Source organism: Paracoccus aestuarii (assembly GCF_028553885.1).
In the GTDB taxonomy this organism is placed as follows: Bacteria; Pseudomonadota; Alphaproteobacteria; order Rhodobacterales; family Rhodobacteraceae; genus Paracoccus; species Paracoccus aestuarii.
The window spans coordinates 2573496-2630025 of the sequence record NZ_CP067169.1 but is presented as its reverse complement, the minus strand read 5'-3'; the positions used below and the strand labels follow the sequence as shown (position 1 = coordinate 2630025).

The 56530-nt window shown below is 63.8% G+C and carries 53 protein-coding genes, 1 tRNA gene and 1 pseudogene (2 of these 55 only partly in view); 29 read left to right on the top strand and 26 right to left on the bottom strand.

Annotation, left to right across the window (positions count from 1 at the left end; genetic code table 11):
- The 4 genes from JHW48_RS13320 to JHW48_RS13305 form a co-directional block, all read left to right on the top strand.
- Positions 1 to 848: the 3' end of an AAA family ATPase gene (locus JHW48_RS13320; RefSeq protein ID WP_119885199.1), read on the top strand. 2599 nt of this gene lie to the left of the window's left edge; 848 of the gene's 3447 nt are visible here — the last part of the coding sequence; its start codon lies beyond the left edge, outside the window; it ends in the stop codon at positions 846 to 848.
- A 43-nt stretch (positions 849 to 891) separates the two neighbouring features.
- On the top strand, positions 892 to 1347 hold the full coding sequence (locus JHW48_RS13315; protein ID WP_119885198.1) for a RidA family protein: 456 nt from the start codon (positions 892 to 894) through the stop codon (positions 1345 to 1347).
- Positions 1347 to 2096: a glycerophosphodiester phosphodiesterase family protein gene (locus tag JHW48_RS13310; protein WP_119885197.1), complete on the top strand. Its 750-nt coding sequence runs from the start codon at positions 1347 to 1349 to the stop codon at positions 2094 to 2096. The genes JHW48_RS13315 and JHW48_RS13310 overlap by 1 nt, the downstream gene beginning before the upstream one ends.
- Positions 2097 to 2170: 74 nt before the next feature.
- On the top strand, positions 2171 to 3304 hold the full coding sequence (locus tag JHW48_RS13305) for a GNAT family N-acetyltransferase (RefSeq protein WP_119885196.1): 1134 nt from the start codon (positions 2171 to 2173) through the stop codon (positions 3302 to 3304).
- Here JHW48_RS13305 and JHW48_RS13300 read toward each other — a convergent pair.
- Entirely contained in the window at positions 3301 to 3786 is a 486-nt protein-coding gene (locus tag JHW48_RS13300) for a peroxiredoxin (RefSeq protein WP_119885195.1), read from the bottom strand. The two genes, JHW48_RS13305 and JHW48_RS13300, sit on opposite strands and share 4 nt — an antisense overlap.
- Positions 3787 to 3861: 75 nt before the next feature.
- Between JHW48_RS13300 and JHW48_RS13295 the strand changes: the two genes are divergently transcribed.
- Positions 3862 to 5076, top strand: a complete 1215-nt coding sequence (locus tag JHW48_RS13295) for an NAD(P)/FAD-dependent oxidoreductase (RefSeq protein WP_119885194.1) — start codon at positions 3862 to 3864, stop codon at positions 5074 to 5076.
- Complete coding sequence (gene rsmD, locus JHW48_RS13290; RefSeq protein ID WP_119885193.1) at positions 5073 to 5639, top strand: 16S rRNA (guanine(966)-N(2))-methyltransferase RsmD; 567 nt, start codon at positions 5073 to 5075, stop codon at positions 5637 to 5639. The genes JHW48_RS13295 and rsmD overlap by 4 nt, the downstream gene beginning before the upstream one ends.
- Before the next feature lie 4 nt (positions 5640 to 5643).
- On the opposite strand, the gene JHW48_RS13285 is transcribed toward rsmD, so the two are convergent.
- The gene (locus JHW48_RS13285; RefSeq protein WP_119885192.1) at positions 5644 to 6798 is read right to left on the bottom strand and encodes a pyridoxal-phosphate-dependent aminotransferase family protein; all 1155 of its coding nucleotides are present in this window, start codon (positions 6796 to 6798) and stop codon (positions 5644 to 5646) included.
- Positions 6799 to 7036: 238 nt separating this feature from the next.
- On the opposite strand from JHW48_RS13285, the gene JHW48_RS13280 reads away from it, so the two are divergent.
- Genes JHW48_RS13280 through dinB form a run of 3 tightly spaced genes read left to right on the top strand, consistent with a single transcriptional unit; the run spans position 7037 to position 10529 of the window.
- Complete coding sequence (locus JHW48_RS13280) at positions 7037 to 8737, top strand: ABC transporter ATP-binding protein (RefSeq protein WP_119885241.1); 1701 nt, start codon at positions 7037 to 7039, stop codon at positions 8735 to 8737.
- Positions 8734 to 9453 carry a CAF17-like 4Fe-4S cluster assembly/insertion protein YgfZ gene (ygfZ, locus tag JHW48_RS13275; protein ID WP_119885191.1) on the top strand — a complete coding sequence of 240 codons (720 nt, stop codon included), beginning with the start codon at positions 8734 to 8736 and terminating at the stop codon, positions 9451 to 9453. Before JHW48_RS13280 ends, ygfZ begins: the two co-directional genes overlap by 4 nt.
- Entirely contained in the window at positions 9450 to 10529 is a 1080-nt protein-coding gene (gene dinB / locus JHW48_RS13270) for a DNA polymerase IV (RefSeq protein WP_240637709.1), read from the top strand. The genes ygfZ and dinB overlap by 4 nt, the downstream gene beginning before the upstream one ends.
- Here the strand turns inward: dinB and JHW48_RS13265 are convergent.
- From JHW48_RS13265 to efp, 3 genes are all read right to left on the bottom strand, one after another.
- Positions 10526 to 10891, bottom strand: a complete 366-nt coding sequence (locus JHW48_RS13265; protein WP_119885190.1) for a DoxX family protein — start codon at positions 10889 to 10891, stop codon at positions 10526 to 10528. The two genes, dinB and JHW48_RS13265, sit on opposite strands and share 4 nt — an antisense overlap.
- Positions 10888 to 11856: an MBL fold metallo-hydrolase gene (locus JHW48_RS13260; protein ID WP_170152226.1), complete on the bottom strand. Its 969-nt coding sequence runs from the start codon at positions 11854 to 11856 to the stop codon at positions 10888 to 10890. The genes JHW48_RS13265 and JHW48_RS13260 overlap by 4 nt, the downstream gene beginning before the upstream one ends.
- A gap of 104 nt (positions 11857 to 11960) precedes the next feature.
- Positions 11961 to 12524, bottom strand: a complete 564-nt coding sequence (efp, locus tag JHW48_RS13255; protein WP_119885189.1) for an elongation factor P — start codon at positions 12522 to 12524, stop codon at positions 11961 to 11963.
- A 363-nt stretch (positions 12525 to 12887) separates the two neighbouring features.
- On the opposite strand from efp, the gene JHW48_RS13250 reads away from it, so the two are divergent.
- Positions 12888 to 13214, top strand: a complete 327-nt coding sequence (locus JHW48_RS13250) for a DUF6280 family protein (RefSeq protein WP_042251710.1) — start codon at positions 12888 to 12890, stop codon at positions 13212 to 13214.
- 50 nt (positions 13215 to 13264) lie between these two features.
- On the opposite strand, the gene JHW48_RS13245 is transcribed toward JHW48_RS13250, so the two are convergent.
- Together JHW48_RS13245 and JHW48_RS13240 are read right to left on the bottom strand one after the other, a co-directional pair.
- Positions 13265 to 14218, bottom strand: coding sequence for a 1-phosphofructokinase family hexose kinase (locus JHW48_RS13245; protein WP_119885188.1), 954 nt, complete (start codon positions 14216 to 14218; stop codon positions 13265 to 13267).
- Positions 14215 to 14622 carry a metallopeptidase family protein gene (locus JHW48_RS13240; protein WP_119885187.1) on the bottom strand — a complete coding sequence of 136 codons (408 nt, stop codon included), beginning with the start codon at positions 14620 to 14622 and terminating at the stop codon, positions 14215 to 14217. The genes JHW48_RS13245 and JHW48_RS13240 overlap by 4 nt, the downstream gene beginning before the upstream one ends.
- 80 nt (positions 14623 to 14702) lie before the next feature.
- On the opposite strand from JHW48_RS13240, the gene gltX reads away from it, so the two are divergent.
- Entirely contained in the window at positions 14703 to 16025 is a 1323-nt protein-coding gene (gltX, locus tag JHW48_RS13235; protein WP_119885186.1) for a glutamate--tRNA ligase, read from the top strand.
- Between the two features lie 139 nt (positions 16026 to 16164).
- A tRNA-Met gene (locus JHW48_RS13230) sits at positions 16165 to 16241 on the top strand.
- 408 nt (positions 16242 to 16649) lie between these two features.
- Here the strand turns inward: JHW48_RS13230 and JHW48_RS13225 are convergent.
- From JHW48_RS13225 to JHW48_RS13215, 3 genes are all read right to left on the bottom strand, one after another.
- Positions 16650 to 16835: a hypothetical protein gene (locus JHW48_RS13225; protein WP_119887741.1), complete on the bottom strand. Its 186-nt coding sequence runs from the start codon at positions 16833 to 16835 to the stop codon at positions 16650 to 16652.
- 11 nt (positions 16836 to 16846) lie between these two features.
- The gene (locus JHW48_RS13220; RefSeq protein WP_119887740.1) at positions 16847 to 17218 is read right to left on the bottom strand and encodes a BAR domain-containing protein; all 372 of its coding nucleotides are present in this window, start codon (positions 17216 to 17218) and stop codon (positions 16847 to 16849) included.
- A gap of 135 nt (positions 17219 to 17353) precedes the next feature.
- Positions 17354 to 17596, bottom strand: a complete 243-nt coding sequence (locus JHW48_RS13215) for an MreC domain-containing protein (RefSeq protein ID WP_119887739.1) — start codon at positions 17594 to 17596, stop codon at positions 17354 to 17356.
- Positions 17597 to 17678: 82 nt separating this feature from the next.
- Between JHW48_RS13215 and JHW48_RS13210 the strand changes: the two genes are divergently transcribed.
- Complete coding sequence (locus tag JHW48_RS13210; protein WP_119887738.1) at positions 17679 to 18212, top strand: hypothetical protein; 534 nt, start codon at positions 17679 to 17681, stop codon at positions 18210 to 18212.
- A gap of 437 nt (positions 18213 to 18649) precedes the next feature.
- Here JHW48_RS13210 and JHW48_RS13205 read toward each other — a convergent pair whose 3' ends face one another.
- The 6 genes from JHW48_RS13205 to JHW48_RS13180 all read right to left on the bottom strand — a co-directional run bounded on the left by JHW48_RS13205 (position 18650) and on the right by JHW48_RS13180 (position 25009).
- Positions 18650 to 18994, bottom strand: coding sequence for a hypothetical protein (locus JHW48_RS13205; protein WP_119887737.1), 345 nt, complete (start codon positions 18992 to 18994; stop codon positions 18650 to 18652).
- Between the two features lie 1464 nt (positions 18995 to 20458).
- Entirely contained in the window at positions 20459 to 20761 is a 303-nt protein-coding gene (locus JHW48_RS13200; RefSeq protein WP_119887736.1) for a hypothetical protein, read from the bottom strand.
- 83 nt (positions 20762 to 20844) lie between these two features.
- Positions 20845 to 21357, bottom strand: coding sequence for a hypothetical protein (locus JHW48_RS13195; protein WP_119887735.1), 513 nt, complete (start codon positions 21355 to 21357; stop codon positions 20845 to 20847).
- 38 nt (positions 21358 to 21395) lie between these two features.
- Positions 21396 to 22457, bottom strand: coding sequence for a hypothetical protein (locus JHW48_RS13190; protein WP_272835629.1), 1062 nt, complete (start codon positions 22455 to 22457; stop codon positions 21396 to 21398).
- Between the two features lie 169 nt (positions 22458 to 22626).
- Positions 22627 to 22866, bottom strand: a complete 240-nt coding sequence (locus tag JHW48_RS13185; protein WP_119886388.1) for a hypothetical protein — start codon at positions 22864 to 22866, stop codon at positions 22627 to 22629.
- Complete coding sequence (locus JHW48_RS13180) at positions 22853 to 25009, bottom strand: AAA family ATPase (RefSeq protein WP_272835628.1); 2157 nt, start codon at positions 25007 to 25009, stop codon at positions 22853 to 22855. Before JHW48_RS13180 ends, JHW48_RS13185 begins: the two co-directional genes overlap by 14 nt.
- A 1177-nt stretch (positions 25010 to 26186) precedes the next feature.
- On the opposite strand from JHW48_RS13180, the pseudogene JHW48_RS13175 reads away from it, so the two are divergent.
- Positions 26187 to 26608 (top strand): annotated as a pseudogene (locus tag JHW48_RS13175) (transposase); the annotation flags it as partial.
- Positions 26609 to 26941: 333 nt separating this feature from the next.
- Positions 26942 to 27511, top strand: coding sequence for a hypothetical protein (locus tag JHW48_RS13170; protein WP_147388186.1), 570 nt, complete (start codon positions 26942 to 26944; stop codon positions 27509 to 27511).
- A gap of 57 nt (positions 27512 to 27568) precedes the next feature.
- Here the strand turns inward: JHW48_RS13170 and JHW48_RS13165 are convergent, their stop codons facing one another.
- Genes JHW48_RS13165 through JHW48_RS13155 form a run of 3 tightly spaced genes read right to left on the bottom strand, consistent with a single transcriptional unit; the run spans position 27569 to position 33010 of the window.
- Entirely contained in the window at positions 27569 to 30811 is a 3243-nt protein-coding gene (locus JHW48_RS13165; RefSeq protein ID WP_272835627.1) for an error-prone DNA polymerase, read from the bottom strand.
- Positions 30808 to 32268 carry a Y-family DNA polymerase gene (locus JHW48_RS13160; RefSeq protein WP_272835626.1) on the bottom strand — a complete coding sequence of 487 codons (1461 nt, stop codon included), beginning with the start codon at positions 32266 to 32268 and terminating at the stop codon, positions 30808 to 30810. The genes JHW48_RS13165 and JHW48_RS13160 overlap by 4 nt, the downstream gene beginning before the upstream one ends.
- Positions 32255 to 33010, bottom strand: a complete 756-nt coding sequence (locus JHW48_RS13155) for an ImuA family protein (protein ID WP_119886941.1) — start codon at positions 33008 to 33010, stop codon at positions 32255 to 32257. The genes JHW48_RS13160 and JHW48_RS13155 overlap by 14 nt, the downstream gene beginning before the upstream one ends.
- A gap of 287 nt (positions 33011 to 33297) precedes the next feature.
- On the opposite strand from JHW48_RS13155, the gene JHW48_RS13150 reads away from it, so the two are divergent.
- Positions 33298 to 33918, top strand: a complete 621-nt coding sequence (locus tag JHW48_RS13150; protein WP_119886942.1) for an SOS response-associated peptidase — start codon at positions 33298 to 33300, stop codon at positions 33916 to 33918.
- Positions 33919 to 34507: 589 nt separating this feature from the next.
- Here JHW48_RS13150 and nagB read toward each other — a convergent pair.
- Positions 34508 to 35269, bottom strand: a complete 762-nt coding sequence (gene nagB, locus JHW48_RS13145; RefSeq protein ID WP_119886943.1) for a glucosamine-6-phosphate deaminase — start codon at positions 35267 to 35269, stop codon at positions 34508 to 34510.
- Between the two features lie 32 nt (positions 35270 to 35301).
- Complete coding sequence (locus tag JHW48_RS13140; protein ID WP_272835625.1) at positions 35302 to 36063, bottom strand: ROK family protein; 762 nt, start codon at positions 36061 to 36063, stop codon at positions 35302 to 35304.
- Positions 36064 to 36069: 6 nt separating this feature from the next.
- Between JHW48_RS13140 and JHW48_RS13135 the strand changes: the two genes are divergently transcribed.
- From JHW48_RS13135 to JHW48_RS13120, 4 genes are read left to right on the top strand one after another with little or no spacing between them, the layout of a single operon-like run.
- Positions 36070 to 36198, top strand: a complete 129-nt coding sequence (locus JHW48_RS13135; protein WP_272835624.1) for a hypothetical protein — start codon at positions 36070 to 36072, stop codon at positions 36196 to 36198.
- Between the two features lie 17 nt (positions 36199 to 36215).
- Complete coding sequence (locus tag JHW48_RS13130) at positions 36216 to 36503, top strand: transposase (RefSeq protein ID WP_240637904.1); 288 nt, start codon at positions 36216 to 36218, stop codon at positions 36501 to 36503.
- A 37-nt stretch (positions 36504 to 36540) separates the two neighbouring features.
- Entirely contained in the window at positions 36541 to 36801 is a 261-nt protein-coding gene (locus tag JHW48_RS13125) for a hypothetical protein (protein ID WP_240637905.1), read from the top strand.
- Entirely contained in the window at positions 36801 to 37409 is a 609-nt protein-coding gene (locus JHW48_RS13120) for an IS3 family transposase (protein ID WP_240637906.1), read from the top strand. The genes JHW48_RS13125 and JHW48_RS13120 overlap by 1 nt, the downstream gene beginning before the upstream one ends.
- Positions 37410 to 38144: 735 nt before the next feature.
- Here the strand turns inward: JHW48_RS13120 and JHW48_RS13115 are convergent.
- From JHW48_RS13115 to JHW48_RS13105, 3 genes are all read right to left on the bottom strand, one after another.
- A complete protein-coding gene (locus JHW48_RS13115) occupies positions 38145 to 38966 on the bottom strand; it encodes a hypothetical protein (protein WP_147388121.1) in 822 nt (273 codons plus the stop codon).
- Positions 38959 to 39525, bottom strand: coding sequence for a deoxynucleoside kinase (locus tag JHW48_RS13110; RefSeq protein WP_119886945.1), 567 nt, complete (start codon positions 39523 to 39525; stop codon positions 38959 to 38961). Before JHW48_RS13110 ends, JHW48_RS13115 begins: the two co-directional genes overlap by 8 nt.
- Positions 39526 to 39734: 209 nt before the next feature.
- On the bottom strand, positions 39735 to 42026 hold the full coding sequence (locus tag JHW48_RS13105; RefSeq protein WP_147388122.1) for a P-loop ATPase, Sll1717 family: 2292 nt from the start codon (positions 42024 to 42026) through the stop codon (positions 39735 to 39737).
- A gap of 1354 nt (positions 42027 to 43380) precedes the next feature.
- Between JHW48_RS13105 and JHW48_RS13100 the strand changes: the two genes are divergently transcribed.
- The 9 genes from JHW48_RS13100 (at position 43381) to JHW48_RS13060 (ending at position 55150) form a co-directional block, all read left to right on the top strand.
- Positions 43381 to 44199 (top strand): chromate resistance protein ChrB domain-containing protein, encoded by an 819-nt coding sequence (locus JHW48_RS13100; RefSeq protein ID WP_119886947.1) that lies wholly within the window; start codon positions 43381 to 43383, stop codon positions 44197 to 44199.
- A complete protein-coding gene (chrA, locus tag JHW48_RS13095; protein ID WP_119886948.1) occupies positions 44199 to 45557 on the top strand; it encodes a chromate efflux transporter in 1359 nt (452 codons plus the stop codon). Before JHW48_RS13100 ends, chrA begins: the two co-directional genes overlap by 1 nt.
- A 538-nt stretch (positions 45558 to 46095) precedes the next feature.
- Positions 46096 to 46590 (top strand): CopM family metallochaperone, encoded by a 495-nt coding sequence (gene copM, locus JHW48_RS13090; RefSeq protein ID WP_272835623.1) that lies wholly within the window; start codon positions 46096 to 46098, stop codon positions 46588 to 46590.
- 170 nt (positions 46591 to 46760) lie between these two features.
- Positions 46761 to 47222, top strand: a complete 462-nt coding sequence (cueR, locus tag JHW48_RS13085; RefSeq protein WP_272835622.1) for a Cu(I)-responsive transcriptional regulator — start codon at positions 46761 to 46763, stop codon at positions 47220 to 47222.
- Positions 47219 to 47671 (top strand): DUF411 domain-containing protein, encoded by a 453-nt coding sequence (locus JHW48_RS13080; RefSeq protein WP_240637993.1) that lies wholly within the window; start codon positions 47219 to 47221, stop codon positions 47669 to 47671. Before cueR ends, JHW48_RS13080 begins: the two co-directional genes overlap by 4 nt.
- A gap of 48 nt (positions 47672 to 47719) precedes the next feature.
- Entirely contained in the window at positions 47720 to 48442 is a 723-nt protein-coding gene (locus JHW48_RS13075) for a MauE/DoxX family redox-associated membrane protein (protein WP_119887917.1), read from the top strand.
- Positions 48443 to 48800: 358 nt separating this feature from the next.
- Positions 48801 to 50240: an IS1182 family transposase gene (locus JHW48_RS13070; protein WP_119886535.1), complete on the top strand. Its 1440-nt coding sequence runs from the start codon at positions 48801 to 48803 to the stop codon at positions 50238 to 50240.
- Positions 50241 to 50600: 360 nt separating this feature from the next.
- Positions 50601 to 52763 (top strand): ATP-binding protein, encoded by a 2163-nt coding sequence (locus tag JHW48_RS13065; protein WP_119886536.1) that lies wholly within the window; start codon positions 50601 to 50603, stop codon positions 52761 to 52763.
- A gap of 221 nt (positions 52764 to 52984) precedes the next feature.
- Complete coding sequence (locus tag JHW48_RS13060; RefSeq protein WP_147388108.1) at positions 52985 to 55150, top strand: nSTAND3 domain-containing NTPase; 2166 nt, start codon at positions 52985 to 52987, stop codon at positions 55148 to 55150.
- 206 nt (positions 55151 to 55356) lie between these two features.
- On the opposite strand, the gene JHW48_RS13055 is transcribed toward JHW48_RS13060, so the two are convergent.
- Positions 55357 to 56115: an SDR family NAD(P)-dependent oxidoreductase gene (locus JHW48_RS13055; protein WP_119886538.1), complete on the bottom strand. Its 759-nt coding sequence runs from the start codon at positions 56113 to 56115 to the stop codon at positions 55357 to 55359.
- Positions 56116 to 56138: 23 nt separating this feature from the next.
- On the bottom strand, positions 56139 to 56530 hold the final stretch of the coding sequence (locus JHW48_RS13050; protein ID WP_240637868.1) for a transketolase family protein. 568 nt of this gene lie beyond the right edge of the window; only the last 392 of its 960 coding nucleotides appear in the window; its start codon lies off the right edge, out of view — the gene reads right to left on this strand; the stop codon is at positions 56139 to 56141.

Genomic DNA, 56530 nt, shown 5'->3' with positions numbered 1-56530 from the left:
CCGCCCGCGATGCCGAACGCCTGGCCTCCGAGGCGCGCGAGGCCCGTGCCAGCGCCCAAGCCCGCGCCGATGCCGCCCGCGAGGCCGAGGCCGCCGCCCGCGCCCGCATCGTCGAGGAAACCGATCAGACCCCCGACCAGCTGCGGGCGAGCCTGGGCCAGATCACCGACTCGGATGCCGCCGCCTTGGAGGACCGCATCGCCCGCCTGCGCGCGTCCCGCGACGCGTTGGGCGCGGTGAACCTGCGCGCCGACGAGGACAAGCAGGCGCTGGAGGCCGAACGCGACCAGCTTGCGGCGGAGAAGACCGACCTCGAATCCGCCATCGCCAAGCTGCGCGCCGGCATCGGCAGCCTGAACCGCGAGGGGCGCGAGCGCCTGCTGGCCGCCTTCGAGACGGTGAACGCCAATTTCGCGACGCTCTTCACCGCGCTGTTCGGCGGCGGCGAGGCGCGCCTGGTGCTGGTCGAATCCGACGATCCGCTGAATGCGGGGCTGGAGATCATGTGCCAGCCGCCCGGCAAGCGGCTGTCGACGCTCAGCCTCCTGTCGGGGGGCGAACAGACCCTGACCGCGATGGCGCTGATCTTTGCGGTGTTCCTGGCCAATCCCGCGCCCATCTGCGTGCTGGACGAGGTCGACGCGCCCCTCGACGACGCCAATGTCAGCCGCTTCTGCGACCTGCTGGACGAGATGACGCGGCGGACCGACACGCGGTTCCTGATCATCACCCATCATGCGGTGACCATGGCGCGGATGGATCGGCTGTTCGGCGTCACCATGGTCGAACAGGGCGTCAGCCAGCTCGTCTCCGTGGATCTGAAACGCGCCGAGGCTCTGGTCGCCTGAGCCTGTCCGCGCTAGGGTCCGCCCATCACAATGCGAGGATCCCATGAGCATCGAGCAAACCCTGGCCGACAAGGGCATCACCCTTCCCGAGGCCCCCATGCCCGCCGCCAATTACGTCCCCTTCGTGCAGACCGGCAACCTGGTCTTCATCTCGGGCCAGATCAGCGCGGATGAGAACGGGCTGATCACCGGCAAGCTGGGCGACGGCACCTCGGTCGAGGACGGCGCCGCCGCCGCCCGCCGCTGCGGGCTGGCGCTGATCGCGCAGCTGAAATCCGCGGTGGGCGATCTGGACCGGGTGACCCGCGTGGTCAAACTGACCGGCTTCGTGAACTCCACCCCCGATTTCACCGACCAGCCCAAGGTCATCAACGGCTGTTCCGACCTGATGGTCGAGGTCTTCGGCGATGCCGGCCGCCATGCCCGCGCCGCCGTCTCGGCCCCCTCGCTGCCCTTCGGCGTCGCGGTCGAGATCGAGGCCGTCTTCGAGGTCCGCTGATGCTGGACGAACGCTTGCTGACGGTCCCGATCACGCATCGGGGCCTGCATGCGCCGGGCGTGCCGGAAAACAGCCTGGCCGCCGCCCGCGCGGCGATCGAGGCCGGATACGGCATCGAATGCGACATCCAGCCCGGCCCGGGCGGCGAGCCGCTGGTCTTTCACGACTATCAGCTGACGCGCCTGACCGGCCGGCAGGGCTTCATCGCCGCGACCGACGCGCAGACTCTGGCCTCGCTGCGCCTGCTGGGCACGGATGAACCCGTCCCCACGCTGCGCCAGCTGCTGGACCTGGTCGCGGGCCGTGTGCCCCTGCTGATCGAGATCAAGGATCAGGACGGCACCTGTGGGCCGAATACCGGCACGCTGCCCGCCCGCACGGCCGAGGTCCTGCAGGGCTATGACGGCCCCGTGGCGGTCATGTCCTTCAACCCGCACATGATCGCGGCCTTCCGCGAGGCGGCCCCCGACATCGCCGTGGGCCTGACCACCTGCGCCTTTGCCGAAGGGGACTGGGCGCGCGTACCCCCCGAACGGCGCGAGGCGCTGGCCGCCATCGCCGATTACGACCGGGTGGGGGCGTGTTTCCTGTCGCATGACAAGGGCGATCTGGCCAATCCGCGCGTCGATGCGCTGCGGGCGGCGGGGGCGGGCATCCTGACCTGGACCATCCGCAGCCCCGCCGAGGAAGACGCGGCCCGCCGCGTCGCCCATAACGTCACCTTCGAGGGCTATCACGCGGCCCTGTGACCATTCCGCCGATGCCGCGCTTGCGACATCGGCGGGGCCTGACAACCGCCCGCAGCGCGCCTATCTTGCACGGCATGAGCGACATGCTGACCCTGACGACCCATCCCTCGATCGCCGCCATCGACCCGCAGGACTGGGACGGTCTGGGCGACGGCAATCCCTTCACCACGCATCGCTTCCTGCTGGCGCTGGAACAGTCCGGATCGGTCGGCACCGGCACCGGCTGGCAGCCGCTGCACCTGGCGCTGGAACGGGGAGGCGCGCTGGTGGGCGCCATGCCGCTCTATGCGAAATCGCACAGCCAGGGGGAATACATCTTCGACCATGCCTGGGCGCAGGCCTATATGCGGGCGGGGGGACGATATTACCCCAAGCTGCAGGCGGCGGTGCCCTTCACGCCGGCCAGCGGGGCGCGGCTGCTGGCGCGTGACGACGGCGCGCGGGCGGGGCTGCTGGACGGGCTGATGCAGGTGACCGACCGCGTGGGCGCGTCGGGGGCGCATGTGACCTTCTGCCTGGAAAGCGAGTCCGCCTTGGGCCGGGCCGCGGGTTTCCTGCCGCGCATCACCCAGCAATATCACTGGCTGAACCGTGGCTATGGCAGCTATGACGATTTCCTGGCCGCGCTGTCATCGCGCAAGCGCAAGGATTTGCGCAAGGAACGCGCGCGGGCCCAGGCCTTCGGCGGCACCATCCGCCACCTGCGGGGCGACGATCTGAGGCCGCATCACTGGGACGCGTTCTGGGAATTCTATCAGGATACCGGGGCGCGCAAATGGGGCCAGCCCTATCTGACCCGCGCCTTCTTCGACCGCATCCACGAGACGATGCGCGACGACATCCTGCTGGTCCTGGCCGAGGATGACGGCACGCCCATCGCCGGGGCGCTGAACTTTCTGGGGCCGGATGCGATCTATGGCCGGTACTGGGGCTGCGTGGCCGACCACGCCTTCCTGCATTTCGAGCTGTGCTATCACCAGGCCATCGACCATGCCATCGCGCATGGCCTGTCGCGCGTCGAGGCGGGGGCGCAGGGGGACCACAAGCTGGCCCGCGGATACGAGCCGGTGCCGATCCATTCCCTGCACTGGGTCCGCGACCCGGGATTTCTGCGCGCGCTGGACGATTACCTGGACCAGGAGCGGCGCGCGATGGGCGATGAAATCGACGCGCTGGCCGATTTCACCCCCTTCCGCAAGGACGGTTAGAGCTTTTCCAGCAGCGCCTCGCCCGCGCTGACGGAGCAGGTGCCGGGGCTGTCCTCGACATCGATGGCGGTCAGCACGCCGTTCTCGACCACGGCGGCAAAGCGCTTGCAGCGGCCGAAGAAGCCCACCGGCGGCGCGTCGAAATCAAGGCCCATCGCCTTGGTCACGCTGCCATCGGCATCGGCCATGACCTGGATGCCCGCATCGGTCGCGCCGGTCTGTTCGGCCCAGGCCTTGGCGACGAAGGGGTCGTTCACGGTCACGCAGACGATCCGGTCCACGCCCTTGGCGCGGATCGCGTCGGCATTGCGCACGAAGCTGGGCATATGCGCATTGGTGCAGGTGCCGGTGAAGGCGCCCGGCAGGCCGAACAGCGCGACCTTGCCTTGGGTCAGATCGGCCAGGCTGACGCTTTCGGGGCCGGCATCGCCGACCTGCAGCAGATCGCCCTGGGGCAGCTTGTCTCCGACGGTGATGGTCATCGCACGCTCCTGAATTGCAACGGATTCGCGGCGACTATAGGCTGCGCCCGGCAAACAGACCAGAGAGGCGGCGGCATGCGGATCGTGATCGTGGGGGCGGGGCAGGCGGCGGCCTCGATGGCAGCGCGGCTGCGCGCCAAGGGCCATGACGGGCCGATCACCGTGATCGGCGAGGAGGCGGCCCCGCCCTATCAGCGCCCGCCTTTGTCCAAGGCCTATCTGCTGGGGGAGATGGGGGTGGACCGGCTGGTGCTGCGGGCGCCGGACTGGTGGCGCGACCAAGGCATCACGCTGATCACCGGGCGGCGGGTGACAGCGATCGACCGGGCGATCGACCGGGCGGGGGGTCGGGTCGTGACGGAGGCGGGCGTTCACCCCTATGACGCGCTGGCGCTGACCACGGGCGCGCGGCCGCGCCGCCTGCCCGCCGCGATGGGGGGCGATCTGACCGGCACCCATGTCATCCGCGGCCTGACCGATATCGACGCGCTGGCCCCCGAACTGCGCCCCGGCCGCCGCATGGTGGTGATTGGCGGCGGGTATATCGGGCTGGAGGCCGCCGCCGTCGCCCGAAAGCTGGGGCTGGAGGTCACCGTGATCGAGGCCGCCCCCCGCATCCTGGGCCGCGTCGCCGCCCCCCAGACCGCCGCGATGATCCGCGCGCTGCATTTGGCCCATGGCGTCACCATCCTGGAGGGGACGGGCATCAGCCGCATCACCGGCACCGGGCGCGCCGATGGCGTGGCGCTGACCGACGGCCGGGTGATCGGGGCGGATGTGATCGTGCAGGGCATCGGCGTGCTGCCCGACACCGCCTTGGCCGAGGCCGCGGGCCTGGCCTTGGACAACGGCATCGCCACCGATGCGCAGGGGCGCAGTTCCGACCCCGCGATCTGGGCGGCGGGCGATTGTGCCAGCATCCCCCATCAGGGCGGCAGGCTGCGGCTGGAAAGCGTGGGCGGGGCCATCGACATGGCCGAATGCGTGGCCGATGCGATGCTGGGGTCGGACCGGCGGCTTGATCCGCGGCCCTGGTTCTGGTCGGACCAGTTCGACGCCAAGCTGCAGATCGCGGGGCTGGGGCAGGGCCATGACATGATCCGCACCCGGCCCGGGCAGGGCGATCACGGCGGCTCGGTCTGGTATTTCCGCCAAGGCCGGCTGATCGCGGTCGATGCGCTGAACGATGCCCGCGCCTACATGATCGGCAAGCGGCTGATCGAGGCGGGCCGCAGCCCCGATCCCGATGCCGTGGCGGGGGTCACCGACCTGAAGGCCCTGCTGGCATGAGGATCGTCGGCGGCCGCCTGCGGGGCCTGAGGCTGGCCGATCTGGGCCAGGGCGATGCGGCGGCCCAGCTGCGCCCGACCACGGACCGGGTGCGGGAATCCATCTTCAACCTGCTGGTCAACGGCACGCATGGCAATCCGCTGCCCGATGCGCGGGTGCTGGACCTGTTCGCGGGCACCGGCGCCTTGGGGATCGAGGCGCTGTCGCGTGGCGCGGCCCATGTCACGCTGGTCGATGACGGGCGCGTGGCCGCCGGGCTGATCCGCCAGAACCTGGACAAGGCGCGGGCGGGCGACCGGGCGGTGCTGCTGCGGCGGGATGCGCGGCGGCTGGGGCCCTGCACGGGGCCGGGCTGCGACCTGGTCCTGCTGGACCCGCCCTATGGCCGCGCCCTGGGCGAGGCCGCGCTGGAGGCCGCCCATGACGGCGGCTGGCTGGCCCCCGCCGCCACCATCGTCTGGGAGGAGGCCCGCCCGCCCCTGATTCCGGCCTGGGCCGAGCTGCTGGATCAGCGCCGCTATGGCGACACGGTGGTGACCTTGGCCCGGCGTCGGGGGGGCTGACCCCTCAGGCGGCGATGGCCGCGGCCGCGGCCTCCAGCCCGCCGGGGCCATGCGGGATGCGCAGCGCGATCAGCCCCGCCTGCATCGCCCCCAGGGTGCCCATCAGCGTGCCCGCATTGCAATGGCCCATATGCGCGATGCGCAGCGCATCCGCCGGGCTGGCCGCGCCCAGCCCCACCCCGAGCGTCACGCCGCATTCCCGCGCCGTCCAGGCCCGTAGCCGGTCCGCCCCGCGCAGCGTCACCGCCGTGACCGAGGGCGCCCGCGCCGCGGGGTCCCCCACCGACAGCGCGATGCCATGCCCGCCCCAGGCATCGACCGCGGCCCAGGTGGCGCGGGCCAGCCGGGCGTGGCGGTCCCAGACCCGCTCCAACCCCTCCTCGTCCAGGATCATGCTCAGCGCCTCGGACAGGGCAAAGATCTGCTGGACCGGGGGCGTGCCGCCCCAGAACCGCCACAGCGCATCCGCCCCCGCCCGCTGGTGCCAATCCCACCAGGGCGAGGTCAGCCCCGTCGGCCCCCGCGCCGCCGCCCGGTCGGAAAACCACACGAAGGCGGTGCCGGGCAGGGCCATCAGCCCCTTCTGGCTGGCCGCGATCAGCACGTCGACGCCCCAATCGTCCATCCGCATCGGCGCGCAGCCGAGCGAGGCGATCGCATCCACCACCAGCAGCGCCGGGTGATCGCCCATCGCCGCCCGGATCGCGGGGATGTCGGCCAAGGTGCCGCTGGCCGTGTCGGTCTGACAGACCATCACCGCGCGGATCGCGCCCGCCCGGTCCCGCGCCAGACGGTCGGCCAGACGGGCGGGGTCGGGGGGCGCATTGCCGAAATCCAGACGTTCTACCGCGACGCCTTGGGCGGCGACGACATCCGCCCAGCTGCGCCCGAAATGCCCCGAGGTCAGCACCAGGACCGCATCGCCCCGGTCCAGCAGGTTCGCGGTCGTGGCCTCCCACCCGGCATGGCCGTTGCCGATATAGGGGGCCAGATGCGCGGAGGTGCCCGCCAGCCGCTTCAGCTGGTCCATGACGGCCAGGTTCACGCGCGGCAGATCCTCGCCATAGATGTCGGGCGATGCGCGATGGGCAGCGTTCAGCACCCGCGCGGGCAGGGGCGAGGGTCCGGGAATGGCGATCAGTTCGGGGCCGGCGGTCATGGCGTTCTTCCTTCACATCATGCAAGGATCGGTAGGACCGGCGCCCGCCCGCGTCAACGGGGCGCGCGGCCTTGTGGGGTGCGTGCCAAAGGCGCTATGGCTGGGGCGCCTTTCCGGACAGGAGACCCCAGACCCCGTGGACCCGCGCACCGACAGCCCCGCCACCCTGATCGCCGCCGCCGACGCCGCGACCCCCCGGACGCCCGATCCCGACCGGCTGCGCGGCCTGATGCGGCGGATGTGGGACGACTACCTGCGCCCCCACAAGCTGAAGATGGCCGCGGCCTTCCTGCTGATGACGGTCGAGGGGTCGACCCTGGCGCTGATCAGCTGGATGCTGAAGCCCCTGTTCGACCTGGTCTTCGTGGGCCAGCAGGAGGGCGCGATCTGGTGGGTCGGCGGGGCGATCTTCGGGATCTTCCTGCTGCGGGCGGTGACGCTGGTGGCCAGCCGTGCCCTGCTGACGCAGGTCTCGCTCAGCGTGTCGACGATGATGCAGACGCGGCTGCTGTCCCACATCCTGACGCTGGACAGCCGGTTCTTCCGCGACAATTCGCCGGGCGCGATGATCGAACGGATCCAGGGCGACACGATCGCGGTGCAGGGGGTCTGGGCCACGCTGATCACCGGGGCCACGCGGGACGCGATCAGCCTGGTAATGCTGTTCGGCGTCGCCATGACCATCGACCCGGTCTGGACCCTGGGCGCGCTGATCGGGGCGCCGATCCTGATCATGCCCGCCGCGCTGGTCCAGCGCTACATCCGACGCAAGGTCCGCCAGAACCGCATCAATGCCAGCCTGCGCGCCACCCGGCTGGACGAGGTGCTGCACGGCATCGCCTCGATCCGGCTGAACCGGGCCGAGGCCGACCAGACCGAGCGTTTCTCCCGCATCGTGGCCCAGATCCGCCAGGCCGAGACCAAGGTCGCCGCCACATCCAGCGTGATCCCTGCGCTGACCGACATCGTGACCGGCATCGGCTTCGTCGCCGTGCTGGCCTTGGGTGGGCGCGAGGTGATGGAGGGCGACCGCAGCGTGGGCGATTTCATGGCCTTCTTCACGGCGCTGGCCCTGGCCTTCCAGCCGATGCGCAGGCTGGGATCGCTGGCCGGCACCTGGCAGACCGCCGCCGCCAGCCTGGAGCGGATCTATCAGGTCATGGACACGCGCCCCACGGTGATATCGGGCCCGCGCCGGGACCCGCCCGCGGATACCGGCATCGTGCTGTCGGATGTGTGGCTGTCCTATGACGGCCAGCCGGTGCTGAACGGGCTGGACTTCACCGCCGAACAGGGCCGGACCACCGCGCTGGTGGGGCCATCGGGGGCGGGCAAGTCCACCGTCTTCAACCTGCTGACGCGGATGGTAGACCCGGATCGGGGCCGGGTCCTGCTGGGCGGGGTGCCGGTCGCGGAATACGACCTGGGCGTGCTGCGCGACCAGTTCTCGACCGTGGCGCAGGAATCCGCGCTCTTCGACGAAAGCCTGCGCGACAACGTGCTGATGGGCCGCCCTTCGGCATCCGAGGCCGAGCTGCAGGCGGCGCTGGACGCGGCCAATGTCAGCGATTTCCTGGACGAGGGGCGGGGGCTGGACAGCCCCGTCGGCCCGCGCGGATCGGCCCTGTCGGGCGGCCAGCGCCAGCGCGTGGCCATCGCCCGCGCGCTCTTGCGCGACGCGCCCGTCCTGCTGCTGGACGAGGCGACCAGCGCGCTGGACAGCGCCAGCGAGCGGCTGGTCCAGCAGGCGCTGGACCGTCTGTCGGCGGGGCGCACCACCTTGGTCATCGCGCATCGCCTGTCCACCATCCGCAATGCCGACAAGATTGTGGTGATGGAGGCCGGACGGGTTGTCGAACAGGGCAGCCATGACCAGTTGATGGCCAGGCGCGGCGCCTATGCCCGCCTTGTCGCGCTGCAATTCGGAGACGAGGAATGACCCGCCAGATCATCCGCCTGACCGGCGAGGACCGCATGGATTTCCTGCAGGGCCTGGTCACCAACGACATCCGCCGCGCCCCCTGCTGGGCGGCGATCCTGACCCCGCAGGGCAAGTATCTGGCCGATTTCCTGGTCATCCCCGAGGCGCAGGCGCTGCTGATCGACGTGGATGCGCGGCTGTCGGACGACCTGTTGCGCCGGCTGTCGATGTACAAGCTGCGCAGCAAGGTCGCGCTGGAGGCGGTGGACATGCCCGTGGCCCGCGGCACCGGTCCCGCGCCCGAAGGCGCCGTGGCCGACCCGCGCCACCCGGCGCTCGGCTGGCGCCACTACGGGGCGGCGGGCGATGACGGCAGCGATTGGGACGCGATCCGGGTCGCCCATTGCATCCCCGAGACGCTGATCGAGCTGATCCCCAACGACACCTACATCCTGGAGGCCGGGTTCGAGCGTCTGCACGGCGTCGATTTCCGCAAGGGCTGCTATGTGGGTCAGGAGGTCACCGCGCGGATGAAGCACAAGACCGAGCTGCGCAAGGGTCTGACCACGCTGCGCATCGAGGGCGCGGCGCCCGTCGGCACGCCCATCACCGCGGAGGGGCGCGAGGTCGGCACGGTCTTCACCCAATCGGGCGGGCAGGCCATCGCCCATGTCCGCCACGACCGCGTGGCCCCCGACATGCAGGCCGGCGAGGCGCGGCTGTCCCCGCTGTGAGCGAGCCCGCGCCGGGGCTGCGCAAGATCATCCATATCGACATGGATGCCTTCTTCGCCTCGGTCGAACAGCGCGATTTTCCGGAACTGCGCGGCAAGCCGGTGGCCGTGGGCGGGTCCGCCGCCCGCGGCGTGGTGGCCGCCGCCAGCTATGAGGCGCGGGTCTTCGGGGTGCGCTCGGCCATGCCCTCGGTCACGGCGGCGCGGCTGTGTCCCGACCTGATCTTCGTGCGCCACCGCTTCGACGTCTACAAGCAGGTCAGCGGCCAGATCCGGGAGATCTTTCTGGACTATACGCCGCTGGTCGAGCCGCTGTCCCTGGACGAGGCCTATCTGGACGTGACCGATTACCTTGACGGCCGCACCGCGACCAAGATCGCCGCCGAGATCCGCGCGCGCATCCGCGGGGCCACCGCCCTGACCGCCAGCGCGGGCGTCAGCTACAACAAGTTCCTGGCCAAGCTGGCATCCGACCAGAACAAGCCCGACGGGCTGTGCGTGATCACCCCCGAACAGGGGCCGGATTTCGTGCTGTCCCTGCCGGTGGGCAAGTTCCATGGCGTGGGCCCGGCGACGGCGGCCAAGATGCAGGCGATGGGTATTGCCACCGGGGCCGATCTGCGCGCGCAGGATCTGGACTTTCTGCTGCGGCGGTTCGGCAAGTCGGGACGCTATTACTGGAACATCGCGCGGGGCATCGACCACCGGCGCGTCAGCCCCGACCGCATCCGCAAGTCGGTGGGGGCGGAAAACACCTATTCCGCCGATATCATGACGCTGGACGCGGCGCTGGAGGCGCTGGAGCCCTTGGCGGCCAAGGTCTGGGCGGCCGTCGCGCGCCACGATCTGCGCGGCCGCTCGGTGACGCTGAAGGTCAAGTTCAGCGATTTCCAGCAGATCACCCGGGCACGCAGCCTGGGCCATGCGGTCGCCACGCAGGAGGAACTACTGTCCATCGCCCGCGATCTGGCGCGCGGGGTGCTGCCCGATCCGCGCGGCGCACGGCTGCTGGGCGTGACCCTGTCGGGCTTCGAGACCCCCGATGACGGCCCCGCGCAGCTGAGCCTCTTCGACTAGCGCCAGCGCACCCACCGACCCGGGCCTTGGGCCGCCAGGATCAGAAGGCCCCCGGCGACCGCCCATTTCTTGACCACGATGGTGACCTGCCACGGATCGGCGCGCAGCTGCCAGTGAAACCAGCTGGTTCCGATGCAATAGAGGGCCAGGATCAGCGCCCAGGCCCGCACGCGTGGCCCCAGGATCAGGCACAGCCCCGCCACCAGGTTGAAGGCGGCCACCGGCCAGACCAGCTGGGGCGGCAGGCCCAGCCCGGCGATCATGGCCATGACCTGGTCGGGGTCGCGCAGCTTCTGGACCGCGCCGCCGATGAACAGGACCGCGATCAGCAAACGGCCCAGCAGGTTCGCGGCATGGGTCATGGGCGGGTCGCGAACCAGTCCTCGGGGACCCAGGCAAAGGCGTCGCGGCGGGTCTCGACATGGCCGATGCCGGGGAAGGGCAGATGCGTTCCCGCGACGGCGATGCGGTCGGCGGTGACCATCTGCAGCAGGTCGCGGCGGGTGACGGCGGCGCGGCCGGGATCGACGTCGAAGACGATCCCTGCATCCGGGTGGCGGAACTGCAGCGCAGCCAGCGCGGCGGCATCGCCGATGATCATCATCTGGTCGTCGCCATCCGACAGGCGCAGCCCGCTATGGCCCGGCGTGTGGCCGGGCAGGGCCATGGCGGTCAGCCCGCCGCCCAGGTCGTCCTGGTCCTGGAAGGTCTGAATGCGGTCGCCATAGGCCTCGGCCACCGACCGGGCCAAGGCCATGAAGGGCGCCATCTCGGCCGGGGCATCGGCGGTCTCGTCGGTCCAGAAGGCCAGCTCGTCCTGATGCAGGTGCAGGGTCGCATTGGCGAAGGTCGCGCCCGCATCGGTGATCAGCCCGCCCGCATGGTCGGGATGCAGATGCGTCATCACCACCCGGTCGATCCGTTCGGGCGCGATGTCCAGCGCCCGCAGCGAGGCCGCCAGACCGCCGGTCGTGTCGCCGAAGGCCGACCCGCCCCCCGCATCGATCAGCGTCAGCTGGTCGCCATGGCGGATCAGATGCACGCTGACGGGCACGCGGATCGGCTGGTCGGGGTCCAGATAGGCCTCGGTCACCGCCGAACGATAGAGCGCGTTGTCGAGGTTCACCACCAGGTCGCGGTCCAGGTCGAAGAACCCGTCGGCGATGGTCGTCACCTGCAGATCGCCGAGCGCGCGGTGATGGACCAGCGGATGAAAGGCCGGGGGGCGCGGCAGCGGGCGGGCCGAGGCGGGCAGGGCGGCCAGGCCCGGCAGGGCCAGGGCCGCGGCGGCGGTCAGGATCAGGTGGCGGCGGCGGCGGTCGGTCACGGGCGTCTCCCTTGCGGCAATCGCGGCGACATTTCCGCGAAAACCCGGCAGAGACCACGGCCCGAAGCCCGACCTCACGCAAAGGTGAGGTCGGTTCGCGGCGATCAGGCGCGTTCGCTGTATTCGAACATCTCGGTGTTGACGATGATCTGTTCGCCCTCGCCCACGAAGGGCGGGATCATGATGCGCACGCCATTGTCGAGGATCGCGGGCTTGTAGCTGTTGGCGGCGGTCTGGCCCTTTACGACCGGCTCGGTCTCGGCCACGGTGCAGGTGACCTTCTGCGGGATCTGCACCGACAGCGCCTCCTCGCCGTAATATTCGACGGTGGCGGTCATGCCGTCCTGCAGGAAGGGGCGGCGGTCGCCCAGCAGATCGGCGTCCAGCTCGGTCTGCTCGAAGGTCTCGCTGTCCATGAAGACCAGCCGGCCGTCGGTCTCGTAGAGGAACTGCTGGTCCTTCTGGTCCAGGCGGACGCGTTCGACCTTGTCCTCCGAACGGAAGCGCTCGTTCAGCTTGCGGCCGTCGCGCAGGTTCTTCAGCTCGACCTGGGCAAAGGCGCCGCCCTTGCCGGGCTTGACATGGTTCACCTTGACGGCGGCCCACAGGCCCCCGTCATGTTCCAGGATATTGCCGGGGCGGATTTCGTTGCCGTTGATCTTGGGCATGGGATGGGTCTCGTGCGATTGGGAAAAAATCGGGCCGGGCGGGCGTTGAACGGCCTGTCCGGCCCCCTATATCGGGGCCTTGGGTCGCAGGCAACCAGAACGGTTCTGCGGCGTTGTCAAGGCGCGATGATGCCCGCCGCAGCGTCATCGGCCCGTGCGGGGCCGGATTTTTCCCGCAAATCGGGCGGCATGCAGTATCAGCATGGCTGACATGCGGCGGAAGGGATACCGAATCGGCGCGCCGAACGGCTATTGCAGGCGGCACCGTCGGAGAAACGGAAACGAAGAAACAGGGGAAACGTCAAGTTTTCCCCCAGAGGCGCTGTTTTCCTGAACAGGGCCGAAAAGGATGGACGACACAAGATGCGCGATTTTGTTGACGGCTCGGCTTTCAATTTCGAACAGGGGCAGCGCGCCCGCAAGCTGTTTGCTGCGGTGGTGCTGGCGGCCCTGGACGACGCGATCGCTGATGACAAGAAATACGGCAACGGTCCCGAACAGATCGCGCGTTGGGCGCGGTCGCGCGACGGGCGCGAAGTGCTGTCCTGCGCGGGCATCGACCCGAACGAACGCGTGGTCAAGGGCCTGATGGAATTCGTGTCCAAGGGCGTGCGCACCTCGGTCGCGCTGTCGCGCGAAGAGAGCGAGCGCCGCATGGCCGCCGAGGCCGAGGAAGCCGAAGCCGCCTGAGATCCGGGCCGCATCGACCGTCAGGGCCGCCCTTGGGGCGGCCTTTTTCGTCAGAGCCGGGTGACGATGCGCTGCGAATAGAAATGGCGCACGTCATCGGCATGGCAGAGCTGGGTCGCGGGGGTCATCACCGCGGCCGATGCGGCGGCGGTGCCCAAGGCCAGGGCCTCCTGCACGGGCCAGCCGCGGGCCATGGCCAGCACGAAGCCCGCCACGAAGCTGTCGCCCGCGCCCACCGCGCTGACCACATGGACCGGGGCCGCGGCCGCGTGCCACGCCCCGTCGGGCCCCGCCACGACCGACCCGTCCGCGCCGCGCGCCACGATGACCGACCGGGCCGCGCCGCTCTGGACCAGGCCTTGGGCGAAATCGGCGCTGTCCTGGCGCGAGGGCAGGGGGCGGCCGGCCAGGCCCTCGGCCTCGTGGCTGTCCATGCGCAGTACGTCCACGGGGATGGACGACCCCGCCAGCGCGCGCAGCGCGTCGCCCGATGTGTCGACCAGAAGGCGCGCCCGCCCGTCCTTCAGCCGCACGGTCAGCATCTGCTCGAAGCCCGGCGCGATGCCGGGCGGGTTCGACCCCGACACCACGACCCAGCCCCCGGCCAGGGCGGCCTCGGCGATGGCAGCCATCGTCCCGGCCAGCTGGGTCATGTGCCATTCCGGGCCGGGCATGACGAAGCGGTACTGGCCCCCCGTGGCGCGGTCGGTCACGGCCAGGGACTGGCGCGTCTCGCCCGGGGCGGTCAGGCGCAGGATGTCGAGGCCCGCCGCCTTCAGCATGTCGGCCATGCGCTGGCCCGTGGCACCGCCCAGTGCGACCATGGCAGTGGACTGCCCGCCGATGATCTTGATCGCGCGGCTGACATTGATGCCGCCGCCGCCGGGATCCACCACCGGCTTGTCGCAGCGCAGCTTGAGGTCCGGCACCACGCTGTCGGCGGCGGTGGACAGGTCCAGCGCCGGGTTCAGCGTCACCGTCAGGATGGGGGTCTGGCCGCTCATTCCCACCAGCGATCGATCGAGGCGATGTCGTCATCCGACCAGCCGAAGTGATGCGCCATCTCATGCGTGACGACATGGACGACCAGATCGCCCAGGGTCACGTCCCCGCGCGACGCCCATTCGTCCATGATCGGGCGGCGGAACAGCCAGATGATGTCGGGCCCGCCGGGCTGGTCGCTGATGGATTTCTCGGTCAGCGGGATCCCGTCATAGAGGCCGGTCAGTTCGAACGGATCGTCGATCTGCAATTCGTCCAGCACGTCGTCGGGCGCGAATTCGGCGACCTGCAGCGCGACCTGGGCGGCGGCCTCGCGGAATTCGGGCGGCAGCCCGTCCAGCGCGGTGCGGGCCATGGCCTCGATCTCGGCTGCGTCGGGGGCGGTCCGGGGGTCCCAGTCACTCATGCGTGTCTCCTGCGTTCCTGCCCCCTGATATGGACAAAAAGCGCCACCTGTGAAAGAGCGATGCCAACAGGAGACGCCCCATGACCACCACCCGTTTCGCGCCATCGCCCACCGGCCACATCCATGTGGGCAACCTGCGCACCGCGCTGTTCAACTATCTGATCGCCCGCAAGGCCGGCGGCAGCTTCATCCTGCGCCTGGACGATACCGACCAGGAACGGAGCAAGGAGGAATATGTCGACGGCATCAAGCGCGACCTCGACTGGCTGGGCCTGCATTGGGACCGGGTCGAGCGCCAGTCGCTGCGGCTGGACCGCTACCGCGCCGAGGCCGAGGCGCTGAAGGCCTCGGGGCGGCTCTATGAGGTCTTCGAGACCCCGACCGAGCTGGACCTGAAGCGCAAGAAGCTGCTGAACATGGGCAAGCCGCCGGTCTATGACCGCACCGGCCTGTCGCTGAGCGATGCCGACCGCGACCGCCTGCGGGCCGAGGGGCGCGAGGGCTATTGGCGGTTCCGCCTGGATCTGGAGCGGATCGAATGGACCGACGGCATCCTGGGCGACATCTCGATCGACGCGGCATCGGTCAGCGACCCGGTGCTGATCCGCGCGGATGGGCAGGTGCTCTATACCTTCGCCAGTTCGGTGGATGACACCGACATGAGCGTGACGGACATCGTGCGCGGGTCCGACCATGTGACGAACACCGCGACGCAGATCCAGATCATCAAGGCCATCGGCGGCACGCCCCCGCGTTTCGCGCATCATTCCCTGCTGACCGGCGCCAAGGGCGAGGAGCTATCCAAGCGCATCGGCGCGCTGTCGCTGAAGGACCTGCGCGAGGCGGGCGTGGCCCCCGAGGCGCTGCTGTCGCTGATGGCGCGGCTAGGATCCGGGGTGCCGGTCGGTCTGGCCTCGCTGGAGGAGCTGGCCGAGAGCTTCGATCTGGGCCAGTTCGGCGCATCGCCCACCAAGTTCGACGCCGAGGACCTCTGGCCCCTGACGCGCGAGCGCAATCAGGCGCTGCCCTTCGACCAGGTCGCCGACCGGATCGCGGCGCTTGGGGTGCCCGGCGATCAGGCCGAGCGCTTCTGGCGCGTGGCGTCCCAGAACATCACCCGGCTGGAGGATCTGGCCGATTGGTGGCGCATCTTCGCCGAGGGCGCCGAGCCGCAGATCGACCCCGAGGATGCCGATTTCGTGGCCCAAGCGATGACCCTGCTGCCCAAGGGGCCGTTCACCGACGCGACCTGGGGCGAGTGGACCGCCGCCGTCAAGGAAGCCACCGGCCGCAAGGGCAAGGGCCTGTTCATGCCGCTGCGCAAGGCCGTGACGGGCCAGGCGCACGGCCCCGACATGTCCGACGTGATGCCGCTGCTGCGCGTGGTGAAGGCCCGCCCCTGATTGCGTCCCGCGACGGCGGGGGCTGGCCGCCCCCGCACCCCCGCCCGCGCCGCGCCGGATTTCAGTCGGGTTTCGCAATTTTTTCGTCAGATGCCGCTTGACGCCTCGGCCCGGGTCTTTTAGATCGCCGCTACCGTGTGGCGGAGTAGCTCAGTTGGTTAGAGCAGCGGAATCATAATCCGCGTGTCGGGGGTTCAAGTCCCTCCTCCGCTACCAAAAAAACCTCAAGCTTTGCATGGCCTTGAAGGATCAGTGGCAAACGCTGTCAGTTCACCGACAGATTTTTCGATGAGGCCGTGGCACTGACGTGGCACAGACTCAGTATCGTCCTCCGCTTCGGAGAATTTACGCTTTTGTGATCCTCGACAGATACTGCTGAACGTCGGACGTGTAGAACCTCACGATCGATCCGTGCTCATCACCAAGTCGGACCTTCCTTGGAAACCCGGGACGCTCCTTTGCCCACCTGTCGATGGTGCTCCTCGTTACGCCGAAGACACGCTGCAGATCGTCGTTAGAGCAGAGATGTTTCTTCGATAGCCAGTGGGGTATCGTCTTGCAGTCGGATTCCATTCTATTCTTCCTCTTCGGTTTGGGCGGGAGCGCTTATGATTTGCCATAAGGCTACGGCGAGAAATCATCGTCTGCCGGGCGTTCCGGCTCGACGGGGTCGAGATCGAAACCGTCATGACGCCACGGGTCGTCGCCAATCCGGGCCACCATTGCCGGTCCGTCTGCGTCGTTGATGAAGCGGATGGCGTGAGGCCGCTGGTGTTCCGCCCGGGCCTGATCCCAGGTCGCGCGGATCATGGCGGCCCGGGTCAGCCCGCGTCCGGGTTCGACATCGGCTCCCCGAGGAGGTCGAGGATCCTGTCGAGCTTCGCGTCGAGGCGATCCATTCGGTCCGCCATGGCCCGGTTCTGACGGGATCTCTCGACCTCCTGAACGCGGGTAGCCTCGGTCAGCTGCGCGATGAGCTGCGTCAGGATTTTCACCGTATCGGCGAGATGGCTCTCCATCAGCTTCATCGCGCTCAGGTAGTCCTTGATCACGTCCGAAACGGGGTGCTGCTCGCGGTCCGCCATGAGATCGTTCAGCAGCCCCTGGATCACCTGCAGCAGGGTCAGGATCTCTCTGATCCTGTCGTCGTCCGGCGGCTCGCAGGGGGGAGTCGGCGCGGCGGTATCGGTCATGGGAGGCCTCCAAGGTTGTGATGAGGGTAGAAAGGTGCGGCAGGGCCGCGGCGGCATGCTGCTCGAGGCCCCGGGTAAGAGCCGCGACGGAGCGGTTGCGCTTGATCCGGGCGATGGCCCGGAGGAAGGTGGGCTTCAGTCGTCGGACGACGAGAGCAAGCCACCTAGTATCCCCGAGATCTTCCTCAGGTCCCGGTTCTCCTGCTCCACCCTCTCGAGCCGAGGCAGCATCTGCCGGATCTGCGCTTCCAGCTCCTCGTTCCTGGATTCCAGGTTCTTGATCCTGTCGGAGTGCAGGCCCAGTGCCGTCTGCAGCTGTTCGAGCAACCGCCGGAAGGGGCTGAGTGCTTCGGTCGTGAACGAGTAACGCTTGGACATGGGGATCTCCTGACGCGGGGTGGAACTGGGGAAGAAGCACGGGTGAGATGTCAGACAGCTCGGCAATGAGGGGCGGCGGGGGATGGTCAAACTGGCTGGCTCGCTGATCTGCGTAGTAGTTCCGAAGCCCGACATAGGTGGCTGCCGCCTCTGCGAGGCGCTGCTGACGTTCGGCATGGAGCGGTCCATTTTCGTCGCGCAGGTCGTAAATGTCCTGCGGGCCACGAAAGCTGTCGCTGAAGCAAAATCCACTCAGTGGAAGGCGCTTTCTGCTCTTGGTATCCTCGATGGTGACGGAGTGGGCCGAAACCTCATGAACCACATGGCCGATATCACCGAGGAGCGGGTGCAGCGCGCAAATGAGATCCCCCCGACCATGCACCTCTCCGCGCTCGGCCGCAGCGATGAGCGGATCGATCAGGCGAAACAGGCTGTGGCCGTCCAGGCCCGCCCGCAGCGCCTCGGCATGATCCTTGTGCATCCACGAGGGGAGTTTGAAGAGCCTGGTCCTCAGAGGGCTCCGCGGATCTATCAGCTCAAGCCTGTCAGTCAAAGCCTCTTGCAGCACATAACGAAAGACCTCGTAACGCTTTTGCGGAGGGAATGGCGTGAATGATCTGAGATGCCCGTGTCCATTGATCATGGCGCGGGGCAGGAGGAAGTTGATCTCGAGCCGACCCGTATGCGTATGGCAGTTGGCGAAGACTGGCGGCTGGCGGAGGGTCGGGATACCTGCGTAAGCAGCGTCAAGGATCAGCGCGATGACGAGGCCCGCCTCTTTGCGCCAGTATCCGGCGTTGAAGCTTTTGACATCGACCTCCTCTGCAGCGAACGTCGCGGCGAGAGAGAGATACTTCCGCTTAAAAGGAAGCTGCGCCAGGAACTCAGCTATGTCCGTCGGGTCACCCAGCAGGGTTTCGGGCTCCGGCGTCCTGAGAACTGTCGTCTTGCGCCCTGCGACGTCTTTTGGAACGCCGTGCGCGACCAAATAATCCACTGCCTTGCGCGGGATGCTATCCTCGCAGTCGCCGGAGTATCGAGCCGTCCCGATAATCATTTCGTCTCGATGATGCGCTGCATCAAAATATGGAGTGCCAGCAGTTCCTCGAAGATATCGTCGGAGAGCGCCTCCTGTTGCATGATCGCTCGCGTCAGCTGAGTCATATGCAGCGCCAGCGCAGACTTGGTAACTGCGACTGAAGGCGATATTTTCGGCGTGACCCCTTTCTGCCGATGCAGGTCCACGAAATAGTCGCCTGCCGATTTTCCGACGGCCTTCGCAGCACGCCGGATATCCTCCCAGTCCTCATCAGAAATGCGAGCGGTGCGCTCTCTTTTCTTCGCAGACTCAACCTTGCTAGAGCCGTTCTTAGACGGTGCTTTGCCCTTCTCTTTCATGCTGTCTCGCCTTTGTTCGTTACGGAGGTAGATGTCAGATATACCGACATCAGTCCTGTCAACGAAAATCGGCTGTATTGGCCCATATGGCGCCAAAAAAGTCGATTTAGAGTGACTGAGGCAATTATTAATTATTTATAAATGACTTATAGAATTGTTTCGTAATTGGCGCGGCCTATTACCAAATGGTCTCATGGGGATGATTCGCGTTCTTCATAGAGCCGGAGACAACTAAAGAACTTGGCCTGTCGGGCCAAAGCGGCAGCATTTTGCGGATGCGAATGTCTACCGTCCGCTCGGTCGAGCTCCTTGCACGTAGCGGCTCCAAATGGCATTCGCAGACATCAGGGAGACGAAGGCTGGACGGTCCATCCGCGAATTCCACGCATAACTGACTCGGGGCAGGGGTCAGTCTGGAGCACGTCCGACGGTTCGGGCCTGCCAGGTAATCGGGGGGTGTCAGGTAGCAGGATGGCGCTCTGCTCCGGCGCCTATGGCGACTTTCCTCTTCGCTGCAGCGCGATCCGCAAAGGCCATCCTGTCCGCGAACGAGTGCAGTCTTGGTGCCCTCCAGGGATCCGAGCGCCAGCCTCCAATGCCCTCGTATCGGCCTGACATTGCGATACTGACGTTCGTTGGCAAGCAATGGCGTCAGCGCAGATGGAGGCGCGTGCTGCGCACGAGGCCGCGTCTCATTCGCTGCATGGAGGGAGCTAGACTAAGTCGTCGATTTGGGTCCGCACTATGCAGCACGTCACTGCCTGACGTCTTGGCACCGCCGGCTGCTTTAGGCTGATCATCTCTTGTATCTCTCTCAAAGACAGCATGTGGCGGGTTGAATTTTCGAACTTTCCAACATCCCGTTGGCCTCTGAGGGGATTGGATTCAGATTGCTTCCCGTATGAGGAACCGAACTGCGACGGTAACCCCAGATCTGTCATCGCGATGCAATCTATCTGTGGTGCGATGCGCCGTGGACTTGCACTGCCAGAGAGATGTCCTAGATTAAGGGGAGGCGAAATGATGATGTTTCGGAAACGCAAAATAACGCACTTCTCGAACGATAAAAATATTAAATCAATAAACGATACTTTTATAGATTCATAAACTCCCAGCAAGAGTCCGCGAATGCAGGGTATTTTTCGTCCGGCGGGCCACGTTTGGCTTGATCTAGGCAATTTTTGCTCCGAAAAGCATCTGAACCGTTTTCCAGACATGGTGTTGGGAATTTTCAGTTCTTACAATAAAATAAGGGATTTCGAGGTAGTTTTTTCGTTTTCCCAGAGGCATTTTTTGCAGGTGAGCCGAGACTGCGTTTTTTGAGATCCTGGGCCAGTGCCTCTCCTCAGTCTGAAACTGCAGCGGAGGAGCCAAACTCGGCGTTGAAAAGAGTTTGCGAAATGGTTTAGCAAATCGCATTTCCAAACGCATTTGCTGTATTCGAACCGGCCTTGGCGACGCCGGTCATCGGTCGCAGCGGTAGACATCCTGATAGCTCTGCCGCGTGCCGGTGAGATCGAAGCAGAGACCGCGGGCGCGGATGTCCTCGCGGATCCGGCTCATCTCGACGCAGGCAATCGAGCGCTCGGTGATCGAGATGCCGTCCGCCATGCAGCGCTCCATGCTGGCGTGGTGGCGGTCGACGAGGCGGCGATCGGCGCTGCCGAGAGCACCGCCTTGTGTCGTCAGAACGACGACGGCGATCAGTGCGATGATGAGTGCCAGGGCACTGGCGGCGATGACGCGGTGACGGCGGGAGAGAGGCATGATGGGGTCCTTCGGGAAAGGGGTCTGGCGGAGGGAGGCGGCCCGGATGCGGCCGCCTCGGGCAGGGTGATAGCGGCGGCGCGTCAGCGCGCGGTCAGGGCATTGTGGTCGGCGAAGACCTCGGTGCCGGTGGCGCCGTAGCCAAGCGCGGCGGCTGCGGAGAAGGGGTCATCGGCGAGATCCGCCTCTGGGTGGCAGGCGTGCAGATACATGGCGGTCACCAGCGTGGTGGCGCCGACCGGGGTCACGAGATCCAGACCCTGGTAGCTGCCGTCGCCCGCGCGGAAGGCGGGCCGGGTCTCGGAGCAGAAGAACTGCACCGGGGCCGGCGCCTCCCAGTCCAGGGTGGCGGGATCGGCCTCGGGCGAGGCGGAGACGGCGGTGCGCAGCGCGACTATCACCAGATCGCCCGGCACGGCGGCGCTGCCTTCGCCCACCACCTCGCGCGCGACCTGATCGACATGGATGCATTCGCCCATCTGGCAGCGGCCGAGATAGGGCGCGGCCATAAGCGCGCCGGGCAGGAGGAGCGCCGGCAGCAGGAGGGCAGGGAGGGGGATCGCGAAACGGCGTGCGGTGGTCGAGGTGATGGTCATGGTCGTCTCCGTGGTGCTGGGGTGGGTGAGGGTGGTGGTCAGTCCTGGCAGCGCGTGTGGTCGGAAAGGCAGTGGCGCAGGGTCTCGGGCGCATCGGGATCGAGGTCCCGCGCCAGGCGGCCGGGGCTGAGGGCGAGGGCCCGCAGCTGCCAGAGCCCCGTCGCGTCCGGGCCGTGGAGCGTGCCGGTCAGGGTCAGCGGCGCCTCCAGCGGCCCCAGCTGCAGGCTCAGCTCGGTGCGGCTGGCCGAGAAGAGCCCGCCGCGCGTTCTCGCCTCGGCCTCGAAGCCGTGGGTGCAGAGCATCTCGGTGGCATCGAACCTCTCGCCGCCACCAACATCGAAGGCCCCGGTCCGCAGTTCGGCAGGAGCGATCTCGAAGATCCGCTCGCAGCGCAGATGGGTGTGACGGGCCTCGAAGCTGCGCCACAGGTCCCGGCAATGGGACAGGAGCAGGCGCAGCCAGGGCTGATCTGCGTCGAAGGCGGCGCAGTCCGGCAGATCGGACGGCCCGTGCCGCGCGGGATCGAGTGCGGCCATGGCGGCGTCGAGGCGCCTGCGCTCAGCCTCCAGCACCTCCTCGCGCTTGGCCGCCCCGGCGCGGCGGACCTCCTCGAAGGCCGCGGCGATCTCGGGTGCCGCCGCGCGGTAGGCGGCGCTGGCCGAGATCCGGGCGAAGGCGTCGTCGGCAGGCGCGTAGCCATTCGCGGCGATCGCCGCGTCGAGCGTGGCGGGTGCGGCCTCGATCTCGGCCAGGGCGCGGCTTGCGCGTTCCCCGGCGATCTGGGTGAGCCGCGCCCCGGCCCGGGCCTCGCAGGCGGCACCTGCCGCCTCGGCTGACGCATCGCGCTCGAAGCCGAATGCCTCGCTCATCCGGACCATGCAGTGCATGCTGACAAGATAGGGTTCGGTGATCCGCTCCACGCCCTGCGCCAGCTCGGCCCCGCGGGCCTCCGCCGCGGCATCGGCCCCTGCCGTGGTCGCCGGACCGGCAGGCGTGGCTTGCGCCGGGGCCGCGAGAGCGGCGGCGGCCAGGGCTGCGGCCATGATGGGGGCCATCACGGTGGCGGGGCGGTTCGGGAAGAGGCAGGTCATCAGGGTCATCCTCGGGTGGTGGCAAGATTGGGCAGTAGGGATCAGGCAGCCGGCATCCGGCCACCGGGCAGCAGCGGGGCGGTAAGAACAGAGAGCGCGGGCCGGCGGCGTGCGGAGGAATGCGGGACACGCCCTGTGGCGTGCAGGGCGCCGAGGGGCCGGAAAGCTGTCGCCGCCATCATCCGCGCCCCTCCGTCCCCGGCCGCAGCTGCGACCGTGCCGCTTCGATCCGGGCGATGAGCAGCTCGAGCCGGTCCTGGGCCATCATGGCGCCGCGGGCGAGGCCAGCGCCCTTGGGGCCGGGGACGGCCTCGGCGGCCCAGAAGAGGAGCGCCAGCAGGTCGCGCAGCACCGCCGCCTCGTCCAAGGCCTCGGTCAGAGCCTGATGGGCCGGGCCCGCCGGCTCACGCGCCGCCATGACGCGCCTCCGTGCCGGCAGGGCCGGTGGGGCCGCCAGCAGCAGGGGCGGTGACGGCAGCGACGTCTGCGCCCGCCTCCGCGCCCCACCGAGCGGCGGCCGGCGCGGTGCGCGGCGCGGCGAAGGGATCGCCCTCGATGACCCGCTCGGCGAGGAGGCGTGCGGTCAGCGCCTCCAGTCGCGGGCGCTCGGCGATGAGCGTGGCGCGGGCGTGGCGCAGCGCGCGCTGCAGATGCGCCTCGACCCGCGCCGCCAGGGCCGGATCCGTCGCCAGCACTGCCCCGGGATCGGCCTGCCAGAGGAGGCCCGCGCCGAGCCCGTAGCCGCGCTCGATCTCGGCCGCCAGCTGCGTCGCGCGGCCGAGATCCGAGGCGGCGCCGCCGCCCGCGCCAGTGGTGGGCGCGCCGAGGATCAGCTCCTCGGCGGCGCGGCCGGCTAGGCAGCAGGCCAGCTGGTCCTCGAGCCCGGCGCGGGTGTCGAGAAGCGGCAGGTCCTCGACCGCGACATGGCCGCCGGTCATCCCGATCCGCGCGCCGGTGATGCGCCCACGCCGGGTCTGGTGCAGCATCACCGCGTGGCCCGCTTCATGAACCGCGACGCGGCGCAGCACCGCAGGGTCCTCGCGCCCGAGCCCGAGCGCGGCGGCAATGTCGCCCGCGGTGACGGCGCGGCCCGCTTCGCGCGCGCGGCTCTGCGCCTCGCGCAGCGCGGCGTCCAGCTCGGCCGGGCTGCGCCCCGCGGCGCGGCGGGAGAGCCGGTCGAGATCCGCGCCGGTGATCGCCCCACGCACCGCGCCGGGCAGTGCGGCGACCAACCGCGCCAGGATGGCGCGCACCGCCGCCGGGGAGGGGCGCGGCAGCGCCAGCACCCGGTCGATGCGGCCGGGGCGCAAGAGCGCGGGGTCGATGGCGCGGGCGTCGTTGGTGGTGGCGAGGACCAGCACCCCCTTGAGGCCCAGGACTCCGTCCAGTTCCTGAAGAAGCCCGGCGATCACCTGCGCGCGGTAGGAGACGGCATGCCGGTCGCCCGAGGCGCGGCTGCCGGCGGCGTCCAGCTCGTCGAGGATCAGCACGCAGGGCGCGTTGCTGCGGGCGCGGGCGAAGGCGGCACGCATCTCGCGCAGCATGTCGCCGAGATGGCCCGCCGCCTGCCATTCGGCCAGCGAGGCGGTAACGAGCGGCAGCCCGGCCGATCCCGCCACCGCGCGCGCGAGCCAAGTCTTGCCGGTGCCGGGCTCGCCATAGATCAGCAGCGAGCGGGTCATCTGCGACCAGGCGATGCGCCCCGCGCGCCAGGCGGCGATGTCCGCGACCAGCCGCCGGGCCGCCGCGGCGACGGGGCCGTCGAGGCACAGATCCTCCAGCACCGGGCCGGCGTCGCGTGTCCCTGCCGCCACCTCGGTCAGCCGGCGCAACTCGGCCGCGCGGCCGGCGAGGTCCGGCAGCCGCAGCGCCAGGCGCCAGGCATCGGCACCGAGTCGCGCCAGCGCCGCGTCCTGCGGCAGCGCGCAGTCGCCGACCAGCGGGCCGGGATCGCCGAGGCTGAGCGCGGCGGCCACCACCTCCCGGTCCGGGGGGCCGAGCTGCAGCACCGGCGGCAGCAGCCGCGCCATGCGCCGCGGCAGCTGCGCGGCATCCCCGAGGATCAGCAGATGCGCACCGCCCCCCTCGGCCAGCGCGTCCTTCCAGAAGCCGGCCACGGCATCCAGCGGCTTGGTCTCGGGCGCAGTGGCCCGGCCGGAGCTGCAGACGAGGTTCAGCTTGCGGGTTGGGTGCTCGGCCTCGATCAGCTGGGCCAGCACGATGGCCAGATCGCCGGCGAGGCCGGCGGGCCGGCAGGCGATCACGGTGATGGCGCCGGGCGCTAGCCACCGGGCCAGATCCTCGGCCGTGGGCAGCGCCCGGCAGAGCCGCGCCAAGGCCAGCGCCCTGAGCGGCCGCTGCGCGAGGCCGGGGCGGGTGTCCGCAAAGCTGATCTCGGGCTCCTCGATGGGCACGGTCTCGTCGATCTCCTCGAGGTCGATCTCACCGATGCGGCCCTCGACCAGGGCCTCGAAGACATGCTCGGGCATCTCCTCGGCGGTGAGGGGGCGCGCGTCGATCAGCGCGGCGGCGGTGTAGAAGCGGGGCAGCCAGTCGGGCATGGGTCGGCTCCGGGCATGGCGTTCTTCCGCGCCTTTCGCGCGGCAATTAGGCGGGAAGAACCAATGAAGCTGCAGTTCATCGCAGCTGTGCAGGCTTTGACGGCGGACGTTGTATCGGCTCCGAGACTTCGACCGGGACACGCAGATCCATCCCGAGCTTCAGCCAATCGACGGCGGTTGGACCATGCTGCCAGATGCAGGAGGCCAAGATGAACGCGCCAGTCAGGAAGGGCGAGGAGGTAGATTGGCGCTTCATGATAGGGCTCCTCCTAGCCTTGGTCACTTTGGTGGCCGACGCGGGCGCCTCAGGTTTGCGATAAACCTACAATAGGTGTAATTGTAGTTAGTGTGAGTCGTTGTGTCAACTACAGGTAACTACAAATGAGTAAGTCTTTGCCGATATCCTTTCGCTTGCCTTCTGAGGCTAAACACGCGCTTGAACAGGCAGCAAAGGATGATCATCGTTCTGTATCCTCCCTGCTAGAGAAGGTTGTGGTCGAGTGGCTCCGGGGCAATGCTGACTTCGGGAAGCCCGAGGGCAAAAAAAAGGGAACAGCTGGGATCGATGCTTCCGAATAGCTGAATCACGCCCCGACCCGATCGCTGTCGCCGCGAAAATGTAACAGAAGAGGCAGGATTCTTGATACGCGTAAGCCATTGAGAACGATGTGAAAAAATCGCTGGCATGAAGCTTCGATACGGCTCGAATACTAAATTTCAAAGATATATCAATAGCTTGAGCTCTTCTGCCTGCGTAGCGTATCAGAGCTGAAACTTAAGTATCCTGCGCACGTGTGCGCACGTGCAGGTAGGTGTGCGTGTGTATATATATGTTTTTTCTTGATACATTTTCAGTTTATCACAGATATTCGTTTAAGAACATGAGCATAACTGCGTATCATTCTTGTATCACAGCGTATCAAGATGGGCTGGTTGTTACAGCGCGAAATATGACCCCGATAGCGGCTCCGTGGAAAGGCCACGCAGCGGCTTCAAGCCTTGGTCGGCGCTTCTATAAGCCGCTAGCTGGACCGGTCTGACACTCCTGCCGCTATGATAGTGCGGCTCGAACAACACTCAACGCATTGATTTCACCTGTTGAAGCTGCGGTGTCGCTCGCTTTTAACTGCAAGGCGCAGAGGCATTGTGCAGACGCCCTGAAATTCCAAATTTGCCGGTGAAGCCCGATTTCCGCGCCCATGTGCAGGATGACCTGCTCCGTCCGCGACTGGTCGACATGATCACGCGCGCCAACGAGCGGGCGAAGCGCGCTGCACTGATCGATTTGGGAGTTTGTCGAACGGGAGTGGGCGAGTTTTCTCCCGTCGCTTCAGGGTCGGCCGCGACTTCGCCGTGCCAAGTGGCATGGCTCATGTATCTCTAGCTTGCTTTAAGACTTTCTGACGGGGCTGTCATCGCTCAGTGGGTCGCGAACCCGTATTGTCCGCATTTCACCGGCGAGACATTCGTTCAGAATCGCCCGCCAGTCGCCCATAATCCCTGACCTGCTGGCGCAAGCGCATCGGCGAGGAGCGAGTGGAATGGCTGCTGATCAAGACGATCGAGGCCGGACTAGCCTCATGCAGTCGGGAACAAGCGCCTAAAGCAGGTCGTCGTCGATGCCGCAGCGCCCTCCGCCAGCTCGAGGGGTTATGTCAACCGGGTCCGCCGTGACCTGCGGCGCCACTTGCAGGTCTTCTGGACTCGGCCATTCTCGATCACGTAGTTAGGAAGAAATGTCTGGCTAGGAAATCTCGCTAGGTTAGCATATTGATGACTATCAGAGTAGAAGCTGCAGGTTGATAGTTTCGAACTAACCTCTAAGGGAACAATTTATCAATGACAATTTGCGATAGATGCCAAAAGGAAGCTGACATTGGCGATATGCTAATGCCAAACGGATTCATTGTATCGCCGGAGGAGTTTGGGCGGGTGATTCACGCTCTGAAAGAGCCAATAAAGGTTTCCCATCCCAGTAAGGAAATAGACAAGTCTCTTAAAGTGATTCAGTCAGAGGCTTCGGCGGATGCAGTTCAAGTCGAAGATCTTCTTGCAATGCTTGATATCCGCGTGGCGAATACATTGTTCTACAAGCGAGACCTCTCTTTCAAATTGGGCCTGCTTAAGCGGACATACTTTGCGCATCCAAACGGGGATGAAAGGATTTTCTTAGGGCGCGGTCGCTTGAGTTTAGCTGGAGTTGCTTGCCTCTTGAGTTGGTTGGAACGAGCTGGCTTCGCCAAAGTAATCGGGGATGCAGCGTTGAAGTTGGCCCCGCGAGTTAAAAAGGGCGCACTGCTGACGTCTGAGCAGCATGACATAGCCAACTTTGCAATTAATAGGCACTCGATGGTGCCTATCACTCTCGATTGTATAGCCAGCGATAATTTCAAGCCTCGTGTGGAGGAGTTTCTAACCGAAACTGGCTATCTTGTTAAAATAAAGCTTAACAAGGGACGTTTGACCTACTCGATGAAGATTGAGCCGCCAAGAATAAAGTAGAGCTAATTTCTCTAGAAAAGAACTTTACGATCAGCAAGCTTCTCGAAAGCTCTGTCGTCACCTGAAGTCCTTCGACTTCACCCTGACTGTATCGATATGCAGATCCGGGATATAGATGTCGCGCGGCGTCGGCGTTCCGGTGTTGCCAGGCAGGCTCCCGCCGGTCGCCCTGAACTCATCGCCGCGCCCGTGGGTCAGCGGGAAAGCGTCGCCGCGCTTGCCGATGCTGGCAAGCTCAGTTGAAAGGTCGGTGATGCGCTGGACGACGAGGTGGACGACCTCGCCCTCGCGCTGGATATGGCCCGCGACGGAGATCATGCCGGCGCCTAGGATGGCGCGGCGGTTGGCCTCAAAGACCTTGGGCCAGACGACCAGGTTGGCGATGCCGGTCTCGTCCTCCAGCGTGATGAACATCACGCCCTTGGCCGAGCCGGGGCGCTGGCGGACCAGCACGATGCCCGCCACCTCGCAGCGGCGACGGTTGCGGGAGGCCATCGCTTCCGCGCAGGGGATCATCCGGCGGCGGGTCAGGTCCTCGCGCAGGAAGGCCACCGGATGGCGGCGCAGCGACAGGCCGGTATGGCCGTAATCCTCGACCACCTCGCGGCCTGCAGCCATCGGGCGCAGGGTCACGGGGGGCTCGGCATCGCCGGCCGGCGTCGCGGCGAAGAGGGGCAGGTCACCGTCGCGCAGGGCCTTCAGCTGCCAGAGTGCCTCGCGGCGGGCGAGGCCCAGAGCGGTGCGGAAGCCGTCCGCCTCGGCGATGCGGGTCAGTGCCGCCACCGGCACCGGCGCGCGGCGGCGCAGATCCTCGACCGAGGCGAAGGGCTCGTCGGCGCGGGTCAGCACGATCGCCGCCGCATGGGCGTTGGCGAGGCCCTTGACCATCCGCAGCCCCAGCCGGACGGCGAAGCGCCGGCCGTCGCCAAGCGGCTCCAGCGTGCAGTCCCAATGGGAAGCGTTGATGCAGACCGGGCGGACCTCGACCCCGTGATCGCGCGCGTCGCGCACGATCTGGGCGGGCGCGTAGAAGCCCATCGGCTGGCTGTTCAGGAGCGCCGTGCAGAACACGTCCGGATGCCAGCACTTGAGCCAGGAGGAGGCATAGGAGATCAGCGCAAAGCTGGCCGCATGGCTTTCGGGAAAGCCGTAGCTGCCGAAGCCCTCCAGTTGGCGGAAGGTGCGCTCGGCGAAGTCGCGGTCGTAGCCGCGCGCCGCCATCCCCTCGATCAGCTTGTCGCGGAACTTCGACACGCCGCCGGTGAACTTGAAGGTGGCCATGGATTTGCGGAGCATATCAGCCTCGCCCGGCGTGAAGCCCGCGCATTCGATGGCGACCCGCATCGCCTGCTCCTGGAAGAGCGGCACGCCGAGCGTCTTGCCCAGCACCTTCTCCAGCTCGGGCGTCGGGAAGGAGACGGCCTCCTGTCCCGCGCGCCTGCGCAGATAGGGATGGACCATGTCGCCTTGGATCGGGCCGGGCCGCACGATCGCCACCTGCACGACCAGATCGTAGAAGGTGCGCGGCCTCAGACGCGGCAGCATCGACATCTGCGCCCGGCTCTCGATCTGGAACGTGCCGAGCGTGTCGGCCTTGCGGATCATCGCATAGGTGCGCGGATCCTCGGCGGGGATCGAGGCCAGATCATGGCGGATGCCCTTGTGATCGGCCAGAAGCTGCAGTCCCTTGGACATGCAGGTCAGCATCCCAAGGGCCAGCACGTCGACCTTCATGAAGCGCAGCGCCTCGATGTCGTCCTTGTCCCATTCGATGACCTGGCGATCCTCCATGGCGGCGGGCTCGATGGGCACGAGATCGTCCAGCCGGTCATGGGTCAGCACGAAGCCGCCGGGATGCTGGCTGAGATGCCGCGGCGTGCCGCGCAGCTGGGCTGCCAGTTCCAGCGTCAGGCGCAGGCGGCGGTCGGCGGGGTTGAGGTTCAGCGCGCGCAGGTCGTCATCGGTGATCCCCTCCTCGGACCAGGCCCAGATCTGGCTTGAGAGCGTGCGGATCAGGTCCTCGGGCAGGCCGAGCGCCTTGCCGACATCGCGCAGCGCGCCCTTGGAGCGATAGCGGGTCACCACGGCGGTCAGCGCGGCGCGGTCGCGGCCATAGGTGCGGTAGATCCACTGGATGACCTCCTCGCGCCGCTCATGCTCGAAGTCCACGTCGATATCGGGGGGCTCACGGCGCTCCTCGCTGACGAAGCGCTCGAACAGCAGGTCGTTGCGCCCCGGATCGATGGAGGTGATACCCAGCACGAAGCACACGGCCGAGTTCGCAGCCGACCCCCGGCCCTGGCAGAGGATGCCGCGGGATCGGGCGAAGCGGACGATGCTGTTCACGGTCAGGAAGTAGGGGGCATAGTCCAGCCGGTCGATCAGGCGCAACTCATGTTGTAGGCTGGCAGTGACCTCGATCGGGATGCCTTCAGGATAGCGTTCGGCCGCGCCCTCCCAGGTCAGCCGCTCCAGCGTGGCTTGCGCGGTGACGGTGGGATCGTCGCGCTCCTCGGGATACTGGTATTCCAGCTCGTCCAGCGAGAAGCGGCAGGCCTCCGCGATCCGGGCCGAGCGGGCCAGCGCCTCGGGGTAGCGGGTGAACAGCCGGTGCATCTCCGCCGGCGTCTTCATGTAACGGTCGGCGTGACGCTCGCGGCGAAAGCCCAGAGCGTCGACGGTGGTGTTGTGACGGATGGCGGTCACCACGTCCTGCAGGATGCGGCGGTCGGGCGCGTGGAACAGCACGTCGTTGGTGACCACCGTCGCCACGCGCAGGCGGGCGGCGAGGTTCGACAACTCATGGAGCCGCAGCTGATCGTTCGGGCGCCGCCGCAGGGTCAGCGCCAGATGGGCGCGGTTACCGAAGGCCTGGCGCATCCGGCGCAGCTGCAGGGCGCAGAGGTCATCCGCCTGATCGGGGATCAAGATGCCGATCAGGCCCTCGCAGGCCTCGGAGACGTCCGACCATTCCAGATGGCACTTGCCCTTGCCCGCCCGGGCCTTGCCGACCGACAGCAACCGACAGAGGTGGGAATAGGCCGGCCGGTCGGTCGGATAGACCAGCAGTGACATGCCGCAGTTGAGGTCCAGTCGGCAGCCGACGATCAGCCGGACGCCGGTCTCCTTGGCCGCCACATGCGCGCGGACGATCCCGGCCAGCGAGTTCCGGTCGGTGATGGCCAGGGCCTCCATCCCCATCAGGGCGGCGGTGGCGAAGAGCTCCTCGGCCGAGGACGCCCCGCGCAGGAAGGAGAAGTCCGAGGTGACCTGCAGCTCAACGTAACCCGGCCCGCTCATCCGAACACCCCATGCAGGAACCAGCGATGCGATCCGGTGGCCTGGTCTTCGCCGTCGCCTTGCCGGAAGATCCAGTAGCGGGCTCCGGCCTCGTCCTCGATGCGGAAGTAATCGCGCACGGCCTGGGCCTCGGCGTCACGCTTCCACCACTCGCCGAAGATGCGTTCCGGCCCGTCGGCGCATTGCACATGGCGCCGCACCCCGCGCCAGAGGATCCAGCGCGGCGGATGGTCGGGCAGCAGCGCCATGGTCTCGATCGGCTCGGGCCGCGGCAGCAGGCGGGCGGGCCGGGGCCAGTGGTCGGGCCAGGCCTCCATGCCGGGGGTGGCCGTGTCCACCAGCGGCGGGATGCGGATGATGGCGCGTTCCGGCACGTCGCTGGCCACCGCGGCGAAGCGGAAGACCGAGCGGGCGCCAAGCCGGTTCGACAGCGTGTCGATCAGCCCGGAGAGATCGGGCGCCGCCTCCTCCAGTAGCGAGGTGGCCGCCTGCCGCGGCACCAGCGGCTCGGCGATGGTGGCGGTCAGGGTCATGATCTCGATGCCGAGGCCCGGATCGAGGGTGACGATCCTGTCGCAGAAGAGCCGGGTCAGCCTGGCCGGGTCGCGCTGCGGCACGGCCAGGCCTACGCGCAGGACCTCGATGCGGTTGTCGATCCGCGCGCATAGCAGGTCCAGCCGCCGCGCGCCGAGACCCTTGGCGGTCAGTTCGGTGCAGAGCTGGCCCACCAGCTTGCCGATGGTGCGAGCGATGGTCTCCGGCGCGGCGATGGGTTCGGCGAAGGCGCGGCGGATCTCGATCAGCCCCTCCGGGCGCAGGGGCGCGATCGGCTCGGATGCCAGCCCCCGCGCCTGGTCCAGGCGGCGGCAGAGGGCCTCGCCAAAGCGGCGGGTCAGGGGCGCGCGCGGCTGGTCCATCAGATCGCCGATGGTCTCGAAGCCGAGATCCCGCAGCCCGGCCGCCGTGGCAGCGGGCAGGCGCAGAGCCTCCAGCGGCAGGGGCGCCAACGCGGCGTCCGACGCACCCGGCGGCACGATGGTGACGCCATCCGCCCCGTGATGCGCCAGCGCATGGGCCGCGCCCCAGCTGTCGGCCAGGGCCAGCCGTGCGGTGATGCCGGAAAGCGCCAGCTTGCCCGCCAGCGCCTCCAGCATTGCCGCCTCACCGCCATGCAGATGATCGGCGCCCGTCGAGTCGATGACGATCCCGTCGGGCGGATCGGCCGAGACGATGGGCGCGACCCGCTGCAGCAACCAGAGCGCCAGACGCTCGAGCGCCGCGGCATCTGCGGCGGCGTCATCCGCCTCGATGCGCAGATCGGGCACCAGCGCCTGCGCCCGGCTGACAGTCATGCCCGTCCGCAGGCCCAGATCAAGTGCGGCGGGGCAGGCGGCGGTGATCACCCGCCGGTTGCCCACGCGGCCGGCGATGATCAGCGGCCCCTCAGCCGGCGGCAATGTAACGTCCGCCTGCCGCTGCCGCCGATCGATCGGCCACATCGGCAGGAAGACGAAGATGACCCGCGCCATCGCATGCCTCCAGTTCGAGATCGAAGGAATCCCCTGCCCGGGCTCGGATCAGCTCCACGAGCCACCGGGCCCGGCCGATGCCCAGAACGGGCAGGGGGGCGGAGGGCAGCTCCGACACCCGCCAGCGGGTCATCGCCGCGGTCGGCTGTCCGAAGTCGCTGGCATCCGCCTGCCGCCGCCAGCGCCTGAGCGCCAACCCGATGGTGCCCGACCCCTTGGCGGCGAGGTGCAGCCGGCGCGAGGCGGTCATTGACAGCCGCGCCACGTCGCCGACCACCGCGCCCAGCCCGCCATGGCGCAGCCCTTCCTCCATCGCGGCCAGAACCGAGATGTCGTCTCCGGCCTCGACATGGATCACCCGCTCGGGCGGCAGGCCGACCTGCGCCAGTCCCGGCGCGAAGAGATCGGTCTGGGTCACGCACCACAGCACCTGGCCCTTCATCCGCGCGGCGATGCCAGCCACGAAGCAGGCGGCCGCCGCGCCATCCACCGCACCTTGACCGCCGCCGGCGACCTCGTGCAGCGCGCCGAGCGACAACCCGCCCTGTGGCAGGCGGCGGTCCAGCTCCCGCACCCCGAAGGGCAGCACACCGTGTTGGCGCGCTCCCGTGCCGTCGATCTCGCCGATCCGGGCACGCAGTTCGGCCAGAGCGGGGCGGACGGCAGGCATGGAAAGGGGCTCCTTTGCAGTTGGTGATGAACGGGTCTAGCTAGTTCCTGTTTTGTTCTTAGCGTGCCATTCTGTCAACCGGCGCTGCGTATGTTCCACTGTGAGCCTGGGCGACGACGCCACAAGGAATTGAAAATGCTGGATTCAAAGCGGGGGATAAGTCGTAGGTGGTCGTATAGACTGCCCATCCTGATCCTTCGACAGGGTAATGGCATTAGCCGTGACGTGATTGACCTAGGCAGAAAGCAGGCCCAGAACGGAAGCTAGGAAAGCGCGAGGGCAGGGCGATTTGCAATCTGTATAACGTGACGACCTCGCAGGAGGCACTGACCCGTCTGATCGATGGGCTCACCGACCGCGCCGGAAACCTGGCCTCCGGCAGCGTCTATCCCGATCAGCTGGCGCCGATCATCCGCAACGGCGACGACGGGCCGGAGCTGGTCAAGGCGCGATGGGGCATGCCGTCGCCGCCCTCGGTCCTGAAGACCGCGCGCGATCCCGGTGTCACCAATGTGCGCAATCTCGGCTCGCCGCATTGGCGGCGCTGGCTGGGGCAGGGGCATCGCTGCCTGGTGCCGGTCACCAGCTTCTCGGAACCGCGCGGCAAGGGGCAGGGGGTGCAGTGGTTCGCGCCGACTTACGCTGAGACCACGATGTTCTTCGCGGGGATCGAGACGCGCGGCTGGACCTCGCTCCGCAAGGTCAAGGATGGCGAGACGACCGATGATCTCTACGCCTTCCTGACCTGCCCGCCGAATGCAGAGATCGCGCCCATTCATCCCAAGGCCATGCCGGTGATCCTGACCCGCCCCGAGGAATGGCGCGCATGGCTCGGCGGCATCCGTGCCGAGGCGCTGCAGCGGCCCCTGCCGGACGGCGCGCTGGCGCTGCTGGACGCGCCGGTGTGACACCCGCCACCCCGGCTTGACAGGCCGGGCCGCGCCCTCTAGGCACCCCGTCCCGCCCGTTCGTGGCATGGCGACCGCAGCATCAGCCAAAAAGCGGACGCTTACTCTGCCGAAGGTCAGGGGAGCGCCCGGTTCGACTGAAAGGGCGGGAAGCAGCCTGACCGTGGTGCAGCACGGCAGCCGCAGCATCGGCCGAGTGCGCGGGTCAGAGGCCGCCCAGCATACGTCCTGGCGCCAGAGGCGGCAGATCGACGAGAAGAGTCCACATCATGCCATACGAGGAAGCTTGGCCGCTACTGCGCACGGGCCGCCATGCGGTCGAAGGCACGTGCAACGCCTAGCCCGTCATCCGGCTCCAACGCCGCACCTTGCCCAAGCCAATGTGGACAAAGTTGCGATAGACGCCGCGAGGCGCGCGGTTGTATTATTGCGGTCCCTCGTGCATGCCCTCAATCCTGCGTGGTAGTGCGGCATGACGCTGCAGCAGGAGGACAACATGTCTCAACGACTCTTTTTTTCGATCATGCTTGCGGGTGTCATGTCGATCAGCGCCCCGGTCCCGGGAGACCCCGTTACCGAAGTCTGGAACCTAGGCGGTGCCGGTAAACCCTGAACCTAGTTCGGTGAAGGAGCTTAAACCTGCCGCTGCCTCGTGATCACAGAGAACAGTAACCTGCGGATGCAGTCTCAACGCAGATGCCGGGCAGCTGGGGTGCAGAGGGCCTGCTATCATGGCCGCAAGAGCCTCGCCCTTGGCCGCACCGCACGCCAGCAGGAGTATCTCCCGCGCCTCTAGGATGGTGCCGATGCCCATGGTGATCGCACGCTCGGGCGTTCGGCCGTCAGAAAACTCGTCAGAGTTTGCTTCACGCGTCTCAGGCGCAAGTCTGACGATGCGGGTCCGGCTGTCGAACGCCGATAAGGGTTCGTTGAAGCCGATATGACCGTTCGCCCCGATGCCAAGCAGTTGCAGATCGATCCCACCCGCTGCTACGATCAGTCCCTCGTAGTGGCTTCTCACGGCATCGCCGTCCAGGTTCATTCCGTCCGGCACATGCCAGTGCGCTGGATCAATATCCGAATGTCGGAACAGGTGCTGCTCCATATAGCTCCGGAAGGAGGCTGGATGATCAGGGCCGAGGCCCTGATATTCGTCGAGATTGAAGGTCGTGACGCCGGCAAGGCTCAGACGGCCGGCCCGCAGCTCCGCGGACAGAAGCTCGTAGACCCGGAGCGGGGTCCGGCCGGTGGCAAGGCCCAGCACGCGCGCACGCCTGCTTCTGATCAGGTCGGCGATGTGACCCGCCGCCTGGCGGGCGACCGCCTCCGGCGAAGGCAGCACCAGCAGCATCGGGCTTCGTGCGTCGGGACTTGTCGTGATCGTCATGAGGTCTCGCAGGCAGAGATATATTCATCGGCGAGCAGAAGCCGCGCAGCGCGCACCGCGCCAAGAGCTCCGGCCCTATTGCCAAGGGCGCTGATTTGGCAGGACGGAGGAACGGCCATGCAGCGCGCAAGATGGTGGGTGGTCCGCGCAAGGAGTTCAGGACGGATGCCTATACTGCCGCCAAGAACAACCTTCTCAGGGTCAATGACAGCGCAGACGGACAGGATCGCGAGCGCGATGAGGCGCCCGGCCTCGTCAAGCATCGGCGCGGGCGCCGAGCTTGGCGGCACTACGAAAAGGCCTGTCAGCTTCGTGCCTGGCCTGCCACCGCTGCCCAAGTATCGAGCCATCATCGCCTTGCCGGAAACCGCGTTCTCCAGCGCGCCGCTCTCCAGACTGTCTTGAGCGAAAGCGTCGCCGCCGATTGGAAGAGCGCTTATTTCGCCCGCCGCGCCCCGCGCGCCACGAAACAGCTTGCCGTCCAGTATGACGCCCATCCCGATCCCCGTGCCAAGGGCAAGGAAGACCATGCTGCTTGCTCTGTGACCCCGCCAATGTTCGCCGAGCGCAGCAAGGTTCACGTCGTTCTCGACGGACACTGGCATGTCGAACTTCCGGGTAAGGATCCCGCTGAAATCGAGCTCCTCGATGCCGCGAATGTTCGGGATGCGGCTCAGGCGGCGGGTTCGCGGATGCACGGCCGCCGGCACCCCCACGGAGCCCGCAAGAAGCTTGTCTGAGGATAAGCCCGCCTGCAAGAGCAGGTGCTCACGCTGCGCGGCGATCTGGTCGATCAGCGCAAGCCCCCCTTCGGCCGCCGTGGGCTGCTTGATCTCGACGAGAACCCGTCCATCGAGTGGACTTGCCCGGAAAATGTGGAGAGCACCAACTGAGGAACCAGGAGTGTTCTATGGGAAACGGGAACAGACCGACGCCGGAGTTTCGGCGTGAAGCGGTGCGGCTGGCACTGACCAGCGGCAGGACGCGGCGGGAAATCGCGCAGGATCTTGGCATTGGCTTGTCGACGCTGACGCGGTGGCTGGGTCAGGAGCGGGACACCGGTAAGCCGAGTGAGGCACCTGTCGACCTGCATGCCGAGTTGAAGCGGCTTCGGCGCGAGAATGCGGTCCTGAAGCATTCGAGCCGGATCAGAAAACGATCCGGGGGATCGTTTTCCCGGCGAATGGCGACATCTTAAAAAAAGCCGCGGCCTTCTTCGCGAAAGAGGGAAGTCGATGACCTTCGGCTTCATCGAAGCGGAGAAGGCCAGCTTCCCGATCAACCGGATGTGCCGCGTCCTCGGGGTCAGCCAAAGCGGTTTCTTCGCTTGGCAGGAACGCCCGGCCTGCCGCCGCCAGCAGCAGGACATGGTCTATCTAGCCCATATCCGCACGGCCTTCGCGCTGTCGAACGGCACCTATGGCAGCCCGCGCATGCGACCTGCGATCTCGTCGACGAGGGCCATGAGATCGGGCGGCATCGCACGGCACGCCTGATGCGCGAGAACCAGTTGATCGCACGGTCCGACGCGGCGCTTCAAGCGCACGACAGACAGCGAACATGCCTGGCCCTTCCCGCCGAACCTTGTAGCGCAGGACTTCACGGCGGACGGTCCGGACAGAAAGGGGGGGCTGATATCTCCTACATCTGGACGGCAGAGGGCTGGCTTTACCTCGCCATCGTCCTGGACCTCTTCTCGCGCCGTGTCGTCGGTTGGGCCACGAGTGATCGTCTGAAGCGCGATCTCGCGGTCGAAGCCCTGCGCCGTGCTCTGGTGGTTCGCAACTTTGCACCCGGGCCGGTCCATCATTCCGACCGCGGATCGCAATACTGCTCGGTCACCTATCAGGCGCTGCTCCGCAAACGCGGCATCCTGATCTCGATGAGCGGGCGTGGGAACTGCTACGACAACTCGATGGTGGAAACGTTCTTCAAAACCATCAAGTCAGAGCTGATCTGGCCGGTCGCCTGGCAATCCCGCCAGCAGGCCGAAAACGCCATCGCCAGATACATCGACGGATTCTATAACCCCGTCAGGCGACATTCATCGCTCGGCTTCCAAAGCCCCATCGCCTTCGAGCGAAAGGCACGGGAAGTGAGCTAAACGCTCTCCACAAAAGCCGGGCAAGTCCAGAGCGCAGGCGAGTGGCATGATACCTCTGCCGGTTTGAAGCTGGTCGTTCAGGTGCTCATTGGTGACGGCGAGCACCCCAATTGCAGGCTCGGCTCTCACCAACTGCCTCATTGTCCAGTCGTGGTTCAGACGGCAGATGCCGTAGCAGCAACGCGAGAAATCAGAGATAGCACATACTTAGAGCGAACGTCCGGTTTGGAGAAGCTGCACGCCGGCATCAGTCAAGCGTCGAGCGGCCGCAATGGGCGGGAAGCGGTCATACGGCAGTGCGGCAGAGCAGATGCAGCATCTCGACAAAGCGGACGCTCGACCCGCGGGCAGCGTCACCGGCGCAGGATCCACCTCAAGGGCGGAAAGCCGCCTTTCAGCGATGCGGCTAACCAGAAGCCGCAGGTGTAGAAGCGGTCATTCAGTCTCGGCGCAACAACACGGGTTCCTGACCCAACGCGCAAGGCGGGAAGCAACCTGATGGCGATGCAACGCAGCAATTGAGCCCTCGGCCTGAAGCGGACACTCAGCCTATTTGCAGTGCGGCAAGCGCCTTGCTCGATGTTGCTGGCAGAGAGCTGAGTGACAGCCACATGCGCGGCAGACGCGGCAACGTTGAGAAAGCGAGTTGCCGCGCGAATCCGTCTATCAATAAGCTTCAGAGGGTCTCGCAGCGTTTTGCACTAGCGAGACCACTCCCCTACCTATCAATGCACCCTATCTAACCTCTAAAAACAATTCAGGGCGCTCGTTTCTGTAGAGTTCCTCAAGCTTACCGTCAGCAGTCTGAAGATGGATCATCTCAAGCAAATACCGAACAAATGAGTTGAAATCAGGATCTGCAAGGCTGAATGCGTCCCTTTGATTGCTACTGATAACAAGTATGGCAGGGGTATCAGTGTCTGTGCAAGCTAGCAAAGAAGAGCGAATCTGCACCCTTTGCTCGTCTCGAACAAAGCTGTAGTTTATCTCCGAACTCTCTGTGTCGTTGATATAATGGAATTGACTCTGCGGACCATCTAATAGCTTAACAGCCTCATACATTTTTTCTCGGTAGTAAGTGCGATTACTTTCGCGCTGGCTCATGCTGCGATTTCGGGATTGAAGGGCGCTATCAGTGTAAGCAACCATCACAGGAAATTCTCTATCAATGAAGACGCAAAATTCAAAATGATTTCCCTTCGCCCAGTCAGGCATTCGGCTGCGCGCGAAATTTAATATCGCGTGCATTAGCTCCAACCTTTTAGCGACTTCTGATAAGCCTGGCTTCGAAACAATTTTCGCCATCTCCGCCGCAAGCTCTTTCAAAACGGAGACAGGCAGCTTACTTGTGTCGAGAAAATTCTTCCGACTGATGTCTAGGAAAGTCTTACCGGCTGCTGATAGAAATAGAAGTGTGATAAAGGCGGTCGCCGCAGAAACCCATCCTCCGTCCCCCTGAGCAACCTGAATAACAAGGTAGGCTTCACTCAGTGCAAGGACCACTACAATAAAAATGAAAACAATAAATACAGTATTCATCTGCCAGCGATCAAGCATACATCGCCTCCCGAATAGCAGGCCAATAACACCCAGACTTCAAGTTGCTGGTATCGACATCTGTGACGTTGCCTGAAATAGAGCGCCGCCATGATTCATACAAATCTATCTGCAAATGAAGTGTATTCACAATCAAACCTCCCTCGCCGCGTGCGCGGAGTCTTTCCTTGAGAATAGAAGGTGTGGCACCAAAGAATATTATCTTATCCGGCTTTGGAAGTCTTGACTTTACGCTAGCGTGCAGTTTGGAAAGTTCGACCAAATGCTCACTGTCGAGGAGGCCGATTTTATGAAACAGCTGGCAGAATATATAGAAGTCTTCATCTACGCCACGATCAAAAACAATGCGCGTGCTCCGCTCTATTCTCTTAAACTGAGATAGGCGATATTGCATAATAGACTTCTGAATACTAAACAGCGTCGATGATCCGATTTCACTAGTTCTTATCGGAGAGGAATTCCTGCTCTCCTCACGAACAACCTTGAACCCAAATTCTGACAGGATGTCAGCGGCAACGCTTTTTCCGCTACCTGTTGGCCCAGAAAGTTGCACTAGCATAAATTATCCATTCTCATGATAGCCAATAATTGCGATTTTCACCTAAGTTGAAGCATTGGTGAGGCTAGTGGAGCATGATGCCCGTTTAGAGCTAGCCTCAGCATCTCCCACCGCCTTGATAGCGCTTCCTGATTGCAGAACTACCGAGTTTTTGAGCCTGCCCAGACAAAACAGTTCATAAAGCATGAAACCAATGTTACCGTGCATTTCTACTGCAGTCCGCTCAAGAACGCTGAGTTCAGTATATATGTCAATTCGTTTCCTCGAGATCTTCTCTCTGCTTCTAGGCGACGGAAGTCATATGCCCTGTCGTAGATAAAAACCGGCGAACCGTTAGCAGAAACAATCCCCAAGAACCCATACCAGAGCAGGAGGTCAACTGTCTCGTCTACATTCAAATCGACGTCCGACTTTCCCAGAACTTCCTTCAACTGCGCCTGATTTAGCTTTTCGGCGGAACCAATGAAGAGATAGAAAATGTCCTCAGGTGTCCCTGCAACATCGCGCATTTCATAGCCAAAGTCCGAAACTAGGTAGAGCGACATTTGCTGTATTGCATCTTGCACATCATCCTCTTCCACGCTGGCGTGGCCACGGTTGATTGCGAAAGATAACGTCCTTTCACAAAGATCAATGAGAAACCTTGGCCTCATCAGCGATGCTGAAATCATACGACCAACGGCATCTCCACCTGGCATCGGCGGGTTAAGAGCGCGCCAAGCGAGTTCTTCGTCGTCCTCTTCAACAGACGTGGCCACACGAACAAGCAACAAGTTTTCAAGCTGCAACGGGTCGGACCAATCTACGTTGATCACGTTATACTTGCCCCTATCCGAGGTCCCCTCTACCAGCCTCTCGTATATATCCCCGCGGAGAAAAATAAGATGGCTGAGTTCGATATCTTTCTTCGAAAGCTCTCTGCGAATCTTCTGCAACGTTTCGATCAAGTGCTTGACCATCATTACATCCTGAGGTTCAACTCGTCGAGGTGGCCAGCCTTTATCGAGATCATCGATGAGAATATGAATTTCATCGTAACCGTCACAAATCGCTGCGATTGCTTCTCGAAGCGCAGGGATGGGGCGCTCGAACATGTAGTTGGTTAACTCGGTTCGAAGATCTTCAGCGTTGTCGCTCTGCCCAGCCCGGCTGACCACCTTATCCACGGCTGCTTTGAGTCGTGAAGTGAAGTCACCGGAGACTACTTGGTCATCTAAATCAAACTGATCTTCAATTGCCGCGACTTTTTGCTGAACCTGGAAGTTCGATTTTACTTTTGGGATGATGGATTCCCTCAGCTTCAGAAGTATTTCGAAATACAAGATGTATTGCCAAAACGCCGCGATAGTATGGTCGAAGACCCCTGCGGAAAGGACACTCAGCAGGGCCTCCCTCATCTCGCTGAGGTCATGCGAAGCAGGTCTGAGGTCCACAACGCAGCGCCGTGAGCTTGAGCCCTTAAGATGTTCTAGAACCTGAAGATATATCGCCGATTTTCCCGCGCCCTTGCGTCCTGTGACAATTGCGCCCTCCGCTCGAAGAGCACGGGAGAATTCCGCCGTTTCGACAAAGTATTGATCAAGCGAGCTCGATTCGTTTTCTGCAGATGATGACCCGAGGTCGATTTTTGTGAGAATGCTCGCTTCACCCCGCCTCCCGCGCTGCGCAGGCTTCTGATTTTTCACCAGAGTCTCGTGACAGTATTCTGAGACGTGTCGAAGGGTCTCATGCCGGCTAGCTGAGTTCTTTATGAAATCCCTATAATCTAGCGGAGCGGGAGAGTTCTCATACTGGATCACTAGAGCATCGATATTACTGCCGTGTGAGAGCCCCAAGAGGAAGGCTGCGCGCAGATTGTGCAGATCAGCGTCAACGACCTGCTGCGATAATAAAGGGATAATAACTCCAGCAGACGACGATATTTCTGAGTAGGCTTGAGATGCAGTTAAACGAGGAACTTCTGCAGGATCGTATACCCGATACTTCACTTCAGATTCTGCGGCCGCGTGGAAAATCCAGTTGCGGAAATCCGTCTTCTTAAGTGTGTCGAGTATGAACAGCGGCTGCGCGTAATTTCTTTTTTCTGCTGCTCTGTTTTGCCATGCCTGCGTGCTCCAGGCTCCCAGACACTCAGATAAGTCCAAAGCGTTGCTGTAGCTTGCATATCCCGTTGTATCGAAAAGCCCCACGCGCCTTATCGAGTCTGATGCGCCTAACATGGCTGTGTTTAGTGTTGGCAACACTGGCTTTCCCAACGCAAGCGCATAGCCAACTTCGTAATACACGTTGTAGTTCGGGATCGTCACATCAGCGGCCAAAAAGTCGGCAGCAACAATGCTGTCTCTAACGAGATTATCCAGCTTGAAGCCAAGAATGTTCATGGCCTCCCAGAGCTTCACCTCGATGCCGTTGATCGAACCAGTCTCCGCCGCTCCTCTGATGGCGTCTCTAACCAGCGGGTTAGATTCTGGATATGCGAAGAACGCCGTGCCCGTTGCCATCTTCTCTGAACCTCGACCTGCTGAAGCTCGTAGCAGTGAACCAGTAGTAGGAGCGCTCTGCAAGGGCGGGCTATGATGGGGCGTAAGAATAGACCGTGTTTGGTCCACAGGCCGTCCGAGCTGTGAGCCTGAGGGCCTCTAGTGCCCCTGTTCGAGCTTCTGGTTCGGCGTCTATCAGGTGCGTCGCATCAGCACACGAACAGGCTTTTGTTTCACATCGCTTACCTCATCCTAGAGCTGCAGGAGAGATCATCCGGATGAGCTTTAGGAGCATCTTTGATATTGTTGTTCATCGCTTCCATGGAGCGCGCTCATCCTCTCTGCCGCCAGCGCCACGCGCCCGTTGGATCACATCATGACTCCTTCGCTTCCCTCTCCTCGGAAGCCTTCTTGACCGGTGAAGCATTCGGTTGCGGCTTGGGGAGTCATGTTATTTGTTGCAGGTAGGACTACCTCTGACGCCGACCGAAATCGCCGCAGTTTCCCATGCCTCTTCAGTTAGAAGGATATTAACTTTCGAGGACTAGTCTGACTTGATACCAACCCATATTCCAGGGGGAAATCATGTAATTTTCGAAGCACACGATTTTCACCTTGGTCGTCGTCCCACATTTAGTTGGCGGGACGACGATGAGGAGTGAGCGGGTTGTATCGCATGTTCTAGTTCTTTGGCTTCTTGCCAACCCACCTTCGGCTACCGCAGATGCGCTTCGCACTGCCTTCGACTACACGTGCCGCCGTTGGCTTGCGGCCGAGGACCAACCGGCCCTTGGCCACATCGCTGCCTCTGGCCGAGGCGCTTTGCCTTGCAGGCCACTGTGGTCAGGCAGATCTCCCAACTGGACCTACTTGAAACTGAGCAAATAAGGTGAGGCTGCAGGTGCAGCGAACGGCCGGAAGGTCCCGCATAGTGGTTACGGCCCGATCAATCTCGCTGCGCCCTGCACCGACGTCCGTTTCCCAGAACCTGCATCGCAGCATCTAATGGCCGTCGACCGACCGCTAAGGGCCGAGTGCGCGACCCAGGGGCTGCCCCGCGCCGTTCCCGGCACCAAGGCCGGCGGATCGACGCGAGGAGCCCAAAGCTGTCGTTCAGTTGCGCCTCAGCGAGTGCGGCTGCAATCGGCGCAAGCGCATACCTCCGCCTCTCGTGCTTTGAGCGTCTAATGGTTGCGTGGCACCACCTCTGGCACTGATCCCAAGAATAACGAGCATCACCTGCACTCGGCCTTGCACAGCCGGTCCGCGTGTTTTACTCGATAAGGTATGGGGACCCGCGAACTCCCCACGAGGCGCCAGCTAAAGATCGCGTTCCAGATCAATCCTGAATGTCCTGTTCAAGGAAGGAACGCCCATGCCTGCGCCAAACGCGATAGCATTCGAGAAGTTGAGCAAGATCATCGGCACGCCTCGCGCGCCGCTGCTTCTGGATGTGCGCTCAGACGAAGACTACTCAACCCATCCTTACCTGCTACCAGGCGCTGTGCGCGCCGATGATCGGGCAATGGCGAATGTTGCGGCGCTTGCGCCCGCTGCGGCCATCACCATCTGCCGTGCGGGCCATCGCCGGAGCCAGGGCGCAGCCGCCATATTGCGGGCTGAGGGTGTCGGTGCGGAATACCTTGACGGAGGCTTCGACGCATGGCGGGCCGCCGGACTGCCGCTGATCGACCCCGCGCGCCTGCCGCCGCGGGACGCGCAGGGCCGCACAGTCTGGGTGACGCGCGCCCGGCCCAAGGTCGACCGCATCGCCTGCCCATGGCTGATCCGCCGCTTTGTCGATCCACGCGCGATCATCCTCTTCGTTGCGCCTGCCGAAGTGGTTGGCGTGGCAGAGCGCTACAATGGCGCTGCCTTCGACGTCGAGAACGTCTTCTGGAGTCATCGCGATGAACTCTGCACCTTCGACGTGATGCTGGCCGAACTGGGCCTGTCGCTGCCGGCGCTGGATGTGCTGGCACGTATCGTGCGCGGGGCAGACACCGCTCGACTGGACCTGGCGCCCGAGGCAGCAGGGTTGCTGGCCGCTTCCCTTGGTCTGTCGCGGATGTTCTCCGACGATCTCGAGCAGCTGGAGGCTGGCATGCTGCTCTACGACGCTTTCTACCGTTGGGCCCGGGATGCACAGGACGAGAGACACAACTGGCCGACCAACAAGCCGAGGACCGACTGATGCAGAAAGGCTCGTATCCCACTCTTGCCGAAGCAACCCGCATCTGGGCCCGCATTGGCCTTCTGAGCTTCGGCGGGCCGGCCGGGCAGATCGCGCTGATGCACCGCATCCTGGTCGAGGAGCAGCGCTGGCTCGGCGAGAAGCGGTTCCTCCACGCGCTGAACTACTGCATGTTGCTACCTGGCCCCGAGGCGATGCAGCTGGCCGTCTATATAGGCTGGCTGATGCACCGCACGCTTGGCGGGATCATTGCCGGCCTCCTCTTCGTGCTGCCGGGCATCGTCGCGATCATGGCGCTCAGCTGGGTCTACGCGATCTGGGGCGATGCCGGGCCGGTCGAGGCGCTGTTCTTCGGCCTCAAGGCCGCCGTTCTCGCCATCGTGGTGCAGGCGGTGATTCGCATCGGCAGCCGGGCGCTGAAGAACGGCGCGATGATCGGCATCGCCGTGGCCTCGTTCCTCGCGATCTTCGTCTTCGGCATCCCCTTCCCGCTCATCATCCTGACCGCCGGCCTGATCGGCTTTCTCGGCGCCCGCGCGGGTCTGCCCGCCTTCAGGGGCGGCGGCGGGCATGGCAAGGTCGGCGCAAGGCAGGTCGCGGATGCCGACACGCTGCTGGGCGAGGAAACGCCCGAGCATACCCGCGTCAACCGGGCCTGGGCGATGCGCATCTCGGGCACGTTCCTGGCGCTGTGGCTGGTGCCGGTGGCGCTGCTGTTCCTGCTGCTCGGCCCGCAGAACGTCTTCTCGCAGATCGCGGGCTTTTTCAGCGTGATGGCGGTGGTGACCTTCGGCGGCGCCTATGCGGTGCTGGCCTATGTCGCGCAGGAGGCGGTGCAGAACTTCGGCTGGCTCGCGCCCGGCGAGATGCTGGACGGCCTTGGCATGGCCGAGACGACGCCCGGCCCGCTGATCATGGTCACGCAGTTTGTCGGCTTCATGGGCGCGCTGCGCGAGGCGGGCGCCCTGCCGCCGCTGCTGGCGGGCACGCTCGGCGGCCTCTTGACCACCTGGGTGACCTTCGCGCCCTGCTTCCTGTGGATCTTCCTCGGCGCGCCCTTCATCGAGCGGCTCAGGGACAACCAGACCCTCTCGGCCGCGCTGACGGCCATCACCGCCGCCGTGGTGGGCGTGATCGCGAACCTCGCCGTCTGGTTCGGCCTCCACGTCCTTTTCGCCCAGCTGCGCCCCGCGGTGCTGGCGCTGGAGCTGCCGGTGTTGTCCAGCCTCGATCCATGGGCGGCGCTGCTGACGGTTGTCGCGCTGGTCGCGGTGCTTCGCTTCAAGCTGTCGCCTGTGACGGTGCTGGCGGGCTGCGCTGTAGCGGGGCTAATGCTGCGGCTCCCGGGGCTGATCTGATCCTCACGTGAATGGGCCAGCATACAAGATGCCAGCGCGGCTACGACGCTGTATCTGCACCAATGGGGCAACCTAGCGGTCGTCTCGTGATGCGAACAACTTGGCCCTGAGCGAGGATGGCAAGGCTGAGGCGCACTGAACGGCAGCTCCGTCCCGCATCAGCGACATCGCCCTGTTGATCTCGCTGCGCCAAGCTCGAACGTCCGGTCTGGGGCCGCTGCAGGGCAGCGCCCCGCAGCGGCCGTCTGACCGCAAATGGCCGTGTGCGCGGGTCAGAGGTTGCCGCGCGCCGTTCGCGGCACCAGGGCCGGCGGATCGACGCGAGGAGCCCTTCTCTGACATTCGGCACTTCCGCAGCTAATGCATGCGCATCAAGAGCTGTCGCGTAAAAATCGTTGGCCAAGCTCATATCGTTGCTGCGGTGCAGCTTCCCCATAGCCGACACTTGTGGATGCCGCAGCGATATCCGCGATGCGGAACGCAGGCAAAGACTAGGGGTTGTTCTAGCCACCAATTTCAACAGCAAGGAGAAACCGAGATGAACTTTGCAAAAACGAGCTTCGCAGCAGCCATTGCCGCAGCCACTTTCGCCGCACCTGCTCTCGCCCAAGACGGAGAGTTCCGCCTGCCTGAGCAATGCACAGCGGCCGCTGCCGGGGGAGAGATGGATCACGCCAGCATGGGTCACGGCGGGGCGCACGCCGATCATGGTGCGGGGATGGATTCCGGCACGATGGAAATGATGGGCATGGGCGGTATGGACGTTGAGGCCATGCCGGAGCATGTCCAGGAGAACATGCGTCGGATGATGGTCACGATGCCGGCAATGCACGACGGCATGATGAACGAAGATGCCGACGTCGCCTTCGCCTGCGGCATGATTGCTCACCATCAGGGTGCCATCGATATGGCCGAGGTGCTGCTGGCACATGGTGAGGACGAGCAGATGCGCGCCTTGGCCCAGGAGATCATTGACGCACAAGAAGCCGAGATCGAGCAGATGACGACGTGGCTGGCCGAGAACGCTAACTGATCCACCTTGGGGCCGCGCGGCACTGCACCGCGCGGCTTCTGGCACAGCTACCTCTTCCGCATCAGCAGAAACAGAGGAGGTTAGGCATCAGGAAAATCCTGACGCCGCTCTTGACCTTCCCATGATGGGAAGCCCCATATCCGCTCCAAAGACATGATGGAGCTCAGTCCATGAACATCGGAGATGCTTCTTCCCGCTCGGGCGTATCGGCGAAGATGATCCGCTATTACGAGCAGATCGGCCTGATCCCGCCGGCAAGGCGCACCGCCTCCGGCTATCGCGACTATGCTGAGGCCGACATCCACATGCTCCGGTTCATCGCCCGGGCGCGGGATCTGGGCTTCCCGGTAGCGGAGATCACGGATCTTCTGGATCTGTGGCGCGACACCGGCAGGCGCAGCGCCGATGTGAAGGCGCTGGCGCAGGCGCGGGTGCGCGACCTTCGCCAGAAGATCGCGCATCTGCAGGAGATGGCAGAAACGCTCGAGGATCTGGCCCGGTCCTGTGCCGGAAACGACCGTCCCGAGTGCCCCATCCTGCGGAACCTCGAGGCGGCGACATCCCCGGCGCCAGACGATTGCGGGCACCATGCTCGAAACCGCACCCATCCCAAGGAAAGGATCACGTCGTGATCGACAGGCGTATGTTTATCGCCGCGCTTGCCGCGGCCCTGGCCCCCGCAACTGGCGTGCTCGCCGCCCTGCCTGCAGCCGAAACGCTGGTCAAGGTGGTTCGCTCGCCCGATTGCGGCTGCTGCGGCGCCTGGATCAACCATTTGCGGCAGGCGGGCTTCACCGTCGACGTGACCATGGCCGACGACGTTTCAGCCTTCAAGGAGCAGCATGGCGTTCCTCAGGCCCTCTGGTCCTGCCACACCGGCCTCGTTGAGGGCTATCTGATTGAGGGGCATGTCCCGGCCGAAGCCATTCGCGCCCTGCTGGACCAGCGGCCCGAGGCGGCCGGTCTGGCCGTTCCCGGCATGCCCATTGGCTCGCCCGGGATGGAGATGGGCGATGAGACTGAGTCCTTCGACGTGATCGCTTGGAACGCGTCCGGCACCAGCGTCTTCGCAAGATATTGAGGGTTTCCAGTGGCTACAACAACTTCCAAAACCGCGACCCTGCACCGGATGGTGATGACGAAGCACATGTGCCCTTACGGGCTCAAGTCGCTCGATCTCCTCCGCCGCCAGGGCTACAGCGTCGAGGATCATCACCTGACCACCCGCGCCGAGGTCGATGCGTTCAAGCAGCAGCACGGCGTCCAGACCACGCCGCAGACCTTCATCGGCGGCCAGCGCGTCGGCGGCTATGACGATCTGCGACGGCATTTCGGCAAGACGGTCCGCGACAAGAGCGCGACGACCTACCGCCCGGTGATCGCGCTCTTCGCAATGGCTGCCGCGATGGCTCTCGCCACCAGCTGGGCTGCCCTTGGCCAGCTGATCACGGTCGCCGCAGCCGAGTGGTTCGTGGCCTTCGCCATGTGTCTTCTGGCCCTGCAGAAGCTGAAGGACGTGGAGAGCTTCGCGACCATGTTCCTGAACTACGACCTGCTGGCGCAGCGTTGGGTGCGCTACGGCTATGTCTATCCCTTCGCCGAGGGGCTCGCAGGCGTCCTGATGGTCGCAGGGGCGCTGATGTGGCTGTCGATCCCGGTGGCGCTGTTCATTGGCACGATCGGCGCGGTGTCGGTCTTCAAGGCGGTCTACATCGACAAGCGGGAGTTGAAATGCGCCTGCGTCGGCGGCGACAGCAACGTTCCCTTGGGCTTCGTGTCGCTGACGGAGAACCTGATGATGATTGCGATGGCCGTCTGGATGCTGGTCAAAGTCACCGTGCTGCAGCACTAGCTGGATTGTGCGAACCGTTGCCGCGTCCGTCGCGCCCAATACGTGTCCGGGAAGAGCGGTTGAAAATGTCCGCTTTCCCTGATGCCATGCTTCTCATGCTGCATCGCCATCTCGCGGCTTTGTCGTCCTGTGAGCGAATCTGTCTCATGTAAGGATGCCAAAGCTGCAGGTGCAGCGAATGACCGGAAGGTCCCGCAAAGCAGTCTGTGCCTGTTAGATCTCGCTGCGCCAAGCACGAATGGCCGGTCTGGGGATGCTGCAATGCGGCGCTAGGCCGGCGCTGTCGGGCCGCTATGGGCCGAGGCTGTGTGGAAACTCGGCCTTATGGTAGACTTAGACATGGTGGCGGGAGATCGGCATGTCGGGTTTCATCGAAGGGACTGCGCGGGGACAGACGGCTCTTTTTCCAGATCGTCTTGAGGACTGGATTGGCGAGGATCACCTGGTTCGGGTGGTTGATCTGTTCGTCGATGAACTCGATTTGCCTGCGCTCGGATTTGCGCGATCGTCGCCGGCGCGGACGGGGCGACCCGGATATCATCCTGCCGTGCTGCTCAAGCTGTTCATCTACGGCTATCTGAACCGGATCCCGTCCAGCCGGAGGCTGGAACGCGAAGCCGGGCGGAACGTCGAGCTGATGTGGCTGACCGGCCGCCTTGTCCCAGACCACAAGACCATCGCCGACTTCCGGCGTGACAACGGTCCCGGCATCCGCCGCAGCTGCGCCCAATTCGTGGAGTTGAGCCGCCGGATCGGCGTGCTGAAAGGCGCCTGCGTTGCCATCGACGGGAGCAAGTTCCGGGCCGTCAACAGCCGGGACCGCAACTTCACCAAGGGCAAGATCGCCAGCCGCATTGCCCACCTGGAGGTGGACGTCGAGCGCTACATCGCGGAGATGGTGCGGGTCGATCGACAGGAGGAGGGCGAGGTTCGGGCTGAGAAGGTCGCGCATCTGGCCAAGCGTTACGGGCGTATCCGGCAGCATATCCAACACCTGCAAGCCATGGCTCGGGCCTTGGCCGATGCGCCGGATGGGCAGATATCTCTGACCGATCCCGATGCCCGCGCCATGGCCACCAGCGCCCGGAACAGCGGAATGGTCGGCTACAATGTCCAGACCGCCGTCGACACCGAGACCCACCTGATCGTCGCGCATGAAGTCACCAACCAGGGTCATGACCGTGATCTTCTGGTGCCGATGGCAAAGGCGGCCAAGGATGCACTCCGTCGCGACGAGATGCATGTGCTGGCCGACAAGGGCTACTTCAGCGGGCGGCAGATCCTGGCCTGTCACAAAGCTGGAATCACCACGACGATCCCGCGCCCCGAGACGTCGGGCAACCGCCTCAAGGGCATGTATGAGAAGGCGGACTTCGCCTATAAGGCCAACGCGGATATCTATCGTTGTCCCGCAGGGGAAGCGCTACCGTATCGCTACACGACCGAGGAAGACGGCTTGGAACTCCGCCGCTACTGGACCGGCGAGTGCGGCACGTGCCTGATGAAATCGCCATGCACGACCGGCAAGGAGCGCCGGATCACAAGGTGGGCGCACGAGCATCTGGTCGAGGCGGCGCGGGCGAGGCTGATCGGACCGACCGAACCGATGACAATCCGCCGAGGCACGGTCGAGCACCCGTTTGGCACCATCAAGGCGTGGATGGGCACGTCCCACTTTCTGACCCAACGCCTGAGGAATGTGAAAACAGAGATCGCGCTGAACGTCCTCGCCTACAACATCAAGCGGATGGTGGCGCTGATCGGGGTCCGCGGGTTGATGAGCGCTCTGAAGGCATGAAAGGCGCCGCTCCATGTGGTCTGTCTGCACTTCGCCAAACTCAAGTCAGATCTTCGCGTCAGATGCCCTTGGATGCCAGCATGCGCCGGCGTTTCCACACAGCCTAGGCCGAAAGCAGACACTCAACCTGTCCGAGCCCTGATGAGCATTTCCCCGGCGTAGAAGGCGGGAAGCCGACACTCGCTGCACAGTAACACGAATGACCGCTATTTCGATTTACTTGCTAGCGCACGAAAGGTGATCACATTGCCAGCCTTCTGCAACTGACTTACCATATCTGCGGTCTCTAAGCCCGTTTTCCTTGTCCGAACCAGACGATGGGCGGTAATCTCCAAGTTGAAAGTTAATAGAGGGCAATCCATGCGCGCGCTTAAGCTAGACTTGGAATATTGCTATGGAATTCGAAAGCTGGAGCAGTCTTTCGATTTCAGGAAATGCAAGGCCGTTGCTCTATACGCACCAAACGGAGCCATGAAATCATCCCTTGCAAAAACGTTCCAGGACATCGCCAACAAGAAGCAGTCGTCCGACAAGATGTTCCCAGACCGCCTTACGAAACGATCGGTGCTAGACGAGAACGGTGCCGAACTAGACCCAGAATCTGTCCTGATCATTCGGCCCTACGATGAGGACTTCGGGAGCAGCGAAAAGACTTCCATCCTTCTCGTCAATTCAGAACTTCGAAAAGAGCACCAGAAACTCAACGAAGGCATCGAAGACGCGAAGAAGGTGCTTCTCGCGGCACTCAAGGATCAGTCAGGGTCAAAGAAGGACATCGCCGCCGAAATCTCGTTGGCGTTCACCAAGACCGCCGATCAGTTCCTCATCGCAATACATCGCGTCGCTGCGGAAGTAGACGAGCAGCCGGAAGCTCCATTCGCCGAGATCCCATACGATCTCGTTTTCGACCCGAAGGTTGTTGAGATGCTTCAACAGGAGCAGGTGCGGGAGGCACTCGAAGACTACATCAAGCGCTTCAACGAACTCATCGACCAGTCCCAGTATTTCAAGCGCGGGACTTTCACCTATTATAACGCTGATGTGATCGCAAAAACCCTCGCTGACAATGGTTTTTTTGATGCCGCACACAGCATTAGCCTAAACTCTGGTGAGAAGGTCGAAATCACGTCGAGGAAGCAACTCGAGCAGTTGGTTAAAGGCGAGAAAGAGGGCATTACTTCAGATGCCGCTTTGCGCAAAAAATTCAACGCAGTCGAGAAACTGCTCCACAAGAATGCCAACGTCAGGGAGTTCAACGAGTTCGTTGCCAACCATGAAGATGTTCTTCCAGCCTTGGAGAACATCGCAAACTTTAAGGAGCGGGTTTGGAAGAGCTACTTTGTAAAACACCGGGATGCCTTTAGTCATCTGGTCAAAGAAATTTGCGCCGCTGCGGAACGCAGGAAACAGATCGAGGAAGCTGCCCGTAGTGAACGGACGGCATGGCAAGAGGTAATAGAGATTTTCAACGATCGCTTCTTCGTCCCATTTGAGCTCAAGGTAAAAAATCTCGTCTCAGTTGTGCTCGACGAGGACAAGATTCCGAAGTTGGGGTTCACTTTCAAAGAAGGCAATGATCGGAAGGACGTCGAAAAGGATGCCCTCCTTGATGTGCTCAGCACGGGCGAACGCAGAGCCTTCTACATCCTGAACATCATCTTCGAGATTGAGGCACGGCGAAAGGCAGGTCAAAAAACGCTAATTGTCGTCGACGATATTGCTGATTCGTTCGACTACAAGAACAAGTATGCGATTATCCAGTATTTGAAAGATATCTCAGAAGAAGATAATTTTCGACAGGTCATCCTCACCCACAACTTCGATTTCTTCAGGACAATTCAAAGCCGTTTCGTCAGCTACAATTCGTGCTTCATGGTCGCAAGAAATGAACAAGGCATCGAGATCAACAAGGCAGTCGGGATCAAGAACGTCTTTGTCAATGACTGGAAGGTGCATTTCGGAAGCGACCCGAGAAAACGCATTGCGTCAATCCCTTTTATGAGAAACTTGGTGGAATACACCAAAGGCGAAACCGACCCGAACTACGTGACGTTGACGTCGCTCCTTCACGTCAAGGATGGCACGCCTACCGTCCAAGACAGTAATCTCTTTGAAGTATACCAGACCATCTTCGGCACCGCACCAGTGAACGCTACACCGTCAGGAGGTTCTGTGCTTGACTTGATTTATCATGAAGCGGACGCCTGCCTACAAGACGGAGACGCTGCCAATTTCGAAAACAAGATCGTTCTCTCGGTTGCCACAAGGCTACGCGCAGAACAGTATATGCTCGGGCGGATCAATGACCAGGGCCTGCTAGCCGGCATAACCGGCAATCAGACGACGGAACTCTTGAGGCGCTTCCGGAATGATTTCCCAGGCGATGCTGCTATCCGGACCATTGACCGCGTAGTCCTTATGACACCGGAGAACATTCATTTGAACTCCTTCATGTATGAGCCGATCCTGGACATGTCAGACGAGCACCTACGGAAAATCTACAGTGAGGTTAAAGCGCTCTAGTTGAAATGATTAGGATGGAATCACTTTCCTTATAAAAAATGCCTGTTGACCCGCCAGCATTTAATTATCAGACCAGCGACTAAAGGCACCAAGTCAATATGTCAAAAAAAGTCGAACCTACACGGCCCAAGGTTAGCACGGCCGCAACTCTTCGGGCGGTCGCTGGCGATTACCCTTTGCACAAACTAGGTTGGAAGGCTTTTCAAGATCTCTGCGTCGGGGTGGCTGAAGAGTGCCTTCGCCGGCCGGTCCAGAACTTTCTACCCGGCAACGATGCAGGACGTGATGGGGCGTTTGTAGGTCGTTGGGAAGGGGACGATCCCGCCGCCGGTGAATCAACAATTCAATGCAAGTTCACCTCAAAGGAAGCCAATAATCTAAGCCTCTCGATGCTGCGCGATGAACTTGCCAAGGCTGAACGACTTGCCAAGAAGGGGCTGGCCCATGACTACGTTATATTGACTAATCATGCTATCACCGGCGAAAGCGAGCTCGCTATCCGTGCCGCGTTTCAAGGCGTCGGGGTTGGTCGATGCCGTATTTTCGGCAGCGAATTTATCAACAGACAGATACGCACTTCTTCCCGCCTCCGAATGATGGCCCCACGTCTCTATGGGCTTGGCGATTTGAACGATGTGCTCGATGCGCGCGCTTATGCTCAGGCTCAGTTGATCCTCAGCGCCATGGGTGAGGATTTGCAGCGGCTTGTTGTCACCGAGGCTCATCGCCGAAGTGTGCGAGCGATCAGTCAACACAATGTCGTGCTCCTACTCGGCCCTCCTGCAGCAGGAAAATCAACTATAGGCGCGAGCATCGCCGTTGGCGCGGCAGATATATGGAGGAGCTCGACAATACGAGCCACATCACCAGAAGACGTGCAGCGGCATCTAAGCCCTGATGTTGCGCAGTTTTTCTGGATCGATGATGCGTGGGGGAACACCCAGTATCAGCGCCAAACGGCAGAGGCATGGAATCAGGTATTCGTGCTTATGCAAGGAGCAATGAAGCGTGGCACCCGATTTCTAATCACATCACGCGACTACATTTGGAAGGCGGCTCAGTCGGACCTCAAGCTCCAGGCCATTCCGGTGCTTAGAACGAGCCAAGTTGTCATTGACGTCCAGCAACTGAGCACCGCCGAAAAGGCCCAAATTCTTTATAATCATCTTAAATTTGGCGATCAGGATCAGAAATTTAAATCTGCGATCAAGGAGTTTCTCCCTGCTATAGTTGAGCGAAAAGGCTTCCTCCCGGAGACTGCACGTCGGATCGGCGCGCGATTCTTTGCAGGGGATCTAAGGGTTAAGCAGGCTGACGTTTTTGGCTTTTTCGACAGACCGGAGCAATTTCTTCTCGACACCATTTCCAATCTTTCTGATGACTGCAAAGCTGCGATTGCGACAATATTTCTCAACGGCGGAATTGTCCGTTCTCCCGTGACCTCTTCGGTTATGTCAACGTCAGTTAGTGCATTTGGCAGCACGGAAGCCGCAGCGCGGCGCGAGTTGCAGACTCTAAACGGCAGCCTTTTGCTATTGGCACAAGACGAGCACGGTTCCTATTGGACATACAAACATCCCACTGTGAGTGACGCCTTTGCGCGCTACCTCTCTCAGTCTCCAGAGCTCGTCGAACTCTATCTTCGCGGAGCAAAGCCGGAAGCGATCTTATACGCTGTCGTGTGTGCCGGTGTGACGATCCAAGGCGCGCCTATGGTAGTTCCCACAAATTTGAACGAACTTCTTTTTGAAAGGATTGCAAAGTTGCCAGTTAACTTCCTTCGGACTTTCGTGTCTTACCGTTCTAATGCCGCGTTCTCAGAGATGATACTGACGCGAAGGCCTGATATTCTCGATGGTGCCCAGAGTTTTTCATCTCCCATCCATGAAGATGCCGATGCGAGCCTCCTAACGAGTCTGCATCGGCAAAAGGTTTTGCCCAGTGATTGGCGCAATCACCTAGCGGCCAAGCTACTCCAGGCACTTGAGGACGAAGCAGATCCAAGCATATTTGAAACCGGCTTCGTCGAGACTCTCCTCACGAGGGAAGAAATGCAGGAAGCGGTTGTAGTTGCCCGGGACAAAGTGCTGACTAATATTCCTCACTACGTGAAAGAAATGCGACAAGGTTGGTCAAGTGACTATCCTCCTGACGATTATTTCTACCCACTTGAAACAGCGATTCGAACAATAAGTAGTGCTGTAGGACGAGCGGCAACGGAAGCCCGGCGTCCAGATCCTATTCCCATTTTGCACCGAGAGGTCCGCCGCGCGGTTGAGGAAATGGAGGAACACTATGAGCCGCAGTCGTCCACCTCGGCACCAGTCGCTACATCTACTCCGCAGAACGCAATTCTTTTTAACCTTTTTCGAGATGTGGACGAGTAAGTTGTATCCGTCGTCTTGAGGTTGTGGCGAACGTCCGCTCTGACGGACTGCGCTGCCGCATTGCATGCTGGGGATGAATGACTGCTCAGGGCCGGCCTGTGTCAAAACCCCACCAGCGCGTGTTGGTGGGGCAAGGCGCTTCGGGGTAGTTGGAGTATTGCCGTCCTGTTCTGGCTACTGCCCCGGTCATTCGAGCCGGAAGAGTATCAGTGGATGAGCGAGCCGCCGTTCACGTCCACCTCAGAGCCGGTGACATAGGCCGATAGGTCGGAGGCCAGGAACAGCGCGCAGCCTGCAACTTCGTCGGCCGTTCCTGGCCGGCCCATCGGGATGCCGGCGTTGATGCTAGACTGCATATCGTTCGTCAGCTTGCCAGCGGTGATGTCGGTGGCAATGAAACCAGGGCAGATTGCGTTGACGCGGATGTTGTCGGGCGCCAGCTCACGGGCCATCGCCTTGGTCAGACCCAGAACGCCAGCCTTTGCCGCCGAGTAATGCGGCCCCCCGAAGATGCCGCCGCCGCGCTGCGCCGACACGGACGACATGTTGACGATACTGCCTGACTTGTTCTCGCGCATGGTCGGAATCACGGCCTGGCTGCAATAAAGCGTGCCGCGCAGGTTCACGTCCAGAACGTCCTCGTAGTTTTTGGCGCTTATATCCATGATTTTCAGCGGCTGCGTGATGCCCGCGTTATTGACCAGGATGTCGACCCGGCCCCATTTCTGGATCAACGCGTCCATCATCTGCCTTACGCCGTCATGGTCGATGACGTTGCAGGCCATGCCGATGTGGTTCTTGCCTAGCTCAGCGGCCGCCGCCTTGGCGGCATCCTGGTCTAGGTCCAGGATCGCGATGGTAGCGCCGTGCTTGGCAAACAGCCGTGCGGTGGCGAGGCCGAGGCCGCGCTTGGACGCGGCGCCGGTAATAACGGCATACTGGCCGTCGAGAAGTGCTGTAGTCATTGTGTTCCTCCCCCCTTAGAGAGTTAAAGCCAGCCGCGGACTTGGCGGATAATGGCGTCGGTAGAAATGCCGTAGCGATCGTGCAGCGAAGGCAGCGCACCCGCGTCCAGGAATTGGTCCGGCAGGCCGATCATGCGGAACTGCGGCGTCACGCCATTGGTCAGTAGCGTCGATGCCACTGCCTCGCCCAGGCCGCCCACGACCGTGTGGTTTTCGGCTGTGACGACCAAACGGCGCGACTTGCCGGCTTCGGCAAGGATGGTTTCGGTATCCAGGGGCTTGATCGTGGGGCAATGTAGCACTGCGACAGAGGTGCCTTCCGTTTCCATCGCGACCGCCGCATCTAGCGCACGCATGGTCATGAAGCCGGACGAGATGATCAGGGCGTCCGATCCGTCGCGCAGCAGCTTTGCCT

Coding starts and splice junctions, on each gene's coding strand:
- JHW48_RS13315 (WP_119885198.1), top strand. CDS start 892: ATGAGCATCGAGCAAACCCTGGCCGACAAGGGCATCACCCTTCCCGAG.
- JHW48_RS13310 (WP_119885197.1), top strand. CDS start 1,347: ATGCTGGACGAACGCTTGCTGACGGTCCCGATCACGCATCGGGGCCTG.
- JHW48_RS13305 (WP_119885196.1), top strand. CDS start 2,171: ATGAGCGACATGCTGACCCTGACGACCCATCCCTCGATCGCCGCCATC.
- JHW48_RS13300 (WP_119885195.1), bottom strand. CDS start 3,786: ATGACCATCACCGTCGGAGACAAGCTGCCCCAGGGCGATCTGCTGCAG.
- JHW48_RS13295 (WP_119885194.1), top strand. CDS start 3,862: ATGCGGATCGTGATCGTGGGGGCGGGGCAGGCGGCGGCCTCGATGGCA.
- rsmD (WP_119885193.1), top strand. CDS start 5,073: ATGAGGATCGTCGGCGGCCGCCTGCGGGGCCTGAGGCTGGCCGATCTG.
- JHW48_RS13285 (WP_119885192.1), bottom strand. CDS start 6,798: ATGACCGCCGGCCCCGAACTGATCGCCATTCCCGGACCCTCGCCCCTG.
- JHW48_RS13280 (WP_119885241.1), top strand. CDS start 7,037: ATGTGGGACGACTACCTGCGCCCCCACAAGCTGAAGATGGCCGCGGCC.
- ygfZ (WP_119885191.1), top strand. CDS start 8,734: ATGACCCGCCAGATCATCCGCCTGACCGGCGAGGACCGCATGGATTTC.
- JHW48_RS13265 (WP_119885190.1), bottom strand. CDS start 10,891: ATGACCCATGCCGCGAACCTGCTGGGCCGTTTGCTGATCGCGGTCCTG.
- efp (WP_119885189.1), bottom strand. CDS start 12,524: ATGCCCAAGATCAACGGCAACGAAATCCGCCCCGGCAATATCCTGGAA.
- JHW48_RS13250 (WP_042251710.1), top strand. CDS start 12,888: ATGCGCGATTTTGTTGACGGCTCGGCTTTCAATTTCGAACAGGGGCAG.
- JHW48_RS13245 (WP_119885188.1), bottom strand. CDS start 14,218: ATGAGCGGCCAGACCCCCATCCTGACGGTGACGCTGAACCCGGCGCTG.
- JHW48_RS13240 (WP_119885187.1), bottom strand. CDS start 14,622: ATGAGTGACTGGGACCCCCGGACCGCCCCCGACGCAGCCGAGATCGAG.
- gltX (WP_119885186.1), top strand. CDS start 14,703: ATGACCACCACCCGTTTCGCGCCATCGCCCACCGGCCACATCCATGTG.
- JHW48_RS13225 (WP_119887741.1), bottom strand. CDS start 16,835: ATGATCCGCGCGACCTGGGATCAGGCCCGGGCGGAACACCAGCGGCCT.
- JHW48_RS13220 (WP_119887740.1), bottom strand. CDS start 17,218: ATGACCGATACCGCCGCGCCGACTCCCCCCTGCGAGCCGCCGGACGAC.
- JHW48_RS13215 (WP_119887739.1), bottom strand. CDS start 17,596: ATGTCCAAGCGTTACTCGTTCACGACCGAAGCACTCAGCCCCTTCCGG.
- JHW48_RS13210 (WP_119887738.1), top strand. CDS start 17,679: ATGGTCAAACTGGCTGGCTCGCTGATCTGCGTAGTAGTTCCGAAGCCC.
- JHW48_RS13205 (WP_119887737.1), bottom strand. CDS start 18,994: ATGAAAGAGAAGGGCAAAGCACCGTCTAAGAACGGCTCTAGCAAGGTT.
- JHW48_RS13200 (WP_119887736.1), bottom strand. CDS start 20,761: ATGCCTCTCTCCCGCCGTCACCGCGTCATCGCCGCCAGTGCCCTGGCA.
- JHW48_RS13195 (WP_119887735.1), bottom strand. CDS start 21,357: ATGACCATCACCTCGACCACCGCACGCCGTTTCGCGATCCCCCTCCCT.
- JHW48_RS13190 (WP_272835629.1), bottom strand. CDS start 22,457: ATGACCCTGATGACCTGCCTCTTCCCGAACCGCCCCGCCACCGTGATG.
- JHW48_RS13185 (WP_119886388.1), bottom strand. CDS start 22,866: ATGGCGGCGCGTGAGCCGGCGGGCCCGGCCCATCAGGCTCTGACCGAG.
- JHW48_RS13180 (WP_272835628.1), bottom strand. CDS start 25,009: ATGCCCGACTGGCTGCCCCGCTTCTACACCGCCGCCGCGCTGATCGAC.
- JHW48_RS13165 (WP_272835627.1), bottom strand. CDS start 30,811: ATGAGCGGGCCGGGTTACGTTGAGCTGCAGGTCACCTCGGACTTCTCC.
- JHW48_RS13155 (WP_119886941.1), bottom strand. CDS start 33,010: ATGCCTGCCGTCCGCCCCGCTCTGGCCGAACTGCGTGCCCGGATCGGC.
- nagB (WP_119886943.1), bottom strand. CDS start 35,269: ATGCTGCTGGTGCTGCCTTCGCCGGAGGCGGTCGCCCGCCAGGCGGCG.
- JHW48_RS13130 (WP_240637904.1), top strand. CDS start 36,216: ATGGGAAACGGGAACAGACCGACGCCGGAGTTTCGGCGTGAAGCGGTG.
- JHW48_RS13125 (WP_240637905.1), top strand. CDS start 36,541: ATGACCTTCGGCTTCATCGAAGCGGAGAAGGCCAGCTTCCCGATCAAC.
- JHW48_RS13120 (WP_240637906.1), top strand. CDS start 36,801: ATGCGCGAGAACCAGTTGATCGCACGGTCCGACGCGGCGCTTCAAGCG.
- JHW48_RS13115 (WP_147388121.1), bottom strand. CDS start 38,966: ATGCTTGATCGCTGGCAGATGAATACTGTATTTATTGTTTTCATTTTT.
- JHW48_RS13110 (WP_119886945.1), bottom strand. CDS start 39,525: ATGCTAGTGCAACTTTCTGGGCCAACAGGTAGCGGAAAAAGCGTTGCC.
- JHW48_RS13105 (WP_147388122.1), bottom strand. CDS start 42,026: ATGGCAACGGGCACGGCGTTCTTCGCATATCCAGAATCTAACCCGCTG.
- JHW48_RS13100 (WP_119886947.1), top strand. CDS start 43,381: ATGCCTGCGCCAAACGCGATAGCATTCGAGAAGTTGAGCAAGATCATC.
- chrA (WP_119886948.1), top strand. CDS start 44,199: ATGCAGAAAGGCTCGTATCCCACTCTTGCCGAAGCAACCCGCATCTGG.
- copM (WP_272835623.1), top strand. CDS start 46,096: ATGAACTTTGCAAAAACGAGCTTCGCAGCAGCCATTGCCGCAGCCACT.
- cueR (WP_272835622.1), top strand. CDS start 46,761: ATGAACATCGGAGATGCTTCTTCCCGCTCGGGCGTATCGGCGAAGATG.
- JHW48_RS13075 (WP_119887917.1), top strand. CDS start 47,720: ATGGTGATGACGAAGCACATGTGCCCTTACGGGCTCAAGTCGCTCGAT.
- JHW48_RS13070 (WP_119886535.1), top strand. CDS start 48,801: ATGTCGGGTTTCATCGAAGGGACTGCGCGGGGACAGACGGCTCTTTTT.
- JHW48_RS13065 (WP_119886536.1), top strand. CDS start 50,601: ATGCGCGCGCTTAAGCTAGACTTGGAATATTGCTATGGAATTCGAAAG.
- JHW48_RS13055 (WP_119886538.1), bottom strand. CDS start 56,115: ATGACTACAGCACTTCTCGACGGCCAGTATGCCGTTATTACCGGCGCC.